We start from the raw sequence: 43,950 nt of genomic DNA on the forward strand, positions 1-43,950 counted from the left end.
CTTTCTGGGTGTGTTCATGATTTTTCTCGTGCGGCAGAAAAATCGCCTCGGGGCGGATACCCGCAATGACCGCCGTCCCCTCTGGGGCGGCAGATGGATTGGCAGGACCCGAGATCGCAAGGTGGATCGGTTTGTCGCCAGCGCCCTCGATTTCAAGCAGCACACGGCCATCCTTTCGACGCATGCGAGCCGGGATCAGGTTCATTGGCGGCGAGCCAATGAACCCCGCGACGTAGGTGTTGGCGGGGCGGCCGTAGATTTCGTCGGGCGAGCCGATCTGCTGTATCACCCCCGATTTCATCACCACGATCTTGGTCGCAAGCGTCATCGCTTCGACCTGGTCGTGCGTCACGTAGACGATTGTCGCCGAGAGACGCTGGTAGAGTTTCTTGATCTCGGCGCGCATTTCGACGCGAAGCTTTGCGTCCAGATTCGATAGCGGCTCGTCAAACAGGAAGATCTTGGGCGAGCGCACGAGCGCGCGGCCCATTGCGACACGCTGCCGCTGACCACCCGACAGTTGACCCGGCTTCCGGTCAAGCAGAGCGCCGATCTGCAGCGTCTCCGCGACACGGGCGATCGCCTTGTCGCGCTCTGGCTTTGCCACGCCGCGCACTTTCATGCCGAAGGCGATATTATCGCGAACCGTCATCGTCGGATAAAGCGCATAGGATTGGAACACCATGGCGATGTCGCGATCCTTTGGCTCAAGTCTGGCGACCGAGCGCCCGTCAATCAGAATGTCGCCGCTGCTGATTGGTTCGAGGCCTGCGATGGCGCCGAGCAGGGTCGACTTGCCGCAACCCGACGGGCCGAGCAATACGAGGAATTCGCCGTCCCTTGCCTCGATGTCGATGTTCTCGAGCACCGGGAGGTTGCCGTAGGACTTGTGAAGACTGCGGATGTTGAGTTGTGCCACGGCCCTACCCCTTTACAGATCCGGCCATCAGACCGCGGACGAAATACTTTCCGGCGAACACATAGACGAGGAGCGTCGGCAACGCGGCGAGCATGGCCGAAGCCATGTCGACGTTGTACGGACGCTCTCCGGTGCTGCTCGAGACGATGTTGTTGAGCGCCACCATGATCGGGACATTTCGTCCCGAGGTGAAAGCCACGCCAAACAGGAAGTCGTTCCAGATGCTGGTAAACTGCCAGATGATCACCACCACCATGATCGGCAGCGACATCGGCAGCATCACGTGGCGAAATGTCTGAAAGAAACCCGCGCCGTCTATCCTGGCGGCCTTGGCGAGATCGCTTGGCACAGAGATGAAGAAGTTCCGGAAAAACATCGTCGTAAACGGCAGACCATAGACGACGTGTGCAAGGATCAGGCCGTTGATCGTGCCGGCGAGGCCGAGTTTGCCGAGTGTTTGAGCAAGCGGAATCAGAATTGCCTGGTAGGGCGCAAAGCAGCCAAACAAGATGATCGCATAGACGATGTTCTGCCCGCGAAAATTGACCTGCGTGAGGGCGTAGCCGTTGAGTGCGCCGATTGCCGTGGGAATGAGCGTTGCCGGAACGACCAGGTAGATGGTGTTGAGAAAGAATGGGCTGAGGCCGGTGCATTCGACTCCCACGCACGCGTTCGACCACGCATCGATCCAGGGCTGAATGGTTGGGTGGCGCGGGATGCCGACCAAAGTGCCGAGACGTATCTCCTCCATCGATTTCAACGACGTGGTGATCATCACGAACAATGGCCCGACAAAGAACAGGACGAAGATGAGAAGGGTGAAGTAGACCGCGGCCCATCCCAGGACTCGTGCGACATCGATACGCGCCGCCGAACGCGGCACCGGGCTAGCGAGCGTTGCGGCGTTCATGGCGTATTTCCGAATAGAGGTAAGGGACAATGATGGCGATCACCGTCATCGTGATCATCACCGCGCTTGCGGCGCCTTGAGCGAGCTGGCCACGTCCAAAAGTGTATTGGTACATGAAGGTCGTCGGCAGATCGCTGGAGAACCCCGGACCGCCATTCGTCAGAGACACGATGAGGTCGAACGAGCGTAGCGCCTGGTAGAGCAGGATGACGATGACGCTGAAGAAGACCGGGCGCAGCATCGGCAGAACGATCGACCAGTAGATTCTCGGCAGGCCAGCGCCGTCGATGCGAGCTGCCTTGAAGAGCTCCGCGTCGACACCTCTCAGGCCCGCCAGGAAAATCGCCATGACGAAACCACAGGACTGCCAGAAGGCGGCAAGCACTATGGTGTAGATGGCCATCTTCGGGTCGATCAGCCAGTCGAACTTGAAATCGACATAGCCCATATCGCGCACCAGTTTCTGGATGCCGAGGCCAGGGTTGAGTATCCATTTCCAGGCGATGCCGGTGACGATGAAGGAGATCGCCATCGGGTAGAGGTATATGCTGCGGATGACGTTCTCGAGCCGCACTTTCTGGTCAAGGAAGATCGCAAGCACCAGGCCGGCAACAACTGAAAGGCCGATGAAGAGCGATGCGAAGATCCAAAGATTGTCGACCGCGATCTGCCAGCGATCAGCCTTCCACAATTTTGCGTATTGCTCGATGCCGACGAAATCGTACTTGGGGAAGAAGCGCGACGAGGTCAGGGAAACGACGACCGTCCACAGGATGTAGCCGTAGACGACCAGCAACGTGACCAGCAAAGTCGGCAGCAACACCAGCCAGCATTTCGAGGGCCAGCCGGTCAAAATTTCTGTGATCGTTGCTCGGGGGCTATTCGTCGTCACGTGGCTCTTGGGCCTCTCAGGTTTGGTGGCGGTATTGTCGCTGCTGCCCTGACCATGCGGTCAAAGATGCTGCTCTTGCGCACGTTCTCGCCAATAGTCGTCCTGACCTTCGTCGTGATAGGCGGGGATCGGGAAGTCCCACCAGCCTGGGACGAAAGCGCCTGCCGCATCGCGCGCCGTCGGCACTTCGACGAGCGCTGGGCCGCCGCAGGAAAATGCAGCTTCGAGGGCCGGCTTCAGCTTGTCGGCGCTCTCGACGCGCCAGGAGTCGATGCCGAAGCTCTTGGCAATTTCAGCGAATTGCGGCGAGTAGGCGCCGCCATTGCCCATATTGAATTCGCTGGCGACATGGCGGCCGAGGATCTTGCGCTGTCCGCCGCGGATCGACATGTAGCCGGAATTGTTTTGTACGACGATGACGATCGGGATGTTGTGCATCGCTGCCACCGCCATCTCTTGCATCGACATCATGAAGTCGCCGTCACCGAGGATGACGCAGACCTTTTGGTCCGGGCAGGCGAGCTTGGCGCCGAGGGCAGCAGGCAGCGCCCAACCCATCGAGGAGTAGCTGCCGGAGGTGATGTGCGTGCGTGGCTCGTAAACCGGATAGGTCTGTTTGACGACGCCTTGCGTGTTGCCTGAGCCGACCAGAAGAATGTCCTCGCGACCCATGATTTCGCGAAGTTCCTTCAGCGGACGCTGCGTCGTGAAAGGGAACTGGTTGCTGTCGCGACGTACGGCGAGCTGCGTTTCCCAATCGGCCTTCTCACGAGCGACCGCATTGTGGAATGCTTCCCGCCGGGCAAGCGTCTTCTTTGACTGCTCGGACGAAATGGCATCGATGATATCGGCAAGCGCCATCTTGGCGTCGGCGACAAGCCCGACCGCAGTCGGGTAATTCTTGCCGATCTCCTGATGGTCGATGTCGATGTGGACAAGCTTCGCCGGCGGGATCGAGAAACTGACGCCTTTGCGCCAGCTGGACGCGGACCAATCGGTGAAGCGGCAGCCGACGGAAACAACGAGGTCCGCCCCGGCAGCGATATTGTTGCCGGCCGAAGTTCCCGTCTGGCCTACCGCTCCTGCGAAAAGCACATGATCTTCCGGGAAGGCACTCTTGCCGTTCCAGGTCGTGACAACCACGGCGCCGGTCTTTTCGGCCAACTTCCTCACTTCCGGTGCTGCTTCCGCCGTGATGGCACCGCCGCCAACCACGATCACCGGACGCTCTGCCGCAAGCAACGCCGCGGCGGCAGCCTCGACTGCCCGCTGGTCAGGTCGGGCGCGGCCCATCGCCATCCTGAGATCTAGGTCGTGGATGTCCACCTCGGCTGCCTGCGACTGGATATCCATCGGCACTTCGACATGCACCGGACCCGGACGACCGCTGAGCATGGCGTTGAAGGCGCGATGCATGATGAAGGGCAATTCATCGACGCGACCAGCTTCGAAAGATCGTTTGACGGCGCCGCTGGCGATCTGCGGGAAGAAATTGGTGCGGTGGCGATCGAGCTCCTGCATGACCCCGTGGCCGCGCATATGCGTCGCCGGCCCGCCGGTGAAGAGCGGCACCGCCGTCGAGTCGGCGTAGGCTGTCGCCAGGCCGATGATGGTGTTAGCGGCACCGGGTCCAATCGAAGTCATCGCCGCCATCGGCTTGCCCGAGGCGCGCCAGTATCCATCGGCCATGTGGACGGCGCATTGCTCATGCATCACCTGGATGACCGGGATTTCGCTGCCCTTCTGCAGGAAGGCATCGAGCATCGCCCAGCATCCATGCCCCGGGATGGCTGCCACGTATTTGATGCCGTACTTCTTCAATGCGGTCGCGATGACCTGGCCGCCAGTAAGCTTCATGTCTGCAGAACTCCCCTCGTCAGCGGTCGGCCGTCGCACGTCTTCGTGCGCCGGCATGCATTTGCTCCGCTCTTTTCTGGCTTGCCTCCGGTATGCACGACCACTCCTCTGGGAGGTCGGTCCGGATCGGCTGATTGTCCTGCGATATGACTTCGCCGACAGCCAACTCGCAATTTCTCAATGATGTCTAATGTGACGCAAGCTGAAGCTGCCAGTGCGTAAAATGCTGTCAGCTTATGCTGCCGCCCGTTCTGCGATGGCGCCGGGCTTGCGAAGCGAAACCAAATCGGCCGTTGAAATTTCGGCGCCAGACCCTCTGCCCGCTGTTGGATCGACGGCTCGACCATTGCCGCTGACAGGGCAATGCCAGCCAGTGACGCAGGCATTGCGTCAGATCGCGCTGATCGAAGGGCGTCTGCGAAATTGCTGAAGCCCGCCCTTTCTGTCCTTTTGATCGTCAGTCGATGTGACATGGCGACAGCGGTCGCAGGACGGCATCGCCCTACGGTCGCGATGGGTGGAGGAACGATATGAGTGTTCATCGGGGCACCGGCCTGCTGCAGCATCGATCTCTGAATTTCGCGGACGATTTCGTCGCCGCCGATTTCTTCGAAAATGGCGCCGGCCTGCACGTCGAAAGCAGCATCGTCGTCAACCTGTCGAGCGACCGGCTGATCATCGACGATGCGATCAAGACTTCAATTGCGCCGTGGCGCTCGGCTATGCTGTCGAAAGCGACGATCGAACAGAGCGGCCGGATCGCTGTCCTGAAAGTTTGCAAGACAGTCGACCTGGGCGGCGTCATGTTCCGCGGCTGGGACTGGCTCGGCAACCGCATCCGGTCTTTCCCGCGCCAGACCCCGCTCTTCATCTCGCCGCCGGACACGATCGGCGAAGTCGAGCTCGACCCGCTGTTCTTTACAGGCGAGGTCGCCGTGGAACGGCAAATGCAGCGCTTCGTGCTCAAATGAACCTCTGGTGGTCACCTGCTGAAACCGACTGCTTCATTCACGACAAACCATCCCTTCCTGGAGATCCACACGCAGATATTCGGAACCGGCCGCATGCAGAAATTCCGGGAGAACGACCAGGCGACGCTTTATCAAGATGTCCTCATGGCGCCGGGCTTTACCCATGAGGCGTTTTGCCGGGTCAGCGGAACGAACCAGTGGAAATATCCATGGCATCGCTATTTCGCCGACACCGATGCGGTTTGGTTGGCCATAGAACTGCACCCGATCGGCTGAGTTGATCGTTGCGTGGTGAGCGACTGTGGGCGGTTTTTGCCGTAAGCTCGAACCGTCCAGTCAATGGTAGAAAATGTCCAACCGCGTCAGATCGTTCACTGACTCGGCAATGGCCCGCAGGATCGCCCCGCGCCTCCCCGACGCTCTGGCGGCGGCCCCTTTTGTAAGATCCGACGCACGGCCCGCCCCATGTTTGTCAACAAGGCGGCGAGCAAAGTCGTGAACCCTGGCCAGATATCGCCACCTTTGAGATACGCATTCGGCGAGTGCGCCGAAGTCAAAATGCTGCAATGTCAAGCTGTGCAGTGCTCTTATTTGCATTTTCGATCTCCATCGATGGAATTTTCAGAATTGACCTGAAGTCTTCTTGCGCTTGCGGAAACATTCCTGCCTTTGTGATTTTTGTCTGGCGGCTTTTATTGTTTTGGAGTAGGCGCCCGCGAGCGGGCTCGATCTAGGAGCGTTTCTGCCGATTCCGGTAGACATCAATGGTCACGGCCGTGACGATGATCAGGCCCTTGACGATTTCCTGGTAGTAGGCGTCGACCCGCAGAAACGTGAAGCCTGACGACATCACGCCCAGGATCACCACGCCGATTACGGTGCCCCCTATCCGGCCCACCCCGCCGGCAAGCGACGTTCCGCCGATCACGGCTGCGGCAATCGCATCGAGCTCATACATGTATCCCATGCCGGACTGAGCCGTCTGCGCGCGCGCCGCGGTGACGATGCCGGCGAGACCGGCAAGCATTCCGGCGATCGCGTAGACTTTAACCAGATGCCTTTCGACATCTATGCCGGAGACCCGCGCTGCCTGGACGTTCGCGCCGATGGCATAGGTGTACTTGCCGTAGCGGGTGTAGCGAAGCGCAACATGGAAGATTATGGCGACGACTATGAAGACGAACACCGGCCATGCAGCCGAGCCAATGGCGGTGAATTGATCGGTCAGCCCCGAAATGGGCTGGCCTTTTGTATACCATTTCGAAATGCCCCGAGCTGAAACCATCATGCCGAGCGTTGCGATGAACGGCGGGATCCGGGCATAGGCGACAAAAACACCGTTGGTTATCCCTGCAATCAAACCGACCAGGACACCAACGCCGATCGGGACGATGGCCGGCAGATCGGTCAACGAAGGATAAAGCGCTTTCGACCATTCCGCGGATTGGGCAAACCCAGCCGCCAGCATCGCACTTGCCGCCACGACGGACCCCGAAGAAAGGTCGATGCCGCCGGTGATGATGACCTGCGTCACGCCGATTGCGATAATCCCGACCACGGACACCTGGAGGATGGTGATCGTGAGGCGCTGCGGATTCCAGACGAAACTCTGCCCGATCAACAGCCAGCCGCACACCTCGCAGAGGACAACGATCCCCACCAGGACCAGGAAGATATTGAGCTCCTGAGGTTTTCGCCAACCGCCAAGGCCGCCACGGTACTCAGGCATGGCGGCGGCTGTTGTGTCTTTTCCCATCGTACAGTTCCTCTTTCCTCGCCTACTTCGAAGCGAGTTCCATTATTTTGACCTGCGTCGCCTCATCGCGGTCCAGAACGCCGGTGATCTTGCCTTCATGCATCACCATGATGCGGTCACTCATTCCGAGGATCTCCGGCATCTCCGAGGAAATCAGAATGACGCCGGCGCCCGCGCTGGCGAGCGCTGAGACCAGAGCGTGGATCTCGGCCTTGGCGGCAACGTCGATGCCGCGTGTCGGCTCGTCGAGGATGAGGATGCCCGGTCTGGTCAAAAGCCAGCGTCCGATCAGCACCTTCTGCTGGTTGCCGCCGGAGAGATTTTCGACCGTGGTGTGGATACCTGAGCTTTTGACGCGCAACGTCCTGCTCATCTCGCGGCATGCCGCGGCAATCGCCTTGCCGTGCACGAAACCGGCATTGACGAATTGGCTTTGAAGAGCGGCAATCTGCATGTTCTCGAGAATGTCCAGGACGAGAAAACAGCCGCTTTGTTTTCTGTCTTCTGTCAGGAAGGCCATTCCGTTGGCGATCGCATCGCGTGGCGATCTCAGATCGACGCGTTGCCCCCTTATCCGTATCTCGCCGCTGGTGGCGGGTGTCACCCCGAAGATGGTTTCGGCAACATTGGACCGCCCCGACCCAATCAGACCGGCGAGGCCCAATATCTCGCCCGCCCGCAGATCGAAAGAGACGCCCGAGAAGACGCCGCGCAAAGTCAGGTCCCGAACCGAAAGCAAGACATCATCGGTCGGCACGTTCTCTTTCGGAAACAGCGTCGAGATGTCTCTGCCGACCATCATGTGGATGATCTCGTCCCGGCTGGTGGCTGCTGCCGCATGGGTGCCGATATATTTGCCGTCACGAAAAACGGAGATCTCGTCCGATATTTCGAAGATCTCGTGCATCTTGTGCGAGATGTAGACGATGCCGATGCCCTGCTTTCTCAAATCCCCGATTATCTCGAAGAGATGGGCCGACTCGCGCTCTGTCAGTGCCGAGGTGGGCTCATCCATGATCAGGACACGCGAGCGATAGGAAACCGCCTTGGCGATTTCCACCATCTGCCTGCTGGCAATCGACAGATGGCGAACTTCCGCCTCCGGATCCAGGCTGATCTTCAGCTCCGCGAGAAGATCGCGCGATAGGCGATTCATGCGCCGATGATCGACGATCCCAAATCGATTGCGTGGCTCTCGGCCGATCCAGATGTTCTCCGCGACCGTCATCGAGGGCATCAGGTTCAATTCCTGATGGATCATCCCGACACCCTGTGTCAGCGCGTCGAGCGGGGTCTTGAACTGGGCGGAAATGCCGTCGAGGAAGATTTCTCCTGCATCGGGTTGGTATATCCCCGCCAGGATTTTCATCAGCGTGGATTTGCCGGCGCCGTTCTCGCCCATCAGCGCATGGACGGTACCCCGCCTGAGTTGAAAGCTCACGTCGTCGAGAGCCATCACGCCCGGAAACGACTTGCTGATTCCGGTCACGCTCAGCAGGCAGGGCTGACGCTTGTCCTCAAGACCAGGTGGGATTGGCGTAGCGGCGACTGTGGTCTGCATCGAAGTCGTCCCAAATCCAGATCGAACGGAACAGTCCGTGCGCCGATCAATGACCGGCGCGCGATGCTGGCGGTCAGTTCCTTTTCAGGTACTTGTCCATATTGTCCTTGGTGACGAGTTCGAGCGTGGTGAAGACCTTCTTGTCGGTCTTCTCGCCTCGGGCCAGCTTTAGAACCGTGTCGAGCGCGCCTTTTCCCTGGCTGATCGCGTCCTGGAAAACGGTCACCTTGAGGTCGCCTGACTTCATGGCTGTCAAGGCGTCCTGCGTTGCATCGATGCCGGCAACGACGTAGTCGCCGGTTGATCCGCCACTTGCCTTGATGGCCTGAAGCGCACCCAGCGCCATCTCGTCGTTGTTTGCGATGACGCCATTGAAGTTGAGACCCGCCGACAGCCAGTTTGTGGTCAGGTCGAGCGCCTGCGTGCGTGACCAGGTGGCCGTCTGCTCTTCGACGATCTCGATGCCCTTGCAGTCATCGGACTTGAAGACCTCGTGCACCGCCTCGGTGCGGCCACGCGCAACCAGGGTTCCGAGTTCGCCCATCAGAATGACGGCTTTGCCCTTGCCGCCCAGCAGGCGACACACCTCTTTCGCCTCCAGGCTGCCTGCCTGGATCTGGTCAGAGCCGACGAAAGCCTGCTTCTCCGGCAGCTGATCGACGTTGGAAGGCTGATTGTTGGCGAAGACCAGGGGAATTCCGGCCTTGTCGGCGGTCTTGGACATTGCGACGCCGGCATCGGCCTCTACCGGGATCACGATCATGCCGTCGACCTTGGCGGCAATGAAGTTTTCGATCTGGCTTTGCTGCCGGGCGATATCGCCCTGCGCATCCTCGATCAGCAACGTCACGTTGCCAAGGTCTTTGGCGTGCGCCTCCAGGCCACTGCGAAGAATCGCGAGAAAATTGTCGTCGAACCGCTGCATGCTGAAGCCGATTGTTTCGGCCTGAGCAGGGACGCCGAGCAACGTTAGACATGCGGCGGCCAGCAAAAACTTTTTCATGTTCCGTCTCCGTCGGTTTTTTGATGATGGAAAGCTTTGTATTGCCGACTTCGCCCCGGTACCCGTCGGACTAGCGGCAGCATCACAAGAAAACGATCGTGCAAGTTTCAGGCGTGGCGTTGCCCCAAGCGAGACGTGTTCAGCGCCGTTAAGCCTGCTGCGAAGCTCTTCGGCTTGCTACAGTTGGTAAAACGATACACCTGCTTTTTTTCACCTGTCAACTCCCATTTGACGTGTTTGCCTTCATCAGAGTCGAGCTATCTCGCCAAAACCCGGGATATCGACGACATGATAGGCGACATCGCCAGATCGGCGATCGATTGACAGGGAGAATTTTTAGTGTACCGTTTTACCAACTTGCTCGACCGCACAACGGCGGAGCTGGACTCGCGACCATCGAGGTTTTGTTCTCCTGCGGGAGTTGTAGAATGAGGGTCTCTGGGACCTTGGGAGATTTGAACGACATGCCGCCGAAAAGTGGATCGCCCACAGATGCCGCGGACCGCGCCACCATTCAGGACGTCGCGAAAGCGGCGAGCGTATCCGTGAGCAGCGTCTCGAACTACATGAACAATCGATTCCACCGGCTCGGGACGGAGACCAGGACGCGCATTGCGACGGCAATTGCTGAGCTTGATTTCCGACCGAACCAGGCAGCGCGCCAATTAAAGACCGGTAAGGCCCGTGTAATCGCCCTTGTCGTGCCGAGCATCGTTAATCCCTTCAACGGGCAGATGGTGTTCTCGATCGAGCAGGCCGCAGTGAAGGCGGGTTACCGGGTTCACCTGTGCAACACCATGCGCGATCCGAAGCTCGAGAAGGAGTTTCTCGACAATCTGGCCGCCGTAGGCGTTGCGGACCTCATCACGATCGCGCCCCTGAACACCAGGCGGGGTTATTACTCGGCCTGGAGCGACCTCTCGATCGTGGCCGTGGACGCCAACAGGCTCGATTTGAAGCTTGCTCGGCTCGATACGGTCAATCTCGATCACGAGGCTGCAATCGAGATTGCCGTGGAACATCTGTTTGCTCTCGGTCATCGGCGGATTGCGTATGTCACGGATCCCCTCATCACCCACAGCCGGGTGATGAGGTTGTCCGGCTTCAAGAAAGCGATGAGAGATCACGAGCTCGATGACAGCCAGGCAGTGGTGCTCGAGCGTCACCAGAGCGCACTTGATGTCGCAGACGCCCAGATGGTCGAGGTCGGTCGCGATGCCGCTTCCGATGTGGCGGCGCTGTCGCCCAGGCCCACAGCCATTATCGCGTTCAACGACATGATCGCGCTGGGGTTGCTTGCGACTTTCCGTTCCGCCGGCATTGCCGTTCCAAAGGACATGTCGATTATTGGCGTGGACGATGCCTGGATCAGCCAGCTCTCATTTCCCGCACTGACGACCATACGTCAGCCTATCGAGGCGATGGCCAGCGCAGCCGTCGAGCGTGTTCTCAAACCGAATGCGGCGCCGGCCAACGCCGGCTCCGACACGGTCTTCCTGCCCGAACTCGTCATTCGAGACACATGTGCGCCGCCACAGGAAGATGCCGCCACGCGTGTCGGCAAACGACACTTGGAATAGCAGTCCCAAACAGCGCCCTTCTTCCAACAACCCCAGAATATCCGGCCGGATGCATCCGCGCCGGCACGAAAGAGGCTTGCCTTATGGATACCCACGCCACCGAGATCAAACCCAGCGCAAATCATATCAGGATGGCGTGCGACACCGGTGGTACTTTCACCGACCTCGTCGTTGAAGATGGCAACGAGATCAGGCTGTTCAAAGCGTCGACGACACCTGACGACCCGGTGCGCGGCGTGCTCGATGCCTTGGATCTCGCAGCTAGGCACTATCGACTAGGCCTCGGGGATTTCCTCAGCCGCGGCGCCATGTTCGTGCACGGCACCACCCGGGCCATCAATGCGATCATCACCGGCAAGACGGCGAAAACAGCCTTCATCACGACCAAAGGTCATCGCGATATCCTGGTCATGCGCGAGGGCGGGCGTATTGAACCGTTCAACTTCACGGTCGCCTACCCTGAGCCCTATGTGCCTCGGCGATATACGTTCGAAGTCAATGAGCGCGTCGATGCGCGCGGCAACATCGTCGAGGATTTGAACGAAGCCGACTTCATCACGACAATCAAAAAACTGGAGGCTCTGAAAATTGAAGCGGTTGGCGTTTGCCTTCTGTGGTCTGTCGTCAACTCGGCTCACGAGCGACGTATCGGAGACCTGCTGAAGGAGCATCTGCCTGACGTTCCATACACGCTCTCGCACCAGCTCAATCCAACCCTGCGCGAATATCGCCGAGCTTCCGCGACCGTCATCGATGCATCGCTGAAGCCGCTGATGTTCAAGTATCTCGATGGCTTGACCAACCGGCTGCAGGACGCCGGTTTCAACGGCCGGACACTGATGGTTACCTCAAGTGGCGGCATCATGGATGCCTCGGCAGTTGCACGCGCTCCAATCCACTCGATCAATTCTGGACCGGCGATGGCGCCCGTCGCCGGCCGCTACTACGCAGAGCGCGATTTTGGCAACGCCATCGCGATTGTCGCGGACACGGGTGGAACCACCTTTGACGTCAGCCTGGTGCGTGACGGGCGCATCCCCTGGAGCCGCGAAACATGGATTGGCCAGCGCACGCGCGGCCATATGACCGGCTTTCCATCTGTCGATATCAAGAGCATCGGCGCCGGAGGTGGCTCGATCGCATGGGTCGACAATGGCGGAATTCTGCAGGTCGGTCCGCAGAGCGCGGGCTCGACGCCGGGGCCGGTCGCTTACGGCCGCAGAGGAACCGAGCCCACCGTCACGGACTGCGCCTTGATCCTGGGCTATATCGACCCGGACTTCTTCCTGGGCGGCGCCATGGTCCTCGACCGGGAGGGCGCGACCCGGCAATTGCGTCTGAAAGTCGCCGAACCGCTCGGCATCAAGGTTGAGGAAGCCGCTGCCGCTGTGTTGAGGCTTTCAACCGAAAAGATGGTCGGAGCGATCGAGGAGATCACGGTCAATCAGGGTATCGATCCCACCTCGGCCGTCATGATCGGCGGCGGCGGTGCCGCCGGACTTAATGCGGTCGCAGTTGCCAGGCGCCTTCAATGCGCTGGTGTCCTCATCCCCGAAGCAGGTGCGGTCATGAGCGCGGCCGGGGCCTTGATGTCGGAGCTTTCGTCGGACTATGCGCAACTGCAATTTACGACCAGCGACAGATTTGCGGGCGACAAGATCAACGAGGTTCTGGCAGAGCTGAGGAAGCGATGCCTTGAGTTCGCGGAAGGGCCCGGCGCCGGGGCTCTCGACTACCACATCGAGTATTCCGTAGAGGCGCGGTATCCGCATCAGATCTGGGAAATCGACGTTCCTCTCCCGCTTGATCAGGTGAAGAGCGACGGCGATTTGAAGCAGGTCTCGGATGCCTTCCATGACACCCACCAGCGTATTTTCGAGATCAGCGATCGCAATTCCAATGTCGAATTCGTGACATGGCGCGCCAAGGTCAGATGCAGACTGACCGATCGGGCCGCCGGCACGATCCCCCCCGAAGGCGATTTTGCCGGTGGTCGCGCAAGGCGACCGGTCTACTTCTCCGAACTCGGCTGGAGCGACGTCTCGGTTCATCGCTACGAAGCCATGCAGCCGGGCGAACCAGTTGCCGGCCCCGCCATCATCGAATCATCGTTCACGACCGTCGTGGTCGATCCGGGCACAGTCGCAGAACGCACGGCCAGCGGTGGCCTGCGTGTGACATTCTAAGGAGGCGCTTTCCCATGTCTGAGCAAATTTTGAAGAAGGCGCCGGACGGCGTTCAGATGGCGATGATTTCCAGCCGCATGGAAACCATCGCCCGCAAGATGCAGAACACTCTTTTCCGAACCGCCCGCTCCGGGATCCTCAACACGGCCCATGATTTCTCGTGTGTCGTTCTGACCGCCGACTGCAAGCTGCTGGCGGCGGCGGAGAGCTTGCCGAACCACACGCTCATCGGCCCTGATTTGATGTGCCAGGCGGTGCTCAAGCACCATCCGGTGCTCAAGCGCGGCGACTGCTTCCTCCACAACAGCCCGTATGAGGGAAACTCGCACGCGGCCGACCACTGCATGATCGTCCCGGTCATCGACGATGAGGGCATCCTGCGCTTCTTCGTCCTGGCCAAGGCACATCAGGCGGACTGCGGCAATTCCCGTCCATCCAGCTATCTCGCTGACGTCAAGGATTTGTACGAAGAGGGCGCGCTGATCTTTTCGGCGACGAAGATTCAGGAAGACTACGAGACCAACCACGACATCGTGCGCATGTGCCAGGCCCGTATCCGGGTCCCGGACCAATGGTGGGGTGATTTCCTTGCGAGCCTTGGATCCGTCCGCATCGGCGAGCGCGAACTGCTCAACCTTGGCCGCGAGATCGGCTGGCACATGCTTGAGGGCTACGCCGCCCGCTGGTTCGACTATTCCGAACAAAAGATGATCGAGGCAATCAGGAGGTTGTCTTCGGGACGTGTCGTCCTGGAGTCCGCTCACGACCCCTTCCCCGGCATCCCGCACGGCATTCCCGTCAAGGTGGACGTTGAAGTCGATACGGCCCAGGCCAGGATCATCGTCGATCTGCGCGACAACCCCGATTGCCAGCCGTGTGGTCTCAATCTTACGGAAGCTACTGCCAAAAGCGCGGCGATGATCGGTATTTTCAACGGCATCCTCGATCATCATGTTACCGCCAATGCGGGCAGCTTTCGACGCATTGAGATTCGGGTTCGCGAAAATTGTTGTGTCGGCATACCGAGGCATCCGGCCTCGTGCTCGGTGGCGACCACCAATCTCGCCGACCACGTCACCAATCCGGTGCAGCGGGCGATCGCCGAGCTTTCGGCTGGCTTCGGGCAAGCCGCGACCGGCCCGATCCAACCGCCAGGAATGGGCGTCATCTCCGGGCGCGATCCCTACAACAATGACGAGCCCTTCATCAATCAGGTCCATATCGGCATCAGCGGCGGCGCCGGCACGCCGGTCACCGACGGCTTCCTCACCATGATCCATGCCGGCAATGCGGGGATGTGCCATATCGACAGCGTTGAAGTCGACGAGCTCCATCATCCAATCATCATCCAGGATCGCCATATCCTCGGCGACACCGAGGGGGCAGGCACGTTTCGCGGCGCGCCGTCGGTCTATAGCGAGTACGGCCCGTGGGGCGGAAACTCCCTGACCGTCCTCTACACCGCCGATGGTACCATCACGCCTGCCGCAGGCGCCCGCGGCGGTGGCGCCGGCGGTGTGTCCAGGGCGGCAATGCGCAAGGCTGATGGTTCGGTCGTCGATCTTCCCCCCTGCTACGGGGTCACTCTGCAGCCGGGTGAGCACATGGTCTCTCACTCCGCAGGCGGCGGTGGATATGGCTCGCCCCGGGAACGCGATGCGGCGCGGGTGCTACACGATCTCGCCGAAGGGTGGATCAGCGTGCAGCGCGCACGAGACATCTACGGAGTAGCCGTCAAGGGGTCTCCCGAAGACGACAATCTTGAATTGGACATCGTCCAAACACGCATCCTGCGCGCCGGCCGGAGCGAACTGGCGGTGGCCGTTTAGCCCGGATTTTTTTGTCAGGCTGCCCGACAGCGGGCACGATTCAGATCAAGGAGAACTACGATGACAGACGTCGATTGGTCCGCTGGCGCGGCCTACATTGATGGTGAATTCATGCCTCTCAAGGATGCCAAGCTCGGCATCACCGAGTGGGGTTACCGCCGGTCCGACGTTACCTACGATGTCGCGGGCGTCTACTACGGCGCATTCTTCCGGCTTGACGACCATGTCAACCGCTTTCGCACCTCGATGACGAAGTTGCGGATGAACCCGAAGGAAAGCGACGAAGAGATCAAGAATATTCTCACCGAACTGGTGCGGCGCACCGGCTTGCGCGAGGCCTATGTGGCGATGGACTGTGTGCGCTCCCGCCCCCCGCGCGGCGTGCCGCTTCATCCCATAAACGGCCGCAGCTATTTGATTTGCCATGTCATGCCTTGGGTGTGGGTGTTCACGCCCGAGCAACAGGAGCGCGGCGTGCACGCCATGATCGCGTCCCCTCAACGGATTGCGCCGGAGTCACTCGACCCGACGATCAAGAATTTCCACTGGGGCGACCTGACGCGCGGGAATTTCGAGGCACACGATCAAGGCGCCGAAACCTGCATTTTGCTCGATCGCGATGGAAACGTGACGGAAGGACCGGGCTTCAATGTCTTCGCCGTCAAAGATGGCAAGGTCATCACGCCGAAACGCGGTGCGCTCGAAGGCATCACTCGGAGAACAGTCCTGGAACTCTGCGACGAGTTTGGAATTCGCTGTGAGGTCCGGGATATTTCCCGCGACGAATTCGAAGCCGCCGACGAAATCTTCTTCTCGACAACCGCTGGCGGCATTATGCCGGCAAGCCGTCTTGGAACAAGAATCCTGGCGAACGACCGACCGGGTCCGATTTCCGCGCGGCTGAGAACAGCCTTTTGGGAGAAGCGGAAGGCCGGCTGGCATGCGACACCAGTATCTTACGCTTCGTGATCGCAGGGCGAAATGCAGATGCGATCGCTTTTCGACCTCGACGGTAAGATTGCCGTGATTACAGGCTCGAGCCAGGGCATTGGCCTGGCGCTTGCCCGTGGCCTGGCGGAGTGTGGCGCCCGGGTTGTCCTGAACGGTCGCCGTGAACACACGTTGAAGGACGCCGCCACCGATCTGCTCAAGGACGGCCTGTCGGTTGAGGTGGCGGCCTTCGACGTCACGAATGCCCTGTCTGCGCGACAGGGAGTCGAGCGGATTGAGACCTCGATTGGTTCGATCGACATTCTCATCAACAATGCCGGCATTCAGCATCGATCAGCATTGGAGGATTTCCCGGAAGAGAAATGGGACGATCTTGTTAGAACCAATCTTTCTAGCATTTTCTACGTGAGCAAAGCCGTCGCCAAAGGCATGATAGGCCGAGGGCGCGGAAAGATCATCAACATCGGCTCTGTTCAGAGCGAATTGGCTCGTCCGGCCATCGCGCCCTACACGGCGACAAAAGGGGCGGTCAGAAACCTGACCAGAGGCATGTGTGCGGATTGGGCAAAGCATGGTTTGCAGATCAATGCCATCGCGCCAGGCTATTTCAAGACGCCGCTCAACGAGGCTCTCGTTCGAGACCCCGAATTCTCCACGTGGCTCGAGCGGCGCACACCGGCCGGTCGGTGGGGCAATGTTGAAGAACTCATCGGGGCTGCAGTGTTTTTCGCTAGCGACGCGTCCTCATTCGTCAACGGCCACACGCTCTACGTAGACGGTGGTATCACAGTGACGGTGTGAACGCCTGGCGCTGCCTTCGCTTCTCCGTCACCCAGAAGTGGACGCGGATTTTCATGCAGCGGAAACACTCCCGACGGAACTCAGCCGGTTACACGCCGGCATCAGACAGGCGGAAGGGCCTTTACGAGACTGGCCTCGGCCCGCGCTAAATGGTCGAGGTGAGTCTTGAAGAATCTACTGCGAGGGGAATGAATTATGAGTTTCACGCCTGCTGAGGATGCTCACGCGATTATTCTTCCTGCCTTCGACGGAATGATGCTCAGTGATCCGGCAAAGCGCTTTCTAGATCGGGGAGGAATCTCCATTCTGCTGGGAGAAAGCCGAGAAGAATATCTAGCCCGCAAGATGAGTAACACCAGACGTGGGTCAGAAACGGCGGAGTCCTTCCTGCGGATAACCGAGGACGCCCGGGGCAGGTCGGGTATGCTACTTGTGGCAGTGGATCAGGAGATTGGGGGGATTTGCCGACTGCATGATTTGGTTCCGCAGTTTCCTGCACCAAGCGACCTGCCCTTTGCGTCGGAAGACGAGATTTCCGAACTTTCAATGTTTGTCGCGACTGAGGCCGCCGGCATGGGCATCAATGTTTTCTTGTCTCCTATCCTTGACGTATTGACCGGTTCCAACAAATGGCTGGAAAGGCGCACATGGTCGAAGGACCCTCTACTGATCGCGCGCCTTTCCGCAGCCTACATCCGCGGCGTTCAAAGGGGGCGTGTCGCAGCGACGGGCAAGCACTTTCCAGGCTACAGCACGATAACTGGCGATCCGGCAGTCGATGCAGGTGCAGTCAATCCCCTTGCGCTCTCCGACGTCGAGGTGGGTCTGGCACCCTTTCGAGCTGCCATCGCTGCCGAGGTGGAAATGATTATGGTCGGGCCTGCCATCGTGACGGCCTACGATCAAGCAAAGGCTGCACTCCGATCCAAGACGGTGGTCCGGATGCTGAAGGAGACCCTCGGCTTCGATGGTGTCGTTATGGCCGATGACTTAGACTCCATGGCCACCATGCGTGGCGATAGCGTTGCCGCGGTCGCAATTGATGCGCTTAACGCTGGTTGCGATTTCCTACTTCTCGCTGACACCGGCAGCCAGTTGGACGAGATCGCGGACGCCATTGAAACAGCAACTCGGTCCGGAACGATTTCGGCCGAGGCGTTGGCAAAATCTGCTAACAAGGTTCGGCACCTATCACGCAAGTATGAAATGAGAAAGGTGTGAAAACCCTCACATTCCAGACTGCCCTTTTATGCGACTTTCGAAGCACAAATCATGAACATGGGATGACGGGGTATTCGGTTCAAATTCGCCGCTGGCGTCAGCTTCGCGCCTCTTACCAGTCGTCGAGCGGACTACCGGCGAATTCCAGAAGCGGACATCCGAGCATCAACTGAGGCGACTCTGTAGAATTTGATGCTCTGGAGAAAGCGCTTCGTATAGGAAACTTCGAAACGATCGATATCACTGCCATACAATTGAACACTATACAGTGTCACGAGACGGCGAGATCTCTCGGATTTTGCTGCATAAGAGAGGCACCCAATATCCAGACTTCCAAGCTGGCTATGAGGGTTCGATTCCCTTCACCCGCTCCACCTTTTAAATCAACGGGTTAGAACCTCATTTCTTTCAAATTCGAGACGATTATCGAGTGTTTTCAAGCGAAATTGAAACCCGCAGAAATCCGCCATTGTCTGATTCAGTCTTTTTCGCTCTGTGGCTCGTTTGTGGCTCCTCCGAGTTTAATCGGTTAGCGAAACAGGACGTGTCCCGTGCTGCACTACCATCACTGTGGGCGACACCACTCGACCCGACCGCGTCGAAACCAGAAATGCGATCCGCAGTCCGTCTTTCTCCAGACGGAGGGGTGCAGCGTAGTGGTCCCGTCATCATGCCGCGTCAGACGCCAGCATGGGCGTTCGTCGGCTAGCAAGTTCATATGCAGCACCCGGCGGCAACCGCAGGGGCAAAGCATCGCTGCTTGCTCCTCAAATCCGTCCTCCTCGACGACGTAGACTATCTTGCGCTTGAGTTTCCGAGGGAGAGATTCCTGGACGATCAGAGTGCGGTACGGCCGATGGAGCCACCGATCGAGGCGGGCTCGCGTCCGCCGCAGTAATGAGCTGAGCCAGTTCACGACGCACGCCTCTCGGCCATTTCCATGAGGCCAAGCAACGGGGTCGTGTCGCCGAAGCCGACGGTGCCACCCAGAATATCGCAGATACCTTCTTCAGGGTCGCAGATCAGCTCCATGCTGGCGAGACTGAAAGTTACGCTCGCGTAATTCGCATTCGGCTCCTCCCGGAACGGGTGAAGACGCGCGAGGAACTCATCTACCGCAAGTGCTGACGCAAACATGTTCACGCTGATGACGGCAGGGCGGTGCGTAGCAACGCCCTTAATATATCCGTCCTCGACCTGGCGCTCGTGAGCGTTCGGATCGTTGCGACGCAATCCAGCGGCAGCCACTTCGCTCATCGTGAACAAGCCCCGGCTCACAAGACTGGCGCGGCCGGGTCGGAGATAATTGACGGTGCCGCAGACCTCGCGGATGCGGCCTTTGCCAGCACCGTCCCTGACGGCATCGAGGCGTACGCCAATGTCGAAATACGGGATCGAATAATACGAGGCGAGCGCGTTCAGGAGGTAGCGGCCATCTACGGTGTCCATGCAACCAAATATGACGTCGCATTGCGCGACTTCCCGGATCACATCGGGATGCCAGAGATTCTTGTTAACGCGGATTATGCGGGTTCCCAGGCCGATCCGTTCTGCGGCATCGGCGAGCACGTCGACTTTCGTCCGGCGGTCTTTCACGTCCTGCATCGTTGAGTTCAGGATACGGTTGACGTTGCGGTCTTCCATGTGATCGTCGTCAACAATGACGATCTCGGCGGCGCCCAGGCGGACAAGTTGCTCAATAGTCGGGCTGCCGGTGCCGGAGGCCCCGACCACGGCAAAGGACAGGCGGCGGAGCCGCTGGATTGTCCCTTCGTCAAAAGCTTGCGCGTGGGACGCGACGAAGTTCGGCAATGCGACACTTCCAGCGTCCGCGTACCAGAAAAGCAGATCGTCGCCAGCAACAGAAATGCAGTCGATCGACGCTAAGCGGCCGTCATCCAGCATGACACGCCCGAACATTTGGCCGTAAGGGAGCATGACAGCGCTGCCGTGAAGGATATCGGCTTCGACCCATCCGCGGATCATCGGCAAGAGGCGCGCATCGCCTGCGTCGTCGGTTGCGGAGAACGCGCCATAGCCGGTCGGATGGCTGTGAATCTTGACCACTGAAAGACCTTCGGCCGTGGCCCGGTCCAGCATCGGCGCGATGTAGTCTGGCGGCCACGTAACGCGCGAGGGTGTGCGCTCGGCGCAGTCCTCATAGGGGATGCCGTGGATTTCCCGGACGACAAGGCGATGGCAGCGCTCGCCATCGCGGCGTCCGCAAAGCAGAATAGCAACTGCCTCCTTGCCGTCGCCCGGAAACAGGAAACTCATCAGGTGTTCGTGTTGGTCGCCCGACAGCGCCAGGGTTATGCGAGCGGGCATTTTTCGAACTCCCGCTCGAGCCAGTCTTCGATCAGGATGACGTGTGTGCCGAGATGGTCACGCCCGATCTTCCAGGGATTCGCGCCGGTGCGGTGACGAGACCAACGCTGATAGGACCTCCCATCGAGTTCCTGCTGCGCCTGCGTCGCGCCGATCGGCTTGCCGTCAATCCGCGCGAGAGCCGGGAAGAAATACACCATGTTGAGTTCGGTGTTCGGGTAGCCTGTCTCGATGCGTACTGCCGCGATGACGCGCGCATGGTTGTAGCCATGCGGCGTCGGAAGATCGTGGATCAGCACCCACTGGGAGCCGTCCACGATCGTTTCCCACGTCAGCCCGTACTCGTCCAGGAATTCGCGGTCGATGGGGAGCAGGTCGAACTGGCGACGGGGGGGCATCGGTCAGCCCTCCGTCTGGTCGCGGGGCAGCGCCTTGAACTTCTCGACGCCGGGGTGACGCAGGTCGACCGTTTCGTCGAGCCCGACCTTGCGAGGCTTCTCCCCGGCCATCTTGACCCGCAGCGTGTAGTTTTCAGCGGGGATCAGGCCAGCGAGCGTCAGGATTGCGCGGCCGGTTGGCTTAGGATCGTGCACCACGAACGCCTCGCCATTCACGCGGATGCGGTAGCCTTTGGCCAGCGGCGGACGCTTGCCAAGCTTCGCGTACTCTTCGAGATCGACAATTTCATCAAGGACTTCCTCCACACCGGAGTCGCCCTCCTTCATATCAATATGATCGGTCATTGATTTTCCCTCCTTGGGAACGGGCGAGCCACAGCGGCTACCTCCACATCAATATGGCATAGCATGCTAAGAATATCAAGCAAGCTCTTTGCAAGCTTGACGGTGCGAGCGGCAAGCGCTAGAATCTAAGGAGAAACAACGCGTTGTAGGAGGACGCCAACATGCTAGCCCGTACCGACGAGAGGAGTACCGTGAAGCCAACCCTAGGACAGTATCTCGCCTCGATTCGCACAGACCGCAAAATGACTCTGCGTGAGGTCGAAGAGGCCACGAGCAAGCAGGTATCGAATGCCTACTTGAGCCAGATCGAAAACGACAAAATTCAAAAGCCGTCGCCTAACATTTTACATGCGCTCGCCGAGCTCTATGCCATCAATTTCGAAAAACTGATGGAGATGGCGGGGTACCTTACATCGCCGACGGCGCGCGCCGACACCGACAGGCACGGTCGGATCGCGACTTTTGCCGAGCATAATCTCACGGCGGAGGAAGAAGCCGAGATGATGCAGTTCCTTCAATTCATGCGAAGCAGGAAGCGACCGGGTGACAAGACCTGACGACAGCAGCCTCGACCCGGATGATCTTCGGGCGGTCGAGGAGCGCGCACGCAAGCTCCTCGACCGCGCCGACGCGTGGGATCGTTTTCCCGTTCCGCTCAAAGACATTCTTGCCGCCGCCCAGGTAAGGATTGCACCGACCAGCATGTTTGATGCTGCCGCAATCATCGCCTATCTCAAAGGTAAAACGGCTGACGCGAGCGCGCGTATCAAGTCTGCGGTCGCCAAGGTCTTTGGCCTTTACGACGCCGGGGAAAGCCTCATCCATATTGATGACAAGGTCGCGAAATCAAAACAGACCTTCCTGACGCTTCACGAAACCGCGCATCACGACCTGCCAACGCACCGCAAGCTCTTTCGCTTCTTTCAAGATTGCGAGAAGACGCTCGCTCCTGACATCGCCGACCAATTCGAGCGCGAGGCAAACAACTTCGCGCGTTACGCGCTTTTCAAAGGTGACGCCTTCGGACGGCATGCCGCCGACTGCGCGTTCGAAATCAAGACCCCAATTAAGCTTGCGAAAAAATTCGGGGCATCAGTCTACGCGTCGACGCGGGAATTTGCCCGCACCAATCATCGGGCGTGCGTTGTTTATATTCTGGAGCCCATCGAGTTCGTTGCTGGGCACGGTGCTGAAGCCAAAGTCCGCCGCATCGAGCCTTCCCCTTCCTACATCGCGCAGTTTGGGCGGCCGTCAGATACAGTCGTTACCTTGAACCATACCTTGGGCTCGGTACTGCCGATCGGCCGTAAGATGACGCGTCCTGTTTCCTTGTCGATCACAGATAAGAATGGAGCTTCGCACGAGTGCTTCGCTGAGGCGTTCGATACCCAGCACAATGTGCTAATCCTCCTCTATCCCGTTAAGGCGCTGACCGCTTCGACCATTATCCTGCCGCCAGGATTTAAGAGGGTGGCGGTCGTTTAAGCGGCATCGGCAGCAGCCAAGGTGGCCCAGTTGTCTGGGGCATGGTCGTTTGTCCTCTTGTTCCGTGCGCCAGCAATGACGCCTGTTTCGAAGCGATGCAGTCACGAGAGACTTGTCACCAACTCCTGACCAGGCCGGTCGGTCGTTCAGAAGGCGTCGACGTCGATGTCCGCCTTGGCGAAGATCGTTGGGGCTTCCTGAGGCAGATTGTGTCCGATGCCGTCGTTGATGGTCCGGTGCTCATATCTGCCCGAGAATTTCTTGGAGTAGGAACCCAGGCTCCGGGTGCGGGGCGCCATTGGCATCACCTTCGAGGGTGATGGTGGGCACAGTGATCACCGGCCCGCGGCGAGCCGATTTTCCAGCTCGTCATATTCCGGCTCGCCCTCAGCGATGCCAAGACGCCAGCGATAGTTGTGGATCACAATGGCGACATGGTCCGGATTATCGAAGGCTGCCGCCGTGCGATTGAATGTGGCTTCGTCGAAGTCCCAACGCGGCGATGCAATCTGCCAGATCTGTTTTGCAAAATCGTGCCGATTCTTTCATATCCAGCCTGCCCACGTTCGGTGGCAAAGTAATATTGATACCACCAGGCAAGTTCAGCATTGGGTGGCAACGGCATCCTGTTGGATTCACGGCTGCCGATCAAATAGCCGCTGACGGAGACAAGTGCCTTGCAACGTTCCGGCCAGAGCGACGCAACGATGTTCGCCGTCCGCGCTCCCCAATCACAACCACCGAAAATCGCCGTCGGAATCTTCAGCGAATCCATCAGGGCTATGACGTCGGCGGCGAGAGCCGCTTGCTGGCCATTCCGAAGTGTCGCAGATGACAGAAAGCGCGTGGTACCATAGCCGCGAAAGTAGGGGACGATCACGCGGTAACCGGCCGACGCCAACAATGGCGCGACATCAACATAAGTGTGGATGTCATACGGCCAGCCATGGAGCAGCAAGACGGCCGGATCGTCGGCAGGCCCGTCCTCGGCATAACCGATGTTCAGCAGGCCGGCATCGATCTGTCCCAGACGGGGCGACCTTGCTGCAGGCGTCTGTCGTACCCATCGAGATCAATTGCGCGGCAGCTACCGTGGCTGCTGCCGTGCCGAAGAAATTGCGGCGACGGTGGTCGATTGTTTCGGACGCCCTGGTAATGTCCATTGATCAATCCTCGCCGTTCACCGGATCATGCCCGGTCGATCGTCACATCGGTGACGTCGATTGTGATTGGCACGAATCCCTGGTTTGCAACGCCCGTTGGCATCATGCAGAAGGACGCGCCTTCGCGTGGGAAACACGAACCCACCAAATCTCTTTGGGTCATACGTGTAGTGGGCAACAGGCGGGCTGCCGGTCACATCGGCGATCGACTGGGTGGTTTCGTATTTTCCCACCTTGCTAAGCGTAGATTGAGGCTCGTCTCACGCACTGGTTGACAATAATCCAGATGGTTGACAGAATCTTAAAACTGCCCGATTCGGAAAAAGGGGGAATGACAATGCTGCCTTGGGACTATCACCCCGAGTTGACCGTAGAACGGCTGGTCAAGGTTGCACAGCTGCTCGCGCTGGGTCGTGGCAGTGCTGTCGATCGCTTTGATCCCGCAATCGGCGACGATAATTGGACCTTGGGAGTCTGCGCCTACAACTATGGCTGCTTCCAGATCGCGCGAGCTGCGGGAACACTGGGTTTTGAGTGGCTGGGAGTGATTGATCCCGGCAAGCATTTCCAGTTCAGTATCGGCGGCGTTCCGATGCGCTTCTGGCGCGGTGATCCAGCTGAGCCGACCGCAAAGATCTCGGTCGCGACTCCGTTAGAGCAGCTGTTGCTCGACCTGGAGCCGGGCATCCCAACCGCCGGAATGCTGTTCCGCATTGGCGTGACGACCGACGTAGACGGCGCGCTGCTGGGTGCCAGCTTTGTCGCACTGCGGAACGACCAGCCCGAAGTCGTGTGGCCGTTGCCCCTTGCTGAGGCAGAGCCTTTGATCGTGCTGCTCGACGACACGCGGCCTGAGGGTATTGAACTTTCATCGCCGTCTGTCGGCGATCATAGGGAGGACGAGCGCGGCGACGATATCGCCTCTTCTTCCGACGGGGCGTAAGCGTGACAACGAAGGGAAGCCGGCCGAGCCAAGGCCCGGCGGATCGAGCACATTTCTTTTACGGCGACAAGCTCCGACTGGCGCGACTGCTCGCAGGGCTGTCGCTTGATGAGTTGGGCGGGCTCGTGGCCGCTAGCCGACAGTTTGTTCATCAGCTTGAAACGGGTGCCAAGGAACCAACCGACGAGATGCGTGATGCTTTGGCAGCCGCGCTTGCGGTGACGTCTACGTTCTTTGCAACGCCGGGGACAAACCCCGTCCGTGAAGAAGACTGCCACTTCCGTCGGCTGGCGAGCGCCCCACGAGCGCTGATTTCGCAGGCGGTGGCCCGGGGGACAGCTTTGGAAGCCCTGGTTGATGCGATCGAGGGCCAAGTGCGCATGCCGATCGTCGACTTTCCAGAGGAGGCGCGCCCCGCTTCGCCTGACGCGATTGAGCGCATCGCCGAGAATGCTCGACAGCACTGGGGCTTGGGCCTCGATGGTCCAATCACCAGTATGATGCGGGTTGTGGAGAATGCGGGTGCGGTGGTGGTCCACTTCGACGATCTCACTGACCGCATCGATGCGCTATCTATGGCTCGGCGCCGACCTATCATCGTTCGCTCAACCGCGAAAGTTGCGGGTGCCCGCTTGCGCTTCGACCTCGCACACGAAACAGCTCACCTGATTATGCACCAAGGTATCGTGACCGGCGACAGCGTCACTGAAGGGGAAGCGCACCGGTTCGCCGGCGCCTTTCTGATCCCGCGCATCGCCTTCGCGCGTGAATTTCCCCGAAGTCGGCGGACTCTCGATTGGAATGCACTGTTTACCATGAAGCTTCGTTGGAAGGTTTCGGTGCGAGCCATTGCCCGCCGCGCGTTTGATCTGGGCCTGATCGACGCTGCGCAATATCGCACCGCCAACATACAGTTGGTAAAGACCGGGCAAGCTAAGGCGGAACGCTACGACGAACGGGTTGCGGTCGAGGAGCCGGAGCTGCTGCGCGCGGCCATCAGCTGGGTTTCCAACCGTGACGCAATTGTCCTGCACCGTCTGCTTGCCAATCTTGGCATGGCCCCCGAGCTATTTGCCCGACTTACCGGCGAGCGCATGCCGACGCTACCTGACAATGTTGTACCACTGGGTACAGCTAAGCTTTTGTAGATGCCGTTTCCCGTATTGGCTTTACTGTATGATTTCGCTGAGCGATGCTTTCCTGCCCGGTATGAGGCAGAAGAGGCAGCGCGATACGAACTCGGAAGCCGGGGGCAGCATTCGAGGCGGACACTCCCTCTAAAGTCAGCCGATCTGCTCGATTCGCCAGCTTGTCTTGGCTTTGGCCGAGAGCATCCGGTTCAGATACGCAATGAGCATGCTGGCGTGCTGTGGCTTCGGAACGAAGAACATCACTGCCCCTCTATTGAGCTCGACCAACTCATGATGAACTCTGGGGACCTGAACACCGCCCTCCGTCATGAAGTCGCGGACCGAAAGGTCGTGCCAAGGCATCGAGTCCAGGGCGTAGTAAGAGCCGACCGACTTGAAATAGGCGAACAATGTGTCCCTGTCGGATCCGTATTGGTCAAAACGGGCCGCGTATCGCAGATCGATCACCGACCTGGGCTTGTTAGACAGCACGGCCTTCTGGAGCGTCCGGCCATGCACAGTATCCATGGCAACGACGAAAACGCGCAAATCGGGAAGAGCGGGCGCGTCGAACAGATCAAGCTGATCGGCGCGTGGTAAGCTCTGGACAGTAGTATTACGGGTGGCAACCTCAGGCATCTGCGCGACTACGCGACCATCGACACGGCCATGCCAGCTTCCGGTATTCTCGACGAGTGTGAGTTGCGGTTTCGCCACGCTATTTCGCCAAGGCTGCTTCGAGTTCCGGATAGCCTACCGTCAAGGTGGCCCATTCGCTACCCCAATCTGGTGCCCGCATCTCAAATTCTCCGCTTGTCTTATTCTTGAGTTGCCACGTCTTCTCGAATGCCCGGACGTACATCCGCGGTGCGACTCCTACGAACGGTCTGAAAAGCACTTTAGGCTCGTTGAGCTTAACGTCGTCCTTATCGACGTCCGAGGCGGTACGCAGCTGTGACCGCGCGGCACTGATGCTCTTTGCGACCGGCGGTATCCACTCGGATGGGGTCACCTCGATGGAATCGCTATGCAGCTTTGTGGCCAGGCTCTTGGGGTACGGCTCGATGAACTGAACTTCGTACACGCCGGCACTGACAATGTGCCTGGCGCAATAGTGGCACGGATATGTCGTGACGAAGAGGCGGGTACCGACGGTCGAAACACCTTCGCGCCCAGCCGACAGCAACGCATCCATTTCGGCATGGACCGCACGACTGAACTCGATAAGGCCGCCCAGCCGAGTCTTCCGGATGCGCGCAGCCAGGCCGATCCTGTCCGTGACCTGCTTCAGCTCCGGAAGGACCTCGATCAAGTTGTCGATGATGTCGTTTTGCTCGCGATTGCTGCTGCAATACGCCTCGGCGCGAAAAGCACAACGATGATCGTCAATGCCTCTGCTCGACGTTGCGAAGCGTTCGCCATAGACGCCGCCTCCCGCCGCCGGCACTTCGTTCGTTCCGGTCGCGACGACGGTTCCATCGGCGTCGACCAATGCCGCTCCCACCTGCCGGGATAGACAGGCGCTGCGCACGCGGGCGGAGTGGGCATGGTGCATCGCGGTTTCCTCTATGGTGGGCCGCTCCACACGATCATGCGCGATGATGCTAACGAACCTGCTCAAGTCGGTGTCGAGCAGGTTCTTGGTGCCGTTCGGGTCATCACGGGTATTGTCGATAAAGAAATCCGCCTCGTAGAACGCCTCGGTCACATGCTGGCCATGCTTGCGGCTGGAGTCGTCCGAGTCGCGATCCATGAAACGGTCGACGGCGTTCTGTGTTTCGGGCAGCCCCTTCTCCGGCCCGCGGAAGTATTTCTCGAGGATTCGTGCGCGACGCACGCCCTCCTCGCAAACGACACCGATCAGCCCGAATGCGTTGCCGTAAGTTCTGCGCAACAGGTGAATTTCGGCCGGGTGCCTTATCGAATCGACAAAATAGACGCGCTTGACGCTGTCGGGAATGACCTTCTCGCCCTTGACGTACGTCTGACCGGTGCGGTCAGCACGTCGCTGTGCAATTTCGCGCATCGCCGCCTTGGCGACTTCTGCCATGTCGTGCTCGCGCATGGAGTCACCGAGGTTCTGCAACTCGGTGACCACTTCCAAGGTCTTGGGCCCGACATCAGGGAAGGCGAGCCCGTTCTCATGTGCCCAGGTTCGGATCAAGTCACTTGCCTTGATCAGCTCAACTTCATAGCCGCCGGACTTGCAAACGCGTTGCAGTGCCTTGATCGCCTGCGACGCGCCTGCCCCTACTGGACCGACAACGGCGAAGAAAAGCTCTTTCGAGTGGCTCCCGGCCAAGACGGTCTTGCTATCCGGCTTCTGACCAGCCTTCTGCTCAATCTTTGCGACGACCGTCGATCTCGCCATGCCAGCACCTCCCCCGATCCCCGATTCGGCTTATTCTTTCCATATCGAAGGACCCGCAAAGTGCTAAGCGCGTATATCATTGGATACAACCACGAAATCCCGAAGAACCTCCGATTGGGGCACCACTTGCGCACTTGAGGGACTCGGACGACTAGATATTGGACTATGTGGGTGGGAACTCAGGAAAGCTGGACCATTCGGAGAGCGAGTCGTTACGTCGGCGGAGGTCGTCGACAATCGTCAATGCGATGGGTGCCGCAAAGCTCCCGGGTTGGCAGTCTCCCTGCGCAAAGAGGGCGCCAGAGGAACGGCTGCTTCAGCCAAATGCCTCTCGACAGCGGTCGGTCGGCTTACGGTCCCACACCGGTCGTTCCGTTGCTCCGGCTTAATGGACGCTTCTGGCGCTACAGCGACCTTCGCAAAGCGATACGGATACGAGCTGCATCTTCACACCAACCCCACCCTGAAATCCTCCAGAACCTGGGCCAGCCCTGGCGCGCCAAGAAGCGTCACAACACGCTTCGGCTGAAGCTTCAGTACCGCGCGATCGTAAATGGCAAGATTGGTCGCCTCATTGAGGCGCGAGGGATAAATGATCCCGTCGGGCTCAGATGGGTGCTCGTGAAACGCCAGTGACCACCGGCGTGCCAGGTTCTGGCGCTGTGCCCGAACGACATCGGTCGGCACACCCATCCGAACGGCATTGTCGCCTCTGAGGTCGACCAGGCGTAGGTCTGTCGTGGTCGCGAGCTCCGCATAGCGCCGTCGGGTCAGCTCCACCTCCTCTATTGGAAGATCATCAAGGATTCCTTCGCGGCGGTCGCGGAGCACGGTCTCTAGGAAGCACACCTTCAGGGAATCACCGAGGTAAAGAACGCCAAACCGATTGGCGTCAACGCGGCGTCGAGGATCGCTGAATCGGCCCGGCGACTTCCCGTATCCCAACGGATCGGGATAGGTGCTCCAGTAGATCCGGCCGAATGTCCGTCCCGGCGATATGGTCTCGATTTCGAGCTTTGCACGCCCGAAATCGGGAGGAGGAGGAACGCCGGGCATTCAGTCGAAATCACCCCTGGCCATACCTTCGGCCGCGGCCAGCACCGCGGCATCGTCGCCTTGCTGAAGGGCTCGAAGACCGGTCCGCCCATCGAGCCCGCCGTGGCGCGACGCCAGAAACCGATAGACGGCCCATGCACTGTTGCCAAACATGGCATGGAGCGCCGGCAATGTCCCAAACGGCCGGCCATGCTTGTCGAGTTGCCACACAGGAAAGCGGAAACCGCGTTTGGCGCCATCGATCCCGAGCACCTGCCCGCTCTGCCGCTTGGCATTGACCGTTACCCGCGACATGCCGAGCAGTTTGGCGAAGGCTTCCGCGCTCAGCATGTCTTCACCCGCGACAATTTCGGCGACGCGCTTGCGGCCACGTTCGCGCGCCGCGGCAACAGCCGCCTCGAGTTCGGCGTCTGGCTTGCCCGTGTCCTCGACGGGGAACACGTCCGAAGCGATCGGCTGTTCCTCTACTGGCGTGATCGTCTGCGCATCGGCCGCCGGATCGACCTCTACCCGGAACGATACGCGGTGGCCGATCTTGCGGCTGCGTGCGATCGCTTCCTGATAGCGTTCGAGCAGCACCTTTTTGAAGTGGGCCTGTGCCGGAAGCTTCGTTGTGAAACTCAGGGCGGCGACTCCCGCAGGGGACGCGGCGCCGCTATGATTGCTGTGCTTTGGGGCGGCCATGATGAGAACCTCCTGCTGTCACCAATATGGTTACAGATCGCAAGTTCGTCAAGTTCGATAACTTCGTAAAGTGCAGAACGCTTACGGCGAACGACTGCGGGCTACACAATCCCCCATGCCCGAAACCTTCCCCTGCCCGTCATCTCACGCAGGCCAAGCTCGCCGACCAGGTTGAGCGCCCCCTGTTTTGTCACCTTTAGCCGCTCCTGGATCATGCCCGCCGAGACGAGTGGCCGCGACATGACGAGCTCGACCAGGTCGGGGAGTTTCGAGCTCACTCGCCGTTGTTTGAGCCGCCGCTCCATCTGGCTTTTTGCCAGCACGAGACGGTCATGCTCCTTCAGGCCAGCCAGCGCTGCGTCGTGGATTCCATCGAGGCAGGCCAGCAACCGATCGGAACGATTGCGCGCCCGCCGCCGCTCGCGCGGAATGTTTTTCGCGCCGAGATGAATGCAAGCGAGATGGTGGGCGGCGAGTCCTTCCTGTCGCAGCAGTGCAGCCACGAGCAGCGGCCCGAGCCACGTGGCATGCTGCAGCATCTCGATGTCCGACCAGGCTTCGAGCAGGACCGCAGCGCGCAGGACGACTGGTTGCCCCCGCGTTTCCGCGAGCACAGCGTGCCATTCGGCCAGCCGTTCTTCCTCATTCCAGTCGAGATCATAGATCAGGTGCGGCCGGTCGTCCGGGCGCGCCGCTTTCGCCGGCACGTCGGCGCCGCTGAGAATTTTCGATGAGCGTGCCAGGACGGCATCGATCTCGGCAAATTCTTCGGCCAGCAGATCGGCCTCAGCGTCGTCGCGATCGTCGGCTTCCACAGAGGCAGTTCCAGCCCCCTCCCCGTCCCGGCTTTTTTCGCCCGCCGCCGACATGGCGCCGCCGCGACCGGTCAGCGCCAAAAAACCATCGCGGCTGAGCGCCCAGTCCGGCTTTTGCGCAAAAATCCGCCGGCGGGTTCGCAGCACCGCGTGCGCCCGGGTGAGTTCGTGGGTCGGGGTGCGGATGTCCATGTGGGCGTCGTGCAGCACGAGGTCCTCGAGGTGGACGAGTTCGCCCTCGAGCCAGAGTGCGGAAGCCGCGTCGGCAAAATGCTGGCGCTCGACAAAGCCGTCGCGGACCGGCGAACGGGCGACCCGCTCGTCGAGGCGGACCAAAACCTCGGTCGCGCGGGCAACCGGCCCGATCAGGGTTTCCAGGGGCAGTTTGTCGAGCGTGTAAGTCATTGTTTTCATGATGGCTGATTCGCATTGGTCAAGCTAGTGAGGGTATCACTGGACTTACATCGTATTTCTTCAGGGCGAGAAATCACTATCGATAATGACCGCATATCGGGACTGTACAGCACCACGCCCTGGGGCGGTCAGGAGGCTAGAAAACGTTGATTTTCAGGCTCATCGAAGCCGCAGGAGCTACGCAAAGGGCCACTAGAGACGTTTACAAACGATCGTTTGGTGATACCTTCGGTGTTTGTACAATCACTGCTTTTCGATGCTGAGAGACGCCGCAAATGGCCCGTGAAGCGCAAGATCGACGCTCCGGACGACCAAAGGGCCGGCAAATCGGCTACGCGCGCGTATCGACGGACGAACAAGCGACGGAAGCGCAGGAAATTGAGCTTCGATCGGCCGGCTGCGACGTCGTCGTTCAGGAACATGGATCCGGTGCGTCGAGAGCTCGCCCTGCCCTACTGCGGTTGATGAGCGACATCGGCGCCGGCGATGTCCTGGTCGTTGTGCGTCTCGATCGCCTTGCGCGCTCGGTCAGCCATCTTCTTCAGGTGATCGAGGATCTGACAGAGAAGGGCGCGCATTTCCGATCTCTGCGAGATCCAATCGACACGTCGACGGCACAGGGCATGTTTTCGCTACAGGTACTCGGTGCCGTTGCCCAGCTCGAGCGTGCGCTTATTTCGGAGCGGACCAAGGCTGGCATCATCGCTGCGCGATCGAAGGGGCGCCTGCCAGGTAATCCTGGCATCCGGGAGCGCAGGCCCGAAGCCCTGGCGAAGATGACCGCGGTGCAAAAGGCAGCCTATGGCCGACGGCTACAATCAACTATGAACCAGTGGCTTCCGACGGTCCGCCGGATGCGACCAGACCATAACTGGGACGACATCGCTCGAGTCTTGAAGCAGCGTGGCCTCGAGTGGACGCCTGAACGACTGCGGCGGGCAGTGAGGTGGCTCGTCGGCGAGCACCTGGCCGAATCCACACTGCTAAAGCGGGCGTCTCCTCTGCCTCCCGAAGATCGCCTGATGACTCTTGTGGCAGGGATTTCGCAGTCTAACCCAGATCTGTCGCTCCGCGACATCGCTGGCCAGCTCGAGCGTCTGCATGAGCGAACCCCACGAGGAAGCGCAAAATGGTCTGCCTCCTCAGTCAAGAACCTGCTCGATCGAGCCCGCCGGCTTGGACTCGTCGCCGAACTACCCGCGAGCTGACCGTCATCCCGCTGCAGAACAGTCCTCAGTTTACGGTCCGTGGCTGACGCTCAAGATCTCCGATCCGCTAGAGCGTCGGAGGTTCAGTTTGAATCGCGAGGGATTCCAGTGAGGCGTGGTTCATGATTCACTTCCTGTAGGAGGTGATTTGCCATGCCCAAGCCCTATTCGCTCGATTTGCGTGAACGTGTTGTGCGGTTTGTCGAGGCTGGCCACTCGCGGCGTGCGGCGGCGGCACATTTTGGGGTGTCGGTTTCGTTTGTCGTGATCCTGATGAGGAACTATCGAAAGACCGAGAGCCTGGCGCCCAAGGCCAGCGGTGGCCGCCGCCATTCCAAGCTCGACCCGCATCGTGCGTTCCTGCTTGGCCGTGTGGCCGAGAAGGATGACATCATCATGCCGGAGCTTGCCGCCGAGCTGGCCGCTGCTACAGACGTCCAGGTGGCTCCTGCCTCGATCTCGCGCTGGCTCATCAGGAATGGCTATCGCTTCAAAAAAAACGCTGCTGGCCAGCGAGCAAGATCGTCCCGACGTCAGCAAGGCGCGGCAGGAGTGGCAGACCAGGCGCCAGCCGCGGATGCGGCTTGAGCCACATCGGCTGGTGTTCATCGACGAAACCGGAACCACTACGAAGATGACAGGTCTGCGCGGCCGCTGCCTAAAGGGCCAACGGCTGCGCTCAAAGGCACCGTTCGGGCATTGGAAGACGCAGACCTTCATCGCCGGGTTGCGCTGTCATGGGCTCACGGCCCCTTTTGTTATCGACACGTCGATGAACCGGCGCACCTTCGAAACCTATGTCGAAACGCAGCTCGCTCCGACGCTGGCAAAGGGCGATGTCGTCATCCTCGACAATCTCGCTGCCCACAAGAGCCCGGCCGCCGAAGCAGCGATCCGGGCCAGAGGCGCATGGCTGCTCTTCCTGCCGCCCTACAGCCCAGATCTCAATCCCATCGAAATGGCATTCGCCAAGCTCAAGGCGCACCTGCGCGCAAAGGCCATCAGAACCATCGACGCCCTGTGGCAGGCCATTGGCGATATCTGCAATCTCTTCTCTCCAACAGAATGCAGAAATTACTTCGCAGCCGCAGGGTATGGACTCACATGAAAGTCCGCCGCTCTAGTACACTGCCCAGGCATCCGCGGGGACGGCACTGCCGGCCCGCGCCAGCCAAGCCGCACGATCGGATTCGGTAAGCGAATTCCACCACACCATCCCGGCGGTTTCATCGGGCGTCGGTTTCGGGTCGTGTTCGTTTTTCATGCCTTCGATGCTCTCATAAGACGCTCGTCCCGACAAACGCTGCAGCCACCGTCCATGTCCTAGTGCGGATCGAAACCCGCCGGCTGATCATGATCCGCGCGCCGGCTTGCCGAGGCTGCGGCGCAACGCATCGCTGATTTCCAGCCGGGATTCGGTGCGCACAACCTTGCCTGCCGCCTCCAAATCGACGGCAGCGGCTTCAGCTCCGGTTCCGGTCGTCTTCGACGCGTCAAGCTTGGCCCGCAACAAGGCCATCACCATCGGCCAGACCGAGAACTTTCCGACCTTTGCTCGATCTGTCAGGCTGCGCAAATAGCCCCCGGCGCTGTTGATCTGGTCCTGCCGCTGGTAGATCGCGGCAATGGTAATCGCCGCCTGCTGCTCACCCATTGCCGTTCGCGCTTCCTCCCAGGCGCTCGGGCTGACGCCCATGGACGGTCGGGCAACCTCGGCCGCGGCCAGAAATTCACGCCAGTTGCGGATTCCGCCGCCGCCCTTCACCAGCCAAAGCATGTTCGGGCAGGCATCCAGCACGATCCCTAGCGGCAGTTCGCGTTTCGGTAGGCTGCGTACGTTGTCGGTGTCCGCAACGTTGCCGCCCGCTTCATCTTTATTTCCTAAGCCGCTTTCAGATTCAAATTTAGAGTCTGGTTTTGAATTCTGTATGTGGCGCCCATTTTGGGACTCATTGGCGTCCACTTTCTGTGTTTTTACAAATGATTCCAATGCTTCACGCACTTCAGCCCAAAGGCCTTCAAGTTCTTCGGCAATCGCCTCGAGAGTCTGCCTGGGTGCAGTGCGTGGTATCTGACCAACAATCGCCTGGTAGGCCTGCTGAACCCTGCCCCAGTTCGCCGGCACGCCTTCCTCAATGCCGGTGTCGATCATCTTGACGATATCACGTCGGCATATGGTTAGCCGCTCCTTAACGAGACGAAATGCCTTCTTCTCAGATCTGACCGCATCCGCAAGATCCTTGAACTCCTCAGCGCGCGCCACGATCGGCGAGATGTCAAAGCCATAGGCTTGCTCGATCTCGCCCGCCTGCCCTTTCCGGGCGAAGCGCTTGCCGTTTGGGCTGTCCCGACGGATGATCAATCCACACTCGACCAGAACGGCCAGGTGTCGCCGTAAGGTCGTTGGGGGCATGCCATTGGCGCGGCGGATCAGCTGCTCGTTGGATGGCCATACAACCAGTTCACTGTCGCCATAAAGCGCCGTGTCCGGATGGAACGACAACAGCGCGTCGAGAATAGCCAAAGCGCGATCAGTGGCGCCCAGAGCGATCCTGGCGTCCTTGATATCTTGGAAGACATGCCATTTGTGGACGGTCGCGTCCTTAGGCACGGCCCTTGCGGTGACTTGGCTTGAAATCATGCCAAGCGTCATCGGTCGCCCCCCAAAGGGCGTCGTTGCGTATCCACTCTCCATTTCCCTCACCTTTCAAGAAGGCAAAAGAAATCCGCTCGCCGAAAACCGACGCTATGTCTCTTGACAGTGATTCGCGGAAATGAGATTCTCGAAGTGCGATCTACGAGAAGGGCTTCCGCGACGGCGACGTTCGGGGGCCTTTTTCTTTTGCGGTTTCAGTCTCCTGTTGCTGCTTTCTCCGACTTTCTAAAGGCCTCGTAGAGTCCCTGCAGATTGTCGGAGATCCAAGTTCCAAAGCGGCTGCCATCCGTCTCCTTTACGGCGATCGTGACGGCCTTCCCCGCTCTCTGAACGCTGACGCTAACCGACTTGTCATCCGGAGCCCACGATTGGACCCCGGGTTTCACACTGGCCTTGCGGACGCGCTTTTCCTTTGCGTTCAGGGCCATGAACAACTGCTCGAAGCGTCGGTTACTCTCTAGCCCACTGAATTCGGGTTCGGAGAGGATTTCATCGACTATGTCCGATTTCTTGCCGACGAGCAGGGATAGCTCAACCCACCGCTCGCGGCCTATAGATGGAGCTGATCCAATTTTACCTATGACTGATGGCGGGATCCGTGTAGCAACCGACACCATTTTTGAGACGGCGGCGGCGTTCGCAGCCAATGCCGACGAGATGACATCTCTGTCGTAATTCAGCTCCTCGAGACGCTTTGCGAACATCGCCTTCTCGATAAAACTTAGATTTGCTCTGGCAGAATTCTCCTGGCCCTGAGCAATGACATGAGCCTTGTCGTCAATCTCCTTGACGACCGCCCTAACCTTCCGTCGGAGATCTCGGGCCACCCGGACGCGCCGATGCCCAAAGACGATCATGAAGCGGCCTTCGATGCTCGGGTGGGGGCGCACAAGAATGGGGGAATCCTGCCCCCTCTGCTGAATCGCTTCCAGCAGTTCCTGATATTGTTCCCTGTCGTCATCCATGCGATCGGAAACGAACGAGCCGTCAATAGCGTCCGGGTCGAGTTCGACTACATGCTCACCCTCAAGGTAGGCATCCGCCTGCTTTGCCAATTCGTTAACGGAGCGGATCATGGATTTCGAAGCACCGCGAATCGGATAGGCCGCAGTTGAACTAGATGTCAGCTGGTCGTCTGCCTCCGTCTCAGCGAGGCCGGAAAGAAGATTCTTACGTGCCATCTTAGTCTACCTCCGGATACAACCTAGTCTGTTGAAAGCACAGCGCAAAAGTCCGTTTTTGTCAGCGGACAAGTCAGCGCCCCCATGCTTTATGTATCAACGTAGCGATTTCTCCGTTTACGACATCGAGCGCATCCATTGCCCGCTCGTATGTGGAACGAGTCATCGCGTTTTTTTCGACTTCGTAGAGGCTCTGCTTGGTAATCCCCGCATCAGAAATCGCCGTGGATTTCAGCATCTGGTTCTTGAGGATGAACTCACCAAAAAGCGTGTGGAGGAACGCTACCATCTGCGCCTGCGGCTGATCCGTCGGCTCGTATCGCGTTATAAGATAGCGATACCACTCCAGGTTCACCTCGGCACCCGCTGCCCGGATTGGCTCCAGAATATTCCCGAGCATCAACAGGAATTGGCCCATTGACATGACATCGAGCATCTGCGGATGGATCGTTATCAAGACTGACGTTGCCGCGGTCAACGCTGTAATTGTCAAATAGCCCAGTTGCGGTGGGCAATCGATAACGACGACATCATATAGGGCGTCGACCTCACCCAATGCCGTCGAGATGCGCGTGAAGAACGCCTTTCCCACGTTAGACGTCCTGTCCGTCATCGCCAAAGGCGTGTCGTATTCGAATTCTTGCAGCTCAAGGTTTGCTGGGACGATATCCAGTCCCGGGAAATTTGTTGGCCTGATGATTTCCGAGAGAGAAACCTTCTCGTCGTCGTAGCGGATCGCATCGTAAAGCGATTTCGTCTGGTCGAGTTCTGGCTGGAACCCGTGCAGTGAAGACAGCGACGCCTGGGGATCAAGATCGACAGCCAATACACGGTGTCCCGTCAGAGCGAGATACTGGGCGAGATGAGCTGCTGTCGTTGTTTTGCCGCTACCTCCCTTGAAATTAACCACAGCTAGGATTTGAAGTTTCTCGCCCGACCGACGATGGGGAACATACATGCGGGCGTCGGAGCGCCCGTGTTGGTCAAGGTATTGGCGTAGCTCGATCATCTGCCCGGCCGTGTAGGATCGTCTGCCAGAAGACGAGGTTTCAGGTACTGGGCCTTTGCCCTCTAGATGTAGTTTTTTTAGATGGCTCTGAGAAACACCGAGATACGTCGCCACCTCCGCCAACGAAAAAGAACGCAAATTCTTCTTGGCGTGGGGAGGAAAACGCTGCATCGAGAGAAGGTGCAGCTTCTTTGATATCTGATCCCCTTGTTCGAGAATGCGTTTCTCGAACAGCAATGGGGTTTTCGCGGGAACGGGCGAACTCACGTTCATTCGATCAAGACTCTCTAAAAACGATTTTTGGCGGAATGTGGCCAAGCAACCGTCATTATGTCCGATTCGTTCGAACCGGCAAGAAGTTTTAAGTTAACAAGAGGTTAATGCCCTCTGCTCGCATTCTGCGCGGCATAACGAATATAATCTGATTCAAAGAATTGAATACGCTACGCAATTTGCCGATTTTGTCAGCGGACAAGAAACCTCCCTTTTGAAATTGCCCTTTGCACCGGGCAGGAGCTTCCAGTTCGGCCGGGCCACGTGCTGGGCATCGCCTAGCAATAGACGTCAGCAAGGCCGGGCGGTGTGAATGAAGACCTGTTTCAATGACATGCGCGTAGTAGTCGGCCCGAACTCGTCACCCACGATGAGCAGTAGTAATTCGACCTCGGCGATTGCTTTGTCCTGCACGATCGAGGTCATGGGACACGACAAGACTGCAGTAACCGGCGCGGCCATCTCACACCGGGCAATCAGATCAACAGCAAAAGCGGCTCTCTCAGAAATCCGCGGAACGGGCCTGAAACGAGTAATGTCTGGGCGGACTAATGCTCATCGCAGTGTTTCGGGCGAGGATCGAGGCGCAGGCTAGGCCGCGACTAACGCTTTGAGAAGACCTCAGCGGGTCAGCGACGGAGTGAAATGCTGTAAAGGCGCTGTGTGCCGGATGGGGGGCGGGTAGTAGGGACAGAGAGTCGGGCGAAGAGCCTATCAGCCAAGTTGGACCAGCGTTTTCGCAAGGATATGAAGTGGAACTGCCTCGACCTCATGTTTCAGCGGAAAGCGCTCCGCTCCCGGATAGACAACGAGGCGACGGATAGGATCTACGTCCTCGCACGCCAGATGAAAGCCCTTCTCCACTTTTGGCGTCAGGCTGCGCTTGATCTCGATCGCCCATGGGCGGCTGCCTGGAGGGGTCAAGAGGAGGTCGATCTCGGCGCCAGCGGATGTGCGATAGAAGTTGGCTTCTGTGCCGGGCGGTGCGACCGCAATCAACGTCTCAATAACAAAACCTTCCCAGCTGGCGCCGGCCACGGGGTGAGCGAGAACGTCCTCAAGGGTTGTCAGTCCAAGCAGCGTATGCGCAATGCCGCTGTCGCGCACGTAAACCCGCGGCGACTTGACCAGACGTTTTCCGACATTTGCATTCCACGGCTCGAGCCTTCGCACCAGCAGCAGATCGACTAGCAGGTCGAGGTACGAGGCAATCGTCTTGCCATCGACTCCGAGGGCCCGGGCAAAGTCGGCAGCGTTGAGGAGGCCGGATTGATGATGTGCCAGCATGGTCCAGAAGCGGCGCAGCGTTTCGGCCGGAATGCGAGGCCCGAGCAGCGGGATATCGCGCTCGAGGTAGGTGCGGATGAAGTCCTGCCGCCACCGCTGACTGGCGCGGTCGCTCGCCGCCAGAAGGCTGTCGGGAAAGCCGCCGCGCACCCACAAGGGGTTCAACTGTTCGGCCGGCACCTCCAGTCCGTCAATCGGATGCATCTCAAGATAAGCAATGCGGCCAGCGAGCGTCTCGCCAGTCTGCCTGAGGAGATCGATGGAAGCGGACCCCAGCAGCAGAAAGCGCCCTGTCTTCTTGCCGCTGCGGCGACCGCGGTCAATCAAGCCACGAAGATTCTGGAATAGGTTTGGAAGCCGATGGACCTCATCGAGGATCACCAACTCGCCCTCATGCTCGGCAAGGTAGAGCTCCGGCTCCGCGAGCTTGGCTCTGTCCGCATCGGACTCGAGATCGAGATAGATCGACGGCCGTGTCTCGGCTATTTCGAGCGCGAGTGTAGTCTTGCCGACCTGGCGCGGCCCAATCAGTGCCACGGCTGGGATAGTGTCTATCAGTTCGGCGAGTTGCGTTTCGATGCGGCGCTTGATCATCCTCGCAATTATGGAGTGCAATTCCTGATTTGCAAGGACGGACTGAAATTGATCAGCATTGAGCCTATTGGCACGCAACGCCCGAATTTGGGAGAGGTATGCCAGATTGGCAGGGGAGGGGACTTCGTCCTCTATAATCCCGACGCCTTGGTGAGGTTGATTCGAAACCGGTCGCGCCGCCGCTGATATCTGCGGGTCATCTCAGCGCTTGTGTGGCCGAGTTGCTTCTGCACATAGCGCTCGTCGACCTCGGCCGACGAGGCGAGGCCAGCGCGCAGCGAATGGCCGGAAAACTTTTGGCCGCGTTCGCCTTCCGACAAGCCGCCGCGCACGCCGGCAGCGAGCGCGGCGCGTTTGACCAGCCGCGCCACCTCCTGATCGTTGAGCCGCTCGGCCCCCACAGCTTTGCCCTGCCCCGTGACGCGGCGGAAGAGGGGGCCATGCGCGATGCGGGCCAGCTTCAGCCATGTCTGCAGGGCGACGACCGGGCAGGTGGCATCGGACGAGCCGCGGCCAATCTCGACCTCGCGCCAGCCGGTCTTGCCTCGCAGCGTAACCAGCACGCCCTTGTCCGGGAAAACTTCGATCCAGCCGCGGCCATCCTCGGTCTGATCGCGGCCAAGGTCGAGGCCGACGATTTCGGAGCGGCGCAAGCCGCCTGCGAAGCCCAAGAGCAGCATGGCGCGGTCGCGCAGGCCACGCAGCGTGCCATGATCGAGCGTTTCCAGCATGGCGACAAGATCGTCGCGCAGGACCGCCTCCTTTTGTCGGGGAGGTGAGGCGTGTTTGTTGCGGATGCCGGCGAGCACGGTGGCGATATGGCGGTCCTTCCGGTCGAGCGGTTGGCCGCGTTGCGCGTAGTTCCAGGTCAGCGACGACAAGCGGCGTTCGATCGTCGACACCGACTTTTTGTCCCGCTCCGATCCCGAAGCCTGGGCCGTGATGTAGAGGCCGACCACTTGTGGATCTGGCGGCAGCGGATCAAACGCCTGGCGCCGGCACCAGGCGCAAAAATGCTTCCAGTCGGCGGCATAAGCGCGACGGGTGTTTGCCGAACTCGCCGCCTCGACGTAATCGCGCGCGCGGACGGCCAGCTTTTCGAGATGCGCAGGCAGTGATGCTTGTCGCGAGTCGAGGACCTGCGTGGGAGGGGAGGGAGCCTCATCCGGGTGCCCGATTTCCATGACGACGTCGCCAATGTCAGGCAGGTCGCTGGTGTCGACCGCGTCGATGGGCGTCATGAAATTACCGGGACTGCCCATCGAAACTCTCGATCATTTGAATGTCACAGTGGTGCGATTCTGAGAGCCCCAACGTGCGACCAAAGCGCCCAATTGTCCACCGCGAGGTGCTTGACCAATAGCTCCCGAGATTTGCGCCGGTCGCGTACGACCACACGCTGGGTCTTGCTATAGCATGACCGGGCGACGGACCATGTCCGATCCAGTGTTGACCCTCCTAGGGCCCTCTTTCTCAGTGCCGATCCTTGCCTTCATGTTCAACATCCCTTATGTTTCGTTCAACAGGAGAATCCAGGATGAGCGTACGTGGCGCAACGGCAGCCGAAAGCGAGGAGCGGATCGCCCACACCCGGAACCGTCTGGTGCTTGAGCAGGCGAGGGCGGTCGGCCTTCTCGGCGCGGCCAAGAACACACGCCTTTCCGGCAGGGTGCCGTCGGAATTGATCGAGGCGGCAAAGAAGCGCGCTCATGTGACCTCCGACACTGAGCTGCTGGAGCTCGCCTTGTCGCGGCTGGCCCTCGAGGACGATTTTGGCGCCCGGCTCGTCCGCCGCAAGGGCAGCATCACCGCAGACATTGATCTTGGCGTTTGATCTCGGGAGCGCACTGCGTTCCCTCAAACTACAGCGGCGTGCCGGCGGGCTGGAACGGCGGCCGGATTCCGCTCTGTCCTGGGCAGGGGACCAGCCGCCTGTCGGCGGTGCATTGCTTCTCGACACGAGCGTCTATCTGGATGTCCTTCAGGGCCGCACGCCCAAAGTGGTCGATGACCTTTTGACCTATCGGCTCTGTCAGCACTCGGCCGTCTGCCTTGCCGAGCTCAGCCACCTGTTCGGCCGGCTCGACCCAGCGCACCCCACGTCGAAGTCGGTCCTGAAAGTGGTTGCAGGCACGATTGAAGACATTCCAGTGCACCGGCTGCATGCACCCGACGCCACCGCCTGGGGACGCGCCGGCATGCTTGCCGGCCTGCTGTTCCGGCTGAGCCGTCTGCCGAAAGGGGAGGGGCATGAACGCCGCTTCCTCAACGATGCGCTGATCTTTCACCAGGCCGGTCTGCTGGGCGCGACGGTCCTGACCGGCAATGTTCGGGATTTCGATTACCTCAACCAGCTTGTTCCGTCGGTGCGTGTGATCTTCTACCGGCCGGTGACAGACTTGCGCCCGCAGGGTTGAAAGCGTCTGTGGCAGATATGCCCGTGCACCGTGTTCGTCCAACCCTCCTTTAATGACTACCAGTCGTCAAAAAGGGTCGCTGACACTCTCCTGCGACCGTTGAAACGCGGGCGACAACGGCCATTTCTAACGTAAGGACAAACAACGAACGATAATGCAACATTATCGTTCATTGTGCTGATCCGACAGGCTGTGCGTTTTGGCGCGAAGATCATGGCGCAAAGCGCACGGGCACTTTACCCTCCAAACCATGATTCGCCTCGATCCCGCGACCACCAGCCCCGCCCCCATCGCGCCGCCGATCGTCCCGCCTTGGGCGCTCGCTCATAGCGGCGCTCTCAACGATGCTGACGCCGCCTTCCAGGCCGGCGCCGCGTTGGCTTCGCTCGACAGCCTCGCCAGGGCGGAGCCTTCGTGGTCCAACGCCTGGCGCCAGCGGCTGGCGCTTCGCTGCGCCGCCGCCAGCATGCGGCTCGCCGGCCGCTCAGAAGACGAGGCCGCGCTGCGCGACGCTTGGTACCTGCGCCCGGCCGGCGCCGATACCGGCCCCGCCGGCGCAGTTCTTGGCGCTTGGCGGCAGTTGGCCATGCAGCCGTCGGTCGACACTCACGACCGGCTCGAAAAGATCGTCGACCAGATCGGAATCCATTGGGACGACGCAGCGCTCGCCAACCTCTCCACGGAGATCGAAAAACTGGCGGGATTGCAGCGGCCGGCGCCGTTCACCGCCGCGGCGATCGCCGCTCACGTGGTTGCCATGCGACCAGACTGCGAGCTATTTGCCTGGTGGCTGGCCGACCTGGTGCTGGCAAAAAGTCTGCGCTGGCCGCGGCCGCTGCCGCTCCTGATGGCTCAGGCATTCGGTCCGGCTTTTCGCCGCGAGCCCGGCGGCGAGCGCATCCGGCCCGGCGAAAAAAGTTTTGAGCGCGCGGTCTGCGTCGCGCTGGTTCCAGCGGCAGCGGCGGCCTGCCGGCTGGCCGCCGATTTGTCGCGTCGCGCCGAAAGGCTCATCGCCATCGCACCAAAATTGCGCGCTAAGGGCGCCGGCGACGCGATCTTTTCGCTCCTCAACGAAGACGCCGTTTCGGGCTCGCTGACGACCAAAAACCTGTCCCGCTTTGCGGCGCGACGCCTGTTCGAGCGGCTGCAACAACTCGATGCCGTGCGCGAGCTTTCCGGCCGCACCACTTTTCGGCTGTTCGGACTCTAGCGATGAGCGAAGCGTCTGCCCGCCGCAAGCCGAACGGACAGCCTGTGTTGCTCGACACGGAACTGGACCACCTGCCGCCGGAGCTGCGCTGGCGAGAATGGATGGGCCGTGTCGAAGCGGTGGTCTTTGCGGCCAGCGAACCGGTACCGCGCGAGGTGCTGGCGCGCGTCGTCGGCAAAAGCTGCAATCTCGAGCTGGTCATCGACGACATCCGCGCCGAGCTCGCCGGCCGCCCCTATGAGCTGGTCGCGGTCGCCGGCGGCTGGCAGCACCGGACCAAAAAGGCCTTTGCCGACGTCATCCGCGGTGCATTCGGCACGCCCGCGGGGCAGGGGTCGAAAGAATTGTCACAATCTGAAGCGCTGGTTTTGATGTGCATTGCCTACTTCCAGCCGATCACCCGTGGCGAGCTCTCCAGCTTCTTCGGCAAGGAGGTGTCGCGCGACCTGATCGGCGTGCTACGCGCGCAGGAGCTGATCGCCTCGGGACCGCGTTCGCCGCAGCCCGGCGCGCCCTACACCTATGTGACGACCAAAAATTTTCTCT

General features: G+C 59.7%; 39 protein-coding genes and 1 pseudogene (1 of these 40 running past the window's edge). 18 read left to right on the forward strand and 22 right to left on the reverse strand.

Annotated features, from left to right (window positions below; all coding sequences use genetic code 11):
* The 4 genes from NKI95_RS18460 to NKI95_RS18475 form a co-directional block, all read right to left on the reverse strand.
* Positions 1-919, reverse strand: the 5' portion of a protein-coding gene (locus NKI95_RS18460; RefSeq protein ID WP_352718709.1) for an ABC transporter ATP-binding protein. The gene continues 245 nt to the left of window position 1, outside the view; 919 of the gene's 1,164 nt are visible here — the first part of the coding sequence; the start codon lies at positions 917-919; its stop codon lies off the left edge, out of view.
* A gap of 4 nt (positions 920-923) precedes the next feature.
* Complete coding sequence (locus tag NKI95_RS18465) at positions 924-1,829, reverse strand: carbohydrate ABC transporter permease (RefSeq protein ID WP_352502279.1); 906 nt, start codon at positions 1,827-1,829, stop codon at positions 924-926.
* A complete protein-coding gene (locus NKI95_RS18470; protein ID WP_352718711.1) occupies positions 1,807-2,682 on the reverse strand; it encodes a carbohydrate ABC transporter permease in 876 nt (291 codons plus the stop codon). Before NKI95_RS18470 ends, NKI95_RS18465 begins: the two co-directional genes overlap by 23 nt.
* Before the next feature lie 99 nt (positions 2,683-2,781).
* Positions 2,782-4,635: a thiamine pyrophosphate-binding protein gene (locus NKI95_RS18475; RefSeq protein WP_352718713.1), complete on the reverse strand. Its 1,854-nt coding sequence runs from the start codon at positions 4,633-4,635 to the stop codon at positions 2,782-2,784.
* A 473-nt stretch (positions 4,636-5,108) separates the two neighbouring features.
* On the opposite strand from NKI95_RS18475, the gene NKI95_RS18480 reads away from it, so the two are divergent.
* Both NKI95_RS18480 and NKI95_RS18485 read left to right on the forward strand, forming a co-directional pair.
* The gene (locus tag NKI95_RS18480; RefSeq protein ID WP_352718714.1) at positions 5,109-5,549 is read left to right on the forward strand and encodes a hypothetical protein; all 441 of its coding nucleotides are present in this window, start codon (positions 5,109-5,111) and stop codon (positions 5,547-5,549) included.
* A gap of 93 nt (positions 5,550-5,642) precedes the next feature.
* Positions 5,643-5,825 carry a hypothetical protein gene (locus NKI95_RS18485; RefSeq protein WP_352718715.1) on the forward strand — a complete coding sequence of 61 codons (183 nt, stop codon included), beginning with the start codon at positions 5,643-5,645 and terminating at the stop codon, positions 5,823-5,825.
* Between the two features lie 454 nt (positions 5,826-6,279).
* Here the strand turns inward: NKI95_RS18485 and NKI95_RS18490 are convergent, their stop codons facing one another.
* The 3 genes from NKI95_RS18490 to NKI95_RS18500 form a co-directional block, all read right to left on the reverse strand.
* Positions 6,280-7,278: an ABC transporter permease gene (locus NKI95_RS18490; RefSeq protein ID WP_352502357.1), complete on the reverse strand. Its 999-nt coding sequence runs from the start codon at positions 7,276-7,278 to the stop codon at positions 6,280-6,282.
* Between the two features lie 49 nt (positions 7,279-7,327).
* Positions 7,328-8,866, reverse strand: a complete 1,539-nt coding sequence (locus NKI95_RS18495) for a sugar ABC transporter ATP-binding protein (RefSeq protein WP_352718716.1) — start codon at positions 8,864-8,866, stop codon at positions 7,328-7,330.
* 73 nt (positions 8,867-8,939) lie between these two features.
* Entirely contained in the window at positions 8,940-9,869 is a 930-nt protein-coding gene (locus NKI95_RS18500) for a sugar ABC transporter substrate-binding protein (protein WP_352718718.1), read from the reverse strand.
* Between the two features lie 464 nt (positions 9,870-10,333).
* On the opposite strand from NKI95_RS18500, the gene NKI95_RS18505 reads away from it, so the two are divergent.
* From NKI95_RS18505 to NKI95_RS18530, 6 genes are all read left to right on the forward strand, one after another.
* The gene (locus NKI95_RS18505; protein ID WP_352718765.1) at positions 10,334-11,449 is read left to right on the forward strand and encodes a LacI family DNA-binding transcriptional regulator; all 1,116 of its coding nucleotides are present in this window, start codon (positions 10,334-10,336) and stop codon (positions 11,447-11,449) included.
* A gap of 83 nt (positions 11,450-11,532) precedes the next feature.
* Complete coding sequence (locus NKI95_RS18510; RefSeq protein ID WP_352718720.1) at positions 11,533-13,635, forward strand: hydantoinase/oxoprolinase family protein; 2,103 nt, start codon at positions 11,533-11,535, stop codon at positions 13,633-13,635.
* A gap of 56 nt (positions 13,636-13,691) precedes the next feature.
* On the forward strand, positions 13,692-15,464 hold the full coding sequence (locus NKI95_RS18515; RefSeq protein WP_352718766.1) for a hydantoinase B/oxoprolinase family protein: 1,773 nt from the start codon (positions 13,692-13,694) through the stop codon (positions 15,462-15,464).
* A gap of 111 nt (positions 15,465-15,575) precedes the next feature.
* Positions 15,576-16,433 carry an aminotransferase class IV gene (locus tag NKI95_RS18520; protein ID WP_352718768.1) on the forward strand — a complete coding sequence of 286 codons (858 nt, stop codon included), beginning with the start codon at positions 15,576-15,578 and terminating at the stop codon, positions 16,431-16,433.
* A gap of 18 nt (positions 16,434-16,451) precedes the next feature.
* Positions 16,452-17,216 carry an SDR family oxidoreductase gene (locus NKI95_RS18525; protein WP_352718770.1) on the forward strand — a complete coding sequence of 255 codons (765 nt, stop codon included), beginning with the start codon at positions 16,452-16,454 and terminating at the stop codon, positions 17,214-17,216.
* Positions 17,217-17,411: 195 nt separating this feature from the next.
* Positions 17,412-18,437, forward strand: a complete 1,026-nt coding sequence (locus NKI95_RS18530) for a glycoside hydrolase family 3 N-terminal domain-containing protein (protein WP_352718722.1) — start codon at positions 17,412-17,414, stop codon at positions 18,435-18,437.
* Between the two features lie 565 nt (positions 18,438-19,002).
* On the opposite strand, the gene NKI95_RS34455 is transcribed toward NKI95_RS18530, so the two are convergent.
* The 4 genes from NKI95_RS34455 to NKI95_RS18550 are packed head-to-tail and all read right to left on the reverse strand — an operon-like array spanning position 19,003 to position 21,508.
* Positions 19,003-19,353, reverse strand: coding sequence for a ubiquitination-like system serine protease family protein (locus NKI95_RS34455; protein ID WP_502909191.1), 351 nt, complete (start codon positions 19,351-19,353; stop codon positions 19,003-19,005).
* Positions 19,350-20,765, reverse strand: a complete 1,416-nt coding sequence (locus NKI95_RS18540) for a ThiF family adenylyltransferase (RefSeq protein ID WP_352718724.1) — start codon at positions 20,763-20,765, stop codon at positions 19,350-19,352. Before NKI95_RS18540 ends, NKI95_RS34455 begins: the two co-directional genes overlap by 4 nt.
* Entirely contained in the window at positions 20,750-21,163 is a 414-nt protein-coding gene (locus tag NKI95_RS18545) for an E2/UBC family protein (protein ID WP_352718725.1), read from the reverse strand. The genes NKI95_RS18540 and NKI95_RS18545 overlap by 16 nt, the downstream gene beginning before the upstream one ends.
* Before the next feature lie 3 nt (positions 21,164-21,166).
* Positions 21,167-21,508 carry a multiubiquitin domain-containing protein gene (locus tag NKI95_RS18550; RefSeq protein ID WP_352718727.1) on the reverse strand — a complete coding sequence of 114 codons (342 nt, stop codon included), beginning with the start codon at positions 21,506-21,508 and terminating at the stop codon, positions 21,167-21,169.
* 161 nt (positions 21,509-21,669) lie between these two features.
* Between NKI95_RS18550 and NKI95_RS18555 the strand changes: the two genes are divergently transcribed.
* Together NKI95_RS18555 and NKI95_RS18560 are read left to right on the forward strand one after the other, a co-directional pair.
* Complete coding sequence (locus NKI95_RS18555; RefSeq protein ID WP_352718729.1) at positions 21,670-22,065, forward strand: helix-turn-helix domain-containing protein; 396 nt, start codon at positions 21,670-21,672, stop codon at positions 22,063-22,065.
* Positions 22,052-22,993 (forward strand): ImmA/IrrE family metallo-endopeptidase, encoded by a 942-nt coding sequence (locus NKI95_RS18560; RefSeq protein ID WP_352718730.1) that lies wholly within the window; start codon positions 22,052-22,054, stop codon positions 22,991-22,993. The genes NKI95_RS18555 and NKI95_RS18560 overlap by 14 nt, the downstream gene beginning before the upstream one ends.
* 146 nt (positions 22,994-23,139) lie before the next feature.
* Here NKI95_RS18560 and NKI95_RS18565 read toward each other — a convergent pair.
* Positions 23,140-24,156 (reverse strand): annotated as a pseudogene (locus tag NKI95_RS18565) (alpha/beta fold hydrolase).
* Between the two features lie 286 nt (positions 24,157-24,442).
* On the opposite strand from NKI95_RS18565, the gene NKI95_RS18570 reads away from it, so the two are divergent.
* Together NKI95_RS18570 and NKI95_RS18575 are read left to right on the forward strand one after the other, a co-directional pair.
* Entirely contained in the window at positions 24,443-25,099 is a 657-nt protein-coding gene (locus tag NKI95_RS18570) for a hypothetical protein (protein WP_352718732.1), read from the forward strand.
* 2 nt (positions 25,100-25,101) lie between these two features.
* Entirely contained in the window at positions 25,102-26,247 is a 1,146-nt protein-coding gene (locus NKI95_RS18575; protein ID WP_352718734.1) for an ImmA/IrrE family metallo-endopeptidase, read from the forward strand.
* Between the two features lie 135 nt (positions 26,248-26,382).
* On the opposite strand, the gene NKI95_RS18580 is transcribed toward NKI95_RS18575, so the two are convergent.
* The 5 genes from NKI95_RS18580 to NKI95_RS18600 all read right to left on the reverse strand — a co-directional run bounded on the left by NKI95_RS18580 (position 26,383) and on the right by NKI95_RS18600 (position 31,560).
* Positions 26,383-26,946, reverse strand: a complete 564-nt coding sequence (locus tag NKI95_RS18580) for a hypothetical protein (RefSeq protein WP_352502260.1) — start codon at positions 26,944-26,946, stop codon at positions 26,383-26,385.
* A gap of 1 nt (position 26,947) precedes the next feature.
* A complete protein-coding gene (locus NKI95_RS18585) occupies positions 26,948-28,600 on the reverse strand; it encodes an anti-phage dCTP deaminase (RefSeq protein WP_352718736.1) in 1,653 nt (550 codons plus the stop codon).
* Positions 28,601-29,047: 447 nt separating this feature from the next.
* Positions 29,048-29,656, reverse strand: a complete 609-nt coding sequence (locus tag NKI95_RS18590; RefSeq protein WP_352718737.1) for an RES family NAD+ phosphorylase — start codon at positions 29,654-29,656, stop codon at positions 29,048-29,050.
* Complete coding sequence (locus NKI95_RS18595) at positions 29,657-30,340, reverse strand: XRE family transcriptional regulator (RefSeq protein ID WP_352718738.1); 684 nt, start codon at positions 30,338-30,340, stop codon at positions 29,657-29,659.
* 101 nt (positions 30,341-30,441) lie between these two features.
* A complete protein-coding gene (locus NKI95_RS18600) occupies positions 30,442-31,560 on the reverse strand; it encodes an RHE_PE00001 family protein (protein WP_352718739.1) in 1,119 nt (372 codons plus the stop codon).
* A 284-nt stretch (positions 31,561-31,844) separates the two neighbouring features.
* Between NKI95_RS18600 and NKI95_RS18605 the strand changes: the two genes are divergently transcribed.
* Both NKI95_RS18605 and NKI95_RS18610 read left to right on the forward strand, forming a co-directional pair.
* Positions 31,845-32,777 carry a recombinase family protein gene (locus NKI95_RS18605; RefSeq protein WP_352718741.1) on the forward strand — a complete coding sequence of 311 codons (933 nt, stop codon included), beginning with the start codon at positions 31,845-31,847 and terminating at the stop codon, positions 32,775-32,777.
* 153 nt (positions 32,778-32,930) lie between these two features.
* A protein-coding gene (locus NKI95_RS18610) for an IS630 family transposase (protein ID WP_502909193.1) occupies positions 32,931-33,885 on the forward strand; the annotation gives its coding sequence in 2 pieces (ribosomal slippage) (positions 32,931-33,286 and positions 33,285-33,885; 957 coding nt in all).
* A 243-nt stretch (positions 33,886-34,128) separates the two neighbouring features.
* On the opposite strand, the gene repC is transcribed toward NKI95_RS18610, so the two are convergent.
* The 5 genes from repC to NKI95_RS18635 all read right to left on the reverse strand — a co-directional run bounded on the left by repC (position 34,129) and on the right by NKI95_RS18635 (position 41,018).
* Complete coding sequence (gene repC / locus NKI95_RS18615; protein ID WP_352718745.1) at positions 34,129-35,472, reverse strand: plasmid replication protein RepC; 1,344 nt, start codon at positions 35,470-35,472, stop codon at positions 34,129-34,131.
* A 155-nt stretch (positions 35,473-35,627) separates the two neighbouring features.
* Positions 35,628-36,614 carry a plasmid partitioning protein RepB gene (gene repB, locus NKI95_RS18620; protein WP_352517308.1) on the reverse strand — a complete coding sequence of 329 codons (987 nt, stop codon included), beginning with the start codon at positions 36,612-36,614 and terminating at the stop codon, positions 35,628-35,630.
* Between the two features lie 73 nt (positions 36,615-36,687).
* The gene (gene repA, locus NKI95_RS18625; protein ID WP_023680872.1) at positions 36,688-37,896 is read right to left on the reverse strand and encodes a plasmid partitioning protein RepA; all 1,209 of its coding nucleotides are present in this window, start codon (positions 37,894-37,896) and stop codon (positions 36,688-36,690) included.
* Positions 37,897-38,610: 714 nt separating this feature from the next.
* Entirely contained in the window at positions 38,611-39,777 is a 1,167-nt protein-coding gene (locus NKI95_RS18630; protein ID WP_352718747.1) for an ATP-binding protein, read from the reverse strand.
* Between the two features lie 131 nt (positions 39,778-39,908).
* Positions 39,909-41,018, reverse strand: a complete 1,110-nt coding sequence (locus NKI95_RS18635) for a site-specific integrase (protein WP_352718749.1) — start codon at positions 41,016-41,018, stop codon at positions 39,909-39,911.
* A gap of 296 nt (positions 41,019-41,314) precedes the next feature.
* Between NKI95_RS18635 and NKI95_RS18640 the strand changes: the two genes are divergently transcribed.
* From NKI95_RS18640 to scpB, 4 genes are all read left to right on the forward strand, one after another.
* The gene (locus NKI95_RS18640) at positions 41,315-41,611 is read left to right on the forward strand and encodes a hypothetical protein (RefSeq protein ID WP_352508233.1); all 297 of its coding nucleotides are present in this window, start codon (positions 41,315-41,317) and stop codon (positions 41,609-41,611) included.
* A complete protein-coding gene (locus NKI95_RS18645) occupies positions 41,601-42,194 on the forward strand; it encodes a type II toxin-antitoxin system VapC family toxin (RefSeq protein ID WP_352718751.1) in 594 nt (197 codons plus the stop codon). Before NKI95_RS18640 ends, NKI95_RS18645 begins: the two co-directional genes overlap by 11 nt.
* A gap of 250 nt (positions 42,195-42,444) precedes the next feature.
* The gene (locus tag NKI95_RS18650) at positions 42,445-43,404 is read left to right on the forward strand and encodes a DUF1403 family protein (RefSeq protein ID WP_352718752.1); all 960 of its coding nucleotides are present in this window, start codon (positions 42,445-42,447) and stop codon (positions 43,402-43,404) included.
* Between the two features lie 2 nt (positions 43,405-43,406).
* A partial coding sequence (scpB, locus tag NKI95_RS18655; RefSeq protein ID WP_352718754.1) for an SMC-Scp complex subunit ScpB occupies positions 43,407-43,950 on the forward strand: 544 nt, incomplete at its 3' end.

This window comes from Mesorhizobium sp. M0306, assembly GCF_040321655.1.
Lineage (GTDB): Bacteria > Pseudomonadota > Alphaproteobacteria > Rhizobiales > Rhizobiaceae > Mesorhizobium.

Coding starts and splice junctions, on each gene's coding strand:
- NKI95_RS18465 (WP_352502279.1), bottom strand. CDS start 1,829: ATGAACGCCGCAACGCTCGCTAGCCCGGTGCCGCGTTCGGCGGCGCGT.
- NKI95_RS18475 (WP_352718713.1), bottom strand. CDS start 4,635: ATGCCGGCGCACGAAGACGTGCGACGGCCGACCGCTGACGAGGGGAGT.
- NKI95_RS18480 (WP_352718714.1), top strand. CDS start 5,109: ATGAGTGTTCATCGGGGCACCGGCCTGCTGCAGCATCGATCTCTGAAT.
- NKI95_RS18485 (WP_352718715.1), top strand. CDS start 5,643: ATGCAGAAATTCCGGGAGAACGACCAGGCGACGCTTTATCAAGATGTC.
- NKI95_RS18490 (WP_352502357.1), bottom strand. CDS start 7,278: ATGCCTGAGTACCGTGGCGGCCTTGGCGGTTGGCGAAAACCTCAGGAG.
- NKI95_RS18495 (WP_352718716.1), bottom strand. CDS start 8,866: ATGCAGACCACAGTCGCCGCTACGCCAATCCCACCTGGTCTTGAGGAC.
- NKI95_RS18500 (WP_352718718.1), bottom strand. CDS start 9,869: ATGAAAAAGTTTTTGCTGGCCGCCGCATGTCTAACGTTGCTCGGCGTC.
- NKI95_RS18505 (WP_352718765.1), top strand. CDS start 10,334: ATGCCGCCGAAAAGTGGATCGCCCACAGATGCCGCGGACCGCGCCACC.
- NKI95_RS18510 (WP_352718720.1), top strand. CDS start 11,533: ATGGATACCCACGCCACCGAGATCAAACCCAGCGCAAATCATATCAGG.
- NKI95_RS18515 (WP_352718766.1), top strand. CDS start 13,692: ATGGCGATGATTTCCAGCCGCATGGAAACCATCGCCCGCAAGATGCAG.
- NKI95_RS18520 (WP_352718768.1), top strand. CDS start 15,576: ATGCCTCTCAAGGATGCCAAGCTCGGCATCACCGAGTGGGGTTACCGC.
- NKI95_RS18525 (WP_352718770.1), top strand. CDS start 16,452: ATGCGATCGCTTTTCGACCTCGACGGTAAGATTGCCGTGATTACAGGC.
- NKI95_RS18530 (WP_352718722.1), top strand. CDS start 17,412: ATGAGTTTCACGCCTGCTGAGGATGCTCACGCGATTATTCTTCCTGCC.
- NKI95_RS18540 (WP_352718724.1), bottom strand. CDS start 20,765: ATGCCCGCTCGCATAACCCTGGCGCTGTCGGGCGACCAACACGAACAC.
- NKI95_RS18545 (WP_352718725.1), bottom strand. CDS start 21,163: ATGCCCCCCCGTCGCCAGTTCGACCTGCTCCCCATCGACCGCGAATTC.
- NKI95_RS18550 (WP_352718727.1), bottom strand. CDS start 21,508: ATGACCGATCATATTGATATGAAGGAGGGCGACTCCGGTGTGGAGGAA.
- NKI95_RS18555 (WP_352718729.1), top strand. CDS start 21,670: ATGCTAGCCCGTACCGACGAGAGGAGTACCGTGAAGCCAACCCTAGGA.
- NKI95_RS18570 (WP_352718732.1), top strand. CDS start 24,443: ATGGTTGACAGAATCTTAAAACTGCCCGATTCGGAAAAAGGGGGAATG.
- NKI95_RS18585 (WP_352718736.1), bottom strand. CDS start 28,600: ATGGCGAGATCGACGGTCGTCGCAAAGATTGAGCAGAAGGCTGGTCAG.
- NKI95_RS18590 (WP_352718737.1), bottom strand. CDS start 29,656: ATGCCCGGCGTTCCTCCTCCTCCCGATTTCGGGCGTGCAAAGCTCGAA.
- NKI95_RS18595 (WP_352718738.1), bottom strand. CDS start 30,340: ATGGCCGCCCCAAAGCACAGCAATCATAGCGGCGCCGCGTCCCCTGCG.
- NKI95_RS18600 (WP_352718739.1), bottom strand. CDS start 31,560: ATGACTTACACGCTCGACAAACTGCCCCTGGAAACCCTGATCGGGCCG.
- NKI95_RS18605 (WP_352718741.1), top strand. CDS start 31,845: ATGGCCCGTGAAGCGCAAGATCGACGCTCCGGACGACCAAAGGGCCGG.
- repC (WP_352718745.1), bottom strand. CDS start 35,472: ATGGAGAGTGGATACGCAACGACGCCCTTTGGGGGGCGACCGATGACG.
- repB (WP_352517308.1), bottom strand. CDS start 36,614: ATGGCACGTAAGAATCTTCTTTCCGGCCTCGCTGAGACGGAGGCAGAC.
- repA (WP_023680872.1), bottom strand. CDS start 37,896: ATGAACGTGAGTTCGCCCGTTCCCGCGAAAACCCCATTGCTGTTCGAG.
- NKI95_RS18630 (WP_352718747.1), bottom strand. CDS start 39,777: ATGATCAAGCGCCGCATCGAAACGCAACTCGCCGAACTGATAGACACT.
- NKI95_RS18635 (WP_352718749.1), bottom strand. CDS start 41,018: ATGACGCCCATCGACGCGGTCGACACCAGCGACCTGCCTGACATTGGC.
- NKI95_RS18640 (WP_352508233.1), top strand. CDS start 41,315: ATGAGCGTACGTGGCGCAACGGCAGCCGAAAGCGAGGAGCGGATCGCC.
- NKI95_RS18650 (WP_352718752.1), top strand. CDS start 42,445: ATGATTCGCCTCGATCCCGCGACCACCAGCCCCGCCCCCATCGCGCCG.